The organism is Microcoleus sp. Pol1C5 (assembly GCF_036701115.1).
Taxonomy (GTDB): domain Bacteria; phylum Cyanobacteriota; class Cyanobacteriia; order Cyanobacteriales; family Microcoleaceae; genus Microcoleus.
Genome location: NZ_JAUBQE010000019.1, coordinates 1 through 57,671, shown reverse-complemented (window position 1 = coordinate 57,671; position 57,671 = coordinate 1). Strand labels below are relative to the sequence as shown.

The following is a 57,671-nucleotide window of genomic DNA, read 5'->3' as shown; positions in this document are numbered from 1 at the left end:
AAGGCAGCGAAGAATTGGCCACAAGTAGATGCAATTGATAAAGCTGATGATGAAACTTTGCCGCGAGTGCAAGTATCCGTAAAATTAACAGCTTTTTATTCTCAGTTTGACCCGTTGGATGCTAAAGGTAGCGAGGAGAAAGTAAGCGAGAGAATTCGCCTGTTACTGCGCCGCGCGAAGGAATTGGGCGCGGCCGTTCATTTCGATATGGAACAGTATGCTTATAAGAGTTTGACTCTGAGCATTTTGAAAGACTTATTGTTAGAGGAAGAGTTTCGCAGTCGCACGGATGTTGGAATTACATTGCAAGCGTATTTGCGCGACAGTGCCCAAGATTTGCGAAACCTGATTTCCTGGGCAAAAAAACGCGGAAATCCGGTAACAGTGCGGCTGGTAAAAGGCGCTTACTGGGATCAGGAAACTATCAAAGCGATGCAGAAAGATTGGCCGCAGCCGGTCTACAATGACAAAGTTACTACCGATGCAAATTTCGAGCAAATGACGCAGTTGCTGCTAGAAAATCACGAATATTTGTATGCAGCTATTGGCAGTCATAATGTACGATCGCAAGCGAGGGCGATCGCCATTGCCGAAACTCTCAATATACCGCGCCGCCGCTTTGAAATGCAAGTGCTGTACGGCATGGGCGACAAATTGGCTAAGCTTTTGGTCGATCGGGGTTATCGCGTTCGAGTCTACTGCCCCTACGGCGACTTATTGCCGGGAATGGCTTATTTGATCCGCCGTTTGCTGGAAAATACCGCCAACAGTTCTTTCATCCGGCAAAGTTCCGAAGAAATGCCGATCGAACAATTGTTAGCCGCGCCCGTTGCTAACGGAAATGACCAGCTAGTTTACAGCAAAGTATTTCCCAACGTTGCCGATACCGACTACGCCAATACCAAATTGCGGCAACAAGCAGAAACAGCCATCAAATCAGTGCGCGCCAACTTAGGCAAAACCTATTTACCACTAATCAATGGCGAGTACCAAAATACGGAAACAACAGTTAATTCCCTCAACCCTTCCAATCCCACAGAAGTAGTTGGCACAATCGGATTGCTTTCCGAAGCACAAGCCAAACAAGCCCTTGAAGCAGCAAAATCAGCCTCCACCAGTTGGCGGAAAACCCCTGTCCGCCAGCGTGCAGGCGTCCTCCGCAAAGCCGCTGAGTTGATGGAACAGCGGCGGCACGAACTGTCAGCTTGGATGGTGTTTGAAGTCGGCAAACCCGTCAGAGAATGCGATGCCGAAGTTTCTGAAGCTATAGATTTTTGCCGCTACTACGCCGACGAAATGGAACGGTTAGAACAAGGGAAAAATTACGACATTCCCGGAGAAACTAACCGCTACACCTATCAGCCGCGCGGCATTTCTTTAATCATTTCGCCTTGGAATTTCCCCCTGGCAATTCCCGTTGGCATGACAGTTGCCTCGCTGGTGGCAGGTAATTGTACTTTACTCAAACCTGCGGAAGTTTCCTCAGTAATTGCAGCAAAAATCACAGAAATTTTGCTAGAAGCTGGCATTCCCAAAGGCGTATTTCAATACGTGCCTTGCAAAGGTTCAACCGTCGGCGCTTACATGGTGAAACATCCCGACGTTCACATGATTACTTTCACCGGTTCTCAGGAAGTTGGCTGTCAGATTTATGCCGATGCTGCGATTTTGCAGCCTGGACAAAAACACCTGAAACGAGTAATTGCGGAAATGGGCGGCAAGAATGCAATTATTGTCGATGAAAGTGCAGATTTAGACCAAGCAGTTGCAGGCGTAGTTTATTCGGCATTTGGCTACAGCGGCCAAAAATGTTCTGCTTGTTCGCGAGTAATTGTAGTCGAATCAGTGTACGATAATTTTGTGGCAAGATTGGTAGAAGCGACGCGATCGCTCAATGTCGGCCCTGCAGAAAATCCCGGCACTCAAGTCGGCCCTGTGATCGATGCAAATGCCCAGTCGCGCATCCGCGAATACATCGAAAAAGGTCGCGCCGAAGCTAAAATAGCTTTAGAAATGCCGGCACCGGAAACCGGTTATTTTGTCGGCCCAGTCATTGTTACGGAAGTATCCCCGACAGCAACTATCGCCCAAGAAGAAATTTTCGGCCCAGTTTTGTCGGTGATGCGGGCAAAAAATTTCAGCGAAGCGATTGTTATTGCTAACGGTACAAATTTTGCTTTAACCGGCGGATTGTATTCTCGCACGCCTTCGCATATCGATCGCGCCGCATCGGATTTTGAAGTCGGAAACCTGTACATAAATCGCGGAATTACTGGCGCTGTGGTATCGCGGCAACCTTTCGGAGGATTCAAACTTTCGGGAGTTGGTTCTAAAGCGGGTGGCCCGGATTATTTGCTGCAATTCCTCGAACCCCGCACCATAACCGAAAATATTCAGCGGCAGGGTTTTGCGCCGATTGAAGGAGTGGATGATTAATCATTCCTTTGTTGGCAGTGAGGACTTCAGTCCTCTCTCTGGCTGTTAAGTTGGTAAGGTGCGCAATGCGCACCTTACGGTGGGGTAACAGGAAAAATTTGTGCGAGATTAGCTAGTTATAAAATGGAATCTACGAAAGATCGCGATCGACTAAATTCTCACAACCTTTCACTTGACAAGTGGCTGCGATTTTTAATTATCGCCGTATTAGCCATAGGTATTTTATTTCGGTTCGCCAATCTCGATCGCAAATTTTACTGGATAGACGAAACATATACTTCTTTGAGAGTTTCGGGCTACCCCGAAGCGGAAATAATCAAACAAATTTCGTACCAGAAAATAACCTCGCCTGCGGATTTACAAAAGTATCAGCAGATAAATTCCGAAAAAACTGTAAGGGATACCCTGAATTCTTTAGCAACAGAAGACCCCCAACACCCGCCGCTGTATTACGTACTAGCGCGATATTGGGCGCAATGGTTCGGCAGTTCCGTTGCAGCAATGAGAAGTTTGGCCGCCGTGATTAGCCTGCTAGTATTTCCCGCAACTTATTGGCTGGCTTGGGAGTTATTTGAATCTTCAGCAGTAGCGTGGATGGCTATCGCCATTTTCGCAATTTCTCCCTACCACATCCTATTTGCCCAAGAAGCGAGACAGTACAGTTTGTGGACAGTAACTACTATTTTATCCAGTGCAGCCTTGCTGCGAGCAATGCGCCCTGAGTCAACTCAAAATGCTGTCCCCCTCGTTCTTTCCTGGGCGCTTTATGCAGGCACAGCAACACTGGGATTTTACACACACTTGTTATTTGTCTGCGTCGCTGCAGCCCACGCAATCTACGTCGCAGTTATTGCCAACTGGCGCGATGTGAAAACATTCATTTCCTATTATGTAGCATCTTTAATCGCTTTGATCGGCTTCATGCCTTCCCTGGTACATACTGTAGAAAACTTCAATCAAGTTAGAAGCACAACAGCATGGGCAGAACAAACAAATTACTTAAGATTAGTCAGCAGGTGGGTTGGTTCTATCAGCATAGCATTTTTTGATATTGGCATTGATGGAACTGCCAACCCCACACAACTAGCTTTGCTAATTCCAGTTGGTATCATGATTTTAGCTTTGGTCGGCTATGCCCTTTATTATCTATGCCGACAAACACCAAAGCGAGTGTGGTTAATTGTATTGTTATTAATTGCAACAACTGCTTTGTTTTTAGCAGTACCTGATATAATCAAGGGTGGAAGGCGATCGGGAAATCCGCGATATTTAGTTCCTTGTTATGTGGGAATTCAGCTAGCAGTGGCTTACCTGCTGTCTGCAAAAATTAGTAACAATTTGGAGAAGTTAAAACAGCAAAAACTGTGGAAAATCGTTATAGTTGCAGTTTTTTCCGCAGGTATTATATCCGGTGGAGTTAGTTCTCAAGCAGATATTTGGTGGAATAAAGGCAGCGGTTGGTTGGGTGCCTTGGAAGTAGCCGCGAATGTCAATCAAGCCAGCAATCCGCTAATTATCAGCGATGCCAATATCGCATATATCATGCCTTTAAGTTATTACCTAGAACCAAAAGTCAAACTGCTAATAGAACCCCACTGTTACACTTCTTGCTACAAAAATCGAGAATTGGCAAAGAAAAAACCCCAGCCCCCGCAAATTCCCGGCGGTTTCAGTGAGTTGTTTTTATACAGACCGTCCTCTACTTTGCGCTCGGCAATTCAGCAACAAAGCTATCAAATAGATCCGTCTGACACTAATGTCGAGCTTAATCTGTGGAAAATTACCAAAAAATAATCTAAAACATTAAGGCAAAAAACACGAGTTTGCTGCCCAAAAATAAATGTCTTATTCACTGCGACATACTGACCATAAACGGCATTTTTGGAAGTATGTCGTAAGTAGAGTTCGATAGGTTGGCTTTTCGTGATAAGCTAAAAGTTAAGAATCAAAAAATAACATCAAAAATCTCAAATGACAGTCACTGAAACCTCCAACATTCGTAAACTGCTGTGCGATCCAGACTTAGGGCTGATTCCTCACCTAGAAAAGTGTCTGAAAGATTTGCACTCATCTGCGATCGCCAGTGGAGAGAAATTCAAGGTAGAACCTTACGATATAGAACTCAAAAGCTGCCACACCCAGAAGCATCCCAACGACCAAAAACCCCTCGTCACCCAGTCAGTGTTAATAAAAGTTCCCCTGACTGGGAAAGTTCAAGACAAGATGCACCTATATCTGATCGCAACTGAGTTGCAGAACCAAATCGACTTCAAAATTATCGACTGGAGTGCCTTAGAACGCCGCCAATACGACATTCATGGCATCCCCTTAAAGCAGCCGATCACCAAAATAGACGGTCAGATGAATTACGAATTAGTATTCGATCGACCAGGCTACTGCTGCATCACCCTGTGCCGCCAATTTGACTTAACTTACGCCGCCAATTTTTAATACCAATTCCCAAAAGTAGGGACAGGGCAATGCCGTGTCCGGCGCGGGGAGTAGGACACGGCATTGCGGTGTCCCTACGGTTCGCTTTTAATAATTGGTAGAAGATTGAGGATTGTAGATCGATCGCACTTGCATCAAATTCAAACCGATCGATTGGCAGTTTCCGCAAGAATCCTCTTAATATCAGCAGGAGTCAGACTCGGATTAGCTTGCAACATTAAAGCTATCACGCCGGATACTTGTGGTACTGCCATTGAAGTACCCGCAAAATATCGATAAGGAATCCCCGGTTGAGAAAGTGGCACAGTTGAATAAATGTCACCAGAATCCGTCGTGCCAGCGTCGCCGCCCGCAGCAACAAAATAATTAATAGTCCCCGCACCTGCCCGGTTAGAATAATCCGCAAACAAGCCATTTCGGGTAACACCACCGACAGCAATTCCTACCTCATTGGCAAACCGAGCCGGATAATCTACTTGTGGGCGAGCATCATTTCCCGCCGCCGAAATCACGATCGCCCCTTGAGCTTCAGCCGCTCGAATCGCATTCAATTCTTGATCGTTCAACTGTAGGCCACCCAAACTCACATTAATAATCTTCGCTCCATTTGCCACCGCATAATTAATCGCATTAATTTCATCCCGAATTTTACCGACTCCTGCCCCATCAAGTATTTTCAAAGGCATAATCTTCGCAGTTGGAGCCGTTCCAGTAATCCCAACCCCATCTTTTTTCGCAGCAACCAAACCCGAGATATGAGTGCCGTGATTGTTATCATCCATCGGGTCATTATCGTTGTTGACAAAATCCCATCCCCGGAAATCGTCAACAAAGCCATTGTTGTCATCATCAACCCCGTTGCTAGCTTTATTGCGACCGATCGCATCAACACCGGTTTCCCCCGCATTACTCCAAATATTCCCCGTCAAATCCGGGTGATTGTAGTCAACTCCGCTGTCGATAACTGCCACCACAATTCCGTCTCCTGTCAAGCCCTGGGCCCAAACCTCCGGAGCTTTAATTAAATCTCTGCCCCACTCGTCGCCGCCCAAGTCGGGAACGTCAGGAAAAGGTGCAGTACCTCGAGCTTTAGCAACTGCCGCCGCTGCATTCACCAAACCGAACCCAAAACGAGAGTCAAAACCCTGCAAGTTGCTCGGATTGTTAGGAGAAACAGTTGCAGGAGTTGCAGATAGATTTAGGGTGAAATCTGTACTGCCTTGGTATTGATAAACTCGGACAAAGTAAGTTCCTGCGTCTAAACCGTTGATCTCGATCGACTCCGGCGATAAATTCGGTTGTTGAGAAGAAGCAATAATATCTGTGAAGTCAATAGAATTGTCGCCATTAAGATCTTTAATGAGAGCAACGTCAACATCCGCCGTCAAACCGCTGACAGTTAAATTAAAGTCGCTAGTTGCAGGCAAAGTAAAGCGGTAAAGACCGTCTGGCCGGGCGTTGCTAACTGAATCTGCGATCGTTTGAGTGCCGCCCAAAATGCCTAAATCGCGAGCTTCGCTGAGTTGGTTGCCCAATACTGTAGTTGCAGAGATGAATGTATCGGCGAGGTCTTGTGGAGATGCGTTGGCTACCAAGCCCAAAATAGCATTGGATTGGCGAATTTTAATTAATGTATTGGAAATACCGGGCGCGATCGATATTTCTTCGAGAATCAAGTCAGCTTCGGTAAGGTTGTCAGTCAGTCCGATCGAATCCACAAAACTGTTAAAGTCAGTAATAACGTCAGCAGCAGCCGGATCGGAGACTGCGGAGTCGCTGCGGAGGACAAAGGTATCGGGGCTCAAACCCCCTGTCAGCGTATCTTTGCCGCCATCGCCCACTAAAACGTCGCTGCCAGAGTCACCGTTGAGGGCGTCTCCTCCCTTGCCTCCCTGCAAGGTATCGCTGCCGCCATCCCCAAACAGGATGTCACTGCTGACACCGCCGTTAAGCACATCGTTGTCTGCACCCCCGAACAGGGTATCGGAATTGCTGCCGCCGAGAATGCGATCGTTACCATTATCGCCGCTAATTATTTCGGCATCCGACGAACCGATAATAAAATCGTTGCCGCCAAGGGCAAAAAATCCGTTAGGATAAGGAGTCAAAAAGCCCGGAGTCAAGGCGAAACTATTGGGGCTATCATCTAAAAGATAGGAAAGACCGTCAGGGCTCGGGCCGGGCATAGAAATGTACTCCTAGCGAGGTATATCGATCTAAATTTTAGATTTTAAATTTAAGTTTGTGGTTAAAAACGCCCTAAATAGTCTGTAAGGCGGGCATTACACAAAGTCTGTAGAGGTCTGCACAGGTTAGGTAAAACAGATTTATTCCGTCATATAGTGCCGTGTAAATCAACCACAATTCCGCCTTTGTCCATCTCAAATATAAAATCTAAAATAGTATAACTTAATCCCAAATTCAAAATCGGGATCGGAAAATGGGAAAACCACACTTGCATCGAATTCAGAATTTTTTGAAGATCGCGAAGTCGCATTTAAAGCCTTATTTGCGCTATTTGATTTTGGGCGGGACGTTTTTATTTATTGCCAAAGCTTTTTTAACTCACTGGCGAGAAGTCGCGAATATCCAAATTCGAGCCGAAAGTTTTCCGTTGCTGGCGATCGCCCTCGGCGTCACTTTATTGTCTCTAATTTTTGTCGGCTGGGTGTGGATGTTGATTTTGCGAGAATTCCGCCAACCTGTAACTGCCGCCTGGGCGATTCAAGTTTTTCTCAAAACTAATATTGCCAAGTATTTACCGGGGAATATTTGGCATTTTTGGGGTCGAATATTGGACGCCAAAAAGGCAGGGATTTTCCCGAAAGCTGCTACTCTCAGCGTGTTGCTGGAACCGCTGCTGATGGCTTCTGCGGGCGTTTTGATTGGGTTGATTTGTTTTGACAAATTCAATTGGTGGTTGCGGATTGTCGGTTGTGCTGCTATTTTAACGGCGATTCATCCCCGCATTTTAAATCCGATCGTTCTTTTTGTAGAGCGGTTGAAGTTATCCAAGAACAATGGGGAAAATTCCCAGGCTGGGGAGGATGCGAGCGAGGAACTGAATTTTCGTGCAGAGTCTACCTCCAATCTAGCTAAAAAAACATCGAATGTCAAGTCGCGCCACAAAATTAATTTGCCAATTAAACGCTATCCTTTAGTGCCGTTAATTGGACAAATGTGTTTTATCGGATTGCGAGGCTGCGGTTTTTTGCTAACTGTAACTGCTTTAACTCCGGTGAATTTTAGCAATATTCCTAACTTGTTCGGTGCTTTTTGTTTGGCGTTTGTTGTCGGTTTAGTCGTACCGGGTGCACCGGGGGGAATGGGAGTATTTGAAGCAACGGCGATCGCCCTGCTGTCCGATCGCTTTTCTACGGGTATAATTTTGAGTGCCGTGGCTTTGTATCGGATAATTAGCATTCTGGCGGATGTTTCGGGTGCTGCTTTGGCAAAGCTCGATCGCCAGCGAAATCAGCGCAGTCAAAAAAGGCGAATTTGAAATCAAATATTTGAGGAAGATAATTTGCTGCGATCGAGGAAACCCTGAATCGGGCCATGTAGTAAAAGCTATAATCAAAGTCCTGAGTTCCAACTCACAGACTGAGGTAAATTACTTGAACTGTGGCTGACCGTGTAAATCCAATCATCTCATTGGCCGCAAATTCATCACATTACAGGTTCTTTGAAATAATGACTCTAACCTCTGGTTAGCCATGACTCATAACAACAATCGAACGACAACAATTCGTTACCTTCTAATTACATCAGGTGTACTGGCGATCGGTGGATTAGGCTATCTTGCTTATACCATGTTGCACGAACGCAACGAAGTACGCTACTACGAATCCGAACAGCAATGTATTGTAGATGCGACGAACCAAAGCAACGGGTTCACCAAAGAGCAGTGTCAGGCCCAGTTTCGGTACGCAATGCAGGAATACGAACGCATTACGCCCGTGTATCGCACGCAGCCAGAATGTCAAGAAGACACAGCAAGCATTTGCTCGCAGGTATCGAATTCCAGCGCTGCTACCCCCGGATGGCGACCAGAGTTCGGCGGCTTCTATTTCACCGATGATGTCGATGATGATGCCCCTCCAACAGTGGTCAACGGCGTCAACGGCGGCTCCTACACGGTTTATCCAGTGCAACCCGTTTACCGCTCCAACATCGGAATTGTAACTCCAGATAGAACCCAGATTACTCGTCCCCTACAGGGCATACCGCTAGATTCTCCCTACTTTTCCTCCAGTAGCGACACCCCAAATCGTCCCCCAGGCCACGCAGCTCAGGGAACCATCAAAGGACGAGGGAGGTTTGGTAGCGCAGTCCGTTCCACGGCTCCTTTGGGAACCGGAGGAAAGTAACCAAGACCGATTTTTCTCTATTTTTCCATATTCTCCAGTGTCACTAGCAAGGTGCTTCATCCATGTATCCCTTTTTGTTTCAGCGACGACGCAACTGGCAGCAGCACGTATTAGAGAACGCCTACCAATGTCAGCCTCTTGCAGACATCAACCAACGCTACTGGGCAGAAGCCTTAGACCGTCCCTTTGGGGTGATGTTTTCGCGCCAGGAAGAGGCGAGGATCTGGGATGCTACTGAGGCTCTTTGGGATATGTGCCGGGAGTTTTTGGACTGGTTTTTTACCGCTGATGGCCTAGAAAATCGGATGAAAAAACTCGCTATTCCCCCTGCTTTCTGGGAAGCAATTCAGGTTTCGTGGGATCGGGTTGACGAAGCAGAAGATATGTCTCTTTATACCCGTTTCGATCTTGCCGTCAATGAAGATGGAAAAATTAGCCTTCTAGAAATCAACGGGGAAACTCCTCTCTTGGGTGCAGAAACAGTCTATCAATGGCTGTGGTTAGATGACATGAAAAAAAACAGCCGAGATTTGCGATCGCTTCCCAACGATGCCGATCAGTTCAACAACTTTTGGGACGAAGTGGCGGGTCGATTCCGCACTCTAAGTCGTCATTATGATTTAAAGCAATTCGGTCTGAGCTTGTTAATTGACGAGCATCTGTCAGAAGATACCGAGATGGCAGGACAACTGGTGGAAATTATTAATCAAGAATTGGGTAACGATCGCTTTTTTACCCAACTTGTAGGATTGCGTAACCATCTGGGCGTGGATGAAGAAGGATTTTTTGTCGATCAATTTAATAATCGGATTTTGCGGCTGTGGAAAATCGTCGATTGGCTGGATTTGCAACTCGCCAGCCAATCTTTTAACGCAGATGAAGCCCTAGCATCGCGCCTGATAGCAGGGGACGTGAAAATCATTGAACCGCTGTGGAAACAGATTTTAAGCAATAAAGGATCGATGGTGTGGATGTGGGAATTATTTGGCAACCACCCAGTGTACGCTCAATTCTTGCTACCCACTTTCTTCACAGATACTATCTCGCTCGAATCCACAGCATTACTGACCCAAATGCACGTCAAAAAGCCTCTAGTTGGTCTAGAAGGTGTTGGGGTTTCTATTGAAACAGGCGATTTTGTTGCCGGAGCCGTTCACGCCCGCGAGGCGATGGGCTACGATCGCGAAGGATTCATTATTCAGTCCTATCAACCCTTGCCCGAATATTTTGGCTACCACTTCGTCGTAGGTTCCTGGATTGTCGGCGATACTCCCTCCGGCCTCGTATTGCGCGGAGATACAAATCCGATCACCGGACGACATTGCTTAATCGTTCCGCATATCGTGAGCGATCGTCTGGTGAATACTTAACTTCTAATCAGAAAAACTATGAAATTACAAACTCATGATGTCCGGGGAATTCCGATTCTTAGCAGTGAGTGGAGTGTAGATGAATTTATTGCCGATGAGTTGAAAATTCCCGAAGTCGCGCCTACAATTCAGGCTGGATTTATGGATCTCCTCAGCCGAGATGTGTTCTCTGAGGGAGACAGTCAGCCACTCTACGAGCATCTGATATCTCGCAGTTCGGAGTTCTCGTTAGAATTCATGAGTGCGATCGAACTTTGGCTGCAAGACGAATTACGGCACTACGTTGCTCTACGTAAGGTGTATCACATGGTATCAGGTATGTCCCCAGAGGCGATCGACCAAAAAAACCAGAGTCGGGTGCATGAACTCGAACCGATCTCGTTTCTGATTGAGAACGAATTCACCATTCTAGTTGGTTTAATGTTTGACGAAATGGGTTCCGTGTGGTCTTATCACCGCGATATTAAGGAATTCTACCAACACTATGGGAAAGGCTTTGCTCGCGTAGGACATTTGGTGACGCAGGATGAGGGGCGGCATTTTAGGAATGCTGCGACTCTCATCCAACATCGCCATCCCGAAAAAATCGATCTGATCGAACCCTTATTAGAAAAGATTAGCGACATGGAAGCCAGTCTTGCTTATTATCCCAAGACTTTCTTTCTCGATCACGCTCAGGAAAGACACCGCTTTCCGAAAAATTTTAATACCCAGGTGATTCAAAGAATTCTCTCTTTTTTCTAACAAAATTACCAATTTAATCACTGGATCAACATTATTATACTTTCCGTGGCGATCGAGCATCTCAAACTGACGCACCCTACCCCAACTTTCTCTTTCTCCTCTAACTCTCTGTGTCCTCTGTGTCCTCTGCGGTTAAAAACTCTAATTCTTATATAAATTAAAGCATTTTTTCCAGAAATTGCTTGGCGCGATCGCACTTCGGGTTACTAAAAAACTCCTGTGGCGGCACATCTTCCGCCACCTTTCCGCCATCGAGAAACAAGATCCGGTGGGCGACTTCCCGCGCAAAACCCATCTCGTGAGTTACAATTGCCATTGTAATTCCCGTTTTCGTCAAAGCTTTCATCACATCTAACACTTCTTTAACCATTTCGGGATCGAGTGCAGAAGTCGGTTCGTCCATCAACAAAATTTCCGGTTCCATAGCCAAACAGCGGGCGATCGCCACCCGCTGTTTTTGTCCCCCCGAAAGCTTAGAAGGATAAACCTCTGCCTTATCTGACAAACCCACTTTTTCCAGCAATTCTAGCCCCTTCAGACGCGCCTCCTCCTTAGCAATTTGCTTCACCTTTACAGGCGCATACATCACATTTTGCAGCACAGTCATGTGCGGGAACAAGTGGAAATGCTGAAAAACCATCCCTACTTTCTGGCGGATTTTCATAATATCTGCCTTCGGCAAAGTAATATCCACTCCGTCAATGTATATGTGTCCCGAAGTGGGAATTTCCAGTAAATTCAAACACCGCAAAAAAGTAGACTTGCCGCACCCCGAAGGGCCGATAATGGCAATCACTTCTCCTTTATGAATCTCAGTAGTTATCTCGCGCAAAACCTTAAGATTGCCAAAAGATTTATACAGGCGATCGACCTTAACTGCTACTTTGGAGTCTGCGTTCGAGTACATTTGCCCCCCAAGTTAAACTAAGCACCATCAAATAATAAATTGCGCCGACAAATATCAAAGGTTCAAAGTAAATATACTTTTCTGCTCCCACAATTGTAGCGCGGCGCAGCAAGTCTTCTACGCCAATTACTGAAACTAAAGCTGAATCCTTCAGCAAAGCAATACTTTCATTCACCAATGCAGGCAAAATATTTTTCAACGCTTGCGGCAAGATAATATCGCCCATCATCAGTTTGTAGGGAACGCCAAGGGATTCTGCGGCTTCTTTTTGACCTTTATCTACGGCTTGAATTCCCGCGCGGATTGTTTCGGAAATATAAGCCCCAGAATTCAGGAAAAAAGTAATGACGCCAGCTTGCAGCGCCGATATATTATAGCCCGTAAGCTGCGGCGTTGCAAAATAAACTAAAGTCAACTGCAAAATTAGCGGCGTCCCTCGAAAAATTGAGGTGTAAGCAGTGCCAAACCAGAACAGCGGTTTAATGCTAGAAATCTTAAACAGAGACAGCACGATTCCCCAGATAAATCCGAGAAATGCCGACAGCAAGGTAAAAGTTAGCGTTACCCCAATCCCGGACAAAATATAAGGCAAACTCGGCTCGATTTTCCCAAAATCTAACCCGAACTTGGGCGCTACCGCAGGCTGATTTGCTTGAGCAGGTTCTTGCGGAATTGGTCGAGAAAACCACTTAGTAGCTAGTTCCTTAATTTGACCGCTGGCTTTCATTTGCTGGAGCACTCGGTTGAATTCTGGAACTAATCTCGAACCTTTCGCAAAGGCGATCGCCGAACCGCTTTCTTCAGTATTCGGGATTGTGTTAAATTCCAAGTCCGGGTTCGCTGCAGCATAACCCGTAGCGACAGTATCCTCGATCACTCCCGCCGCAAGGCGGTTCGATTTAATTTCTTGAATAATGTCAGGAATCCTATTGAGAGGAGCCAGTTGCACCCCGGCCATTTTTTTCACCGCTTCCTGCTGAATGCTGCCGAGTTGAACGCCTACTTTTTTCCGGGCTAAATCTTCAGCTTTGGTCAAATTGCTGCCTTTATTGGCGACAATTGTATTTTGAGCTTCGTAGTAAAGGTCAGAAAAATCAACATTTTTTTTCCTTTCTGCGGTGGGAGTCATTCCAGCCATCACAAAATCGGCTCTTCCCGCCTGCAAAGCCGGAATTAAGCCGTTAAAATCCATGCCAATTACTTTCAGCTCGTAGCCCAATTTTTTAGTAATATATTTGGCAATATCGATGTCAAAACCGATAATTTCGTTGCCGCTAACAGCCGTATCTTTAAATTCATAGGGCGGGTAGTCTGGGGAAGTCGCCAGTGTTAAAGTCTTGTTGGCTTGGGCGTAGCTGGCGATCGCAATTAAACAAAAGGCGATCGCGATCGCCGCCGCCAGCATTGATTTTAATTTTAAACGTTTCATATCGAACATTGTCCTAAAAAATCCCCTCGCCCAGAAAATATACCACACATCGGAATCAAGTCACCTTTGTAAAGGAAGATATACTCCTGGACGCACGGGTTTCCAGAAACCGGGTTTGATGGACAAACAAACTGCATAATTAGCCTTTAATAATAGTAAAAAACCGATTATAAAGGTATTAAGGCGTCCAGGGCTAAAGATAGATAATTTGATCACTAACTTATATTTAAAAAATGTCCGCAAGGCACATTTTTTAACAATTTAGAAAGGGAAGCTTGTTTGCTCAATTCCCACCCATGTTGTACCGTTGTTCTAGTTGCGATCGGTATTTCTAATCATCCAGCATATTCCATCTATGTGTGGTACAAGGTATTCAGTAGATCAAAGCAAAAAATGCTATATTACTTCTAAGCCGCCGGGAACGATCGAGTGGGAGTAATACCATTGTCAATTATTGATTTTCGATTTGGATAGATGCCGTCTGTAAGTCCTGTGTTAATTACAGGACTTACACAGAAAATTTATAGTCTAAGAGTCAACTGTCAACTGTCAACTGTGTTAAATAGTGTTGCAAAAATGCTTCCAGTTCTGTCCGTCCTTGTTGGGTAATTGAGTTGTAGAAGACTTCTTTTTGTCCATTGGGTGTGTAGAAACGATAGAAGCGTCGATCTCGATCGATTGGTCGCAGGTATACTAAGGGAACGCCAACAGATGCAAGGAGTCCGGCTTTTGTGCGATCGCGCTCCTGCACCTCTGGGCGATCGTGCCAATGAGATTGACATTCTATCACCAGTTTGGCTTTGCGACTAGCACCACAGCCGCGTTCCATCAAGGCGATATCGACTCTGGAACTCACCCAAAATTTCCAAAGTTCAATGGGAAGACGGGTGAAAGTTTCTCGACGAGAACAGATGATTTCTAGGGGAACTTGGGGACAGTAACGGAAGCGATCGCCTAAAATCATCTCTAGAATATCGATAGCGATCGTTTCTAACTCGTTGATAATTTCTCCGCTTTGGAATTGGGGAAATGAAGACAAAGAATTGTCATAGTCAAAGGCGTATAGCATGAGTTTTATTTCCGATTAGGGTTAGTGGGAATTAAAGGGGTTGTAGATGACTGTCCAAGCGTTTGCACCAAGAGCGGTAGCAGTCCAAGCGCCCTTCTCGTAAGGTTTGCCTTCTTTCCGAGCGCGGTAGAGAGTTGTGGTGGATACCTCCAACAGTTGTGCGGCTCTATGGGTTGTGCAGGATTGCTCTATTACAGTTAGTTGGGATTGAAGTTTTACCCTTCTCTTTTTGTTAAGGGAGTCGAGGGGAGTGGGTGGCTCGTCTGGGAAAAGGCTGAGTTGAAAGGCTGTCATAAGCTGAACCTTTGAGTGTTAATGATTCAAGCCTATTGGGGTCAACTGGATTTCTCCAGAGCAGATTGGTGAAGATCGTAAAGTTCCCCAAACTTCCCCGATATTGGCTGTCAGCAGCGTTTAGAAGCGGTTAATCTAGTAGCAATACAAATGAACGGACTACATCAATGACTCCAAGACGCAAATCCCGCAGTGTGCAGGCTACTGAAGAAGGAATCAGAATACTTAAAGAATCCAAAGCTGCTAATCGTGAGAGTGAAGGGCGGCGTCTGACGTTTGAGCGTATTGCAGAGAAAGCAGATGTAGATCCAAAGACAGTCAAGACCTTCTTATACGGTGGTGGAGTCGATCCGGAGTCTGCGTGGGCGATCGCTGAAAAGGGTTTTGGCTTAAAAGTGACAGATATTGTCGGTATCGAGGCGTGGACCCAGGTTTGTTCAAAGTCAAAATTACCAAAGCTTGGGCATACAGAAGGATTAGAAAATACAGTCTTAGCAACTCAGAGCAGTCTCGAACATCACAATAATATTCCTCGCAGTGGTGCTGTTGAGTTTGTCGGTCGCACGGAGCAACTTTCAGAATTGCACCAACTTCTGGAAAAAAACAATCAGGTAGTAATTGCGGCGATCGCTGGTATGGGCGGTGTTGGCAAAACTGAACTCGCGATCCAGTATGCTCAAGGCCATGCAGAAACCTACAAAGGTGGTATTTGCTGGCTGTATCCCAAACGTGGAGACATCGGAGTTCAAATTGTCGAATTTGCGATCGCGCATTTTCCAAACTTCACCTTACCCAATGGATTGACATTAGCCGGTCAAGTACAATTCTGCTGGCAACGTTGGGCTGAAGGTCAGGTGTTAATTGTTATTGATGATGTTGCAGATTACAGGCACATTAAGTCTTATTTACCATCTGAATCTCGCTTCAAAGTGTTGATTACAACGCGGGAAAGGCTTGGTAAACCGCTTGCTCGTCTAGATTTAGATGTGCTCAAACCAAAAGCAGCTCTAGCTCTGCTGAAGTCTTTAGTGGAGCGAGAAAGGCTAAAGCGAGAGCCTTGGGTTGCTAGAAATTTATGCAAGTGGCTTGGTTATTTGCCTCTAGGATTGGAATTAGTAGGGCAATATTTGGCACAAGATGAAGATTTATCTTTAGCAGAAATGTTGCGGCGATTAAAGCAGAAACGTCTAAGACATCCAGCCTTGAGAAATCCAGAACCAACAATGACAGCTCAACTAGGAGTTGCCGATGCTTTTGAGTTGAGTTGGGAACGCCTAAATGATGCTGAGCAGAGGTTAGGCTGTGTTCTCAGTTTGTTTGCTCCAGCACCCATTCCTTGGAAACCCAATGAATTACAGCTTGCAGTGAGTGAAGAAGATGCAAAAGCCATAAAAGAAGCATTAGAATCTCAAGGAATTACTCAGGAAATGCTGGAAGAATTGGAAAACTCCCTAGAAGCGACAGAAGAAGCTAAAAATAAGCTTGTTCGATTGAATTTACTTCAGCCTTGCGGTGAGGGAATTTATCGGTTTCATCAACTTATCAGAGAGTTCTTTCGGCAAAAGCTAGAGGCACTACCAGAGGCAGAATATTTGAAAATGGGGTTTGTAAAATTTATAGCCGCACTGGTACAACAGATGCCAAGTTCGCCGAATTACGACGAAATTAAGCAAATTTCTCCTCTGATTCCTCATATAGAAGAAGTTGCCCAACAGATGATCGGCTATCTAAGTAATGAAGAGCTTGGCTATCCTTTCAATATCTTAGTCTCTTTTTATAGCAATCAGGGATTGTACGCATTAGCTGAGGATTGGTGTCAGACTTTTATAGAAAACGTAAAAATTCCTTTTCCTGGCAATCATCTTTTTGTGGCTGGTGTCCAGAAACGATTAGCAACTATTCTCAGATTACAAGGGCGCTATGGTGAAGCAGAAACACTCTATAAAAAAGTATTAGAGGTTTTTATAACTCGTTATGATAGGCGGCATTCAGTAATAATATCTGTTCGACACCAACTTGCGGTAATTTACCGTCTTCAATATCGGCTTAACGAAGCAGAGAGCCTATTAAAGAACTGCTTACAGGATCTGTCACAAATCGACGATAATTCTTCTTTAAATAGTTGGGATGAAAACAGTATATATAAAAAAGAAGATATTTTTAGCAAGACTGAAAATTTGGTTTACAAGGCTCTATCATTTATAGAGAATTCCGGCGCTCAAGAACCTGATCTATTAATTACTGTTTTAAATACTCTGGGAAATTTGTATAAAGATCAGGGTCGCTATAGAGAAGCTGAGGTTTTACTTGAGAAGACTGTAGAGCGTGCTGAAACTTTATTAGATAATTACCCTGCAATAATTGCTGTGTATAAAGGCGACTTGGGATTGCTGTACCAGCTTCAGGGTAAATATAAAGAAGCTGAATCTCTATTACTAGAATCTTTAGATAGCCTTAAAAGCTATTGGGGAGAAAATTGCCGCCATATAGCCCCTGTCCTACAAAGTCTAGGAAATCTCTACAGCTTAAAAGGAGAGGAAATCAAAGCTAAAACATACTTAAAACAAGCTTTAGAAATTACGAAAAAGATTTTCGGTGAAAATAATCTTTATTATGCCGATAATCTCAACGAATTAGGACTACTTTACACGGAGCTAGGTTGTGATAAAGATGCGGAGCCTCTATTGATACAGTCCTTATATATAAGGGAAAAGTTAATAGGTAAAAATAATTTAGATTATGCTAATACTTTAAATAACTTAGGTCTAATATACTGGTATCGTAACCAATATAAACAAGCAGAAGCTAGGTTTATAGAGTCTTTACAGATAAGAAGAGAAATTTTAGGAGAACATCATCCAGATGTTGCCTCATCTTTCCATAATTTAGCAGACTTGTACTGCCAACAAGGGAAATTTCACGAAGCAGAGGAGTTGTGGAACAAAGCTTTCAATATTGCCTTGAAGGCTTTAGGACAGGAACACGAAGATACTAATTTGTATAAAGAAAAACTGCAATCTATGCCTTGGATTCGCACAATTTCTGCTGAATATCGGCAAAGCATAATGAAGCCTTTTCCCGGAAGATTTGCAGTAGCAGATCTAAAATCACAACTTAAAAAACAATCAAAAGAGAACCGTAAACCTCAAGGATTTAGAAACCCGAGGCAACCTCGTGCTTCAATCATTGAGGGTATTAGTAGTAAGGAGATTTTTCAAACTCCAGAGTTGTTGGACAATTTAGTTCCAGTAGCTCAAAAAATATTCTCGCAATTAAGTAAGCTTAAAAAGCAAGCTGTTAAGGGGTATCAGCAATTGGGGAAAGGAATTGTCTTAATTAAAATACAACGATCGTATGATGAACAGACTGTGGAATATGTAACACAAAATAATTGTATAAAGGCGTCCCAAAAGGCTCCAAGTGAAATGTGGGCTTCAATTCTAATGTTTTTGGAAATGTATAATCCAAAAGATTACTTTATTGTGCTGATTGTAGATCCATTAGAAAATCCTGGCTCGAACACTTGTCATCACTATATGATGCCCCTATAAACTAAAGTTTCAGTTTTTAAACTGAAAATGATTAAGATTGAAGTTTGAGATGTACATCTGCGTTATCTGGTTCGGTGGTAAGAGAGCGATCGCACTCACTCCCCCAAATCCAACTCGATCGAAACATTGCCGATCGCCCCATATTTCAAGAAGCTCTAGGTACGCAGGAATTGAAAGCCGATGCCTGATAGTAAATGCACTCTCAGCAAAGCTGTAGAAGCTTTCGAGCTCACGATCGTTGAAGGAACTCGATTTTTACCGGAAATTTCCCCAGTTACTCCCAGTTCTTTACAGCAGGATACTCTCAGAGAAACGATTCCCTGGGCAATAGCAGTGAGTAGCGAAAAAGCTCGATCGGAAGGCATTATCAATCCGGTGTTATTGGAAGTAAAACGCCAACTTCAAGGACAGATTAGCGTTTTTTTTCGGCGAGGAATTCAATGGAGAACCGGAGGCAGAGCTCGCAGGTTATATTGACTTTTTATTGAGTCGTTCCCCGGAGCAATTATTTATCAAAACTCCTGCGGTTATATTGGTGTCAGCCAATAAAGAAGACCTGAAACCCGCTCTAGGACAATGCCTTGCAGAAATGGTGGTGGCTCAACGGTTTAACCGACAAAAGCAACAGCCGATATCGACGATTTACGGAACAGTTACTAGCGGTACGGTTTGGCGGTTTCTCAAGCTAGGATAGCAATGCGCGTCCATCGATCTTACCGATTATCCGCTACCTCCGGTCGAGCAAATCTTGGGTTTTCTAGTTTGGATGATGGCCCGAGGGTAAGCTGATATTATACAGAAATATCGACCTGCTGGGGCGTTGATGCGTCAAGGGCTGGAGGCGATCGCCAAACAACTATTTTAGCCGTCATGAAATCAAGTTTATTTCTAAGTGCATTAATCTTTGCCGAACTAGCAAATCTTTGCTGTTCGACTCCAGCCACAGCGCAGCTCGTTCCCGACACGACTTTAGGGGCAGAAAATTCTCGGGTTGCGCCGAATGTCCAGATTAAAGGAATTCCGGGCGATCGCGCAGAGGGGGGCGCGGTGCGCGGTGCTAATTTATTCCACAGTTTTCGAGAATTTAACGTCCGCGAAGGCAGGGCAGTTTATTTTGCCAATCCGGCGGGTGTGGAAAATATTTTGACTAGGGTAACTGGCGGCAATCCTTCTAATATTTTGGGAACGATCGGCGTTTTGGGAAATGCCAATTTATTTTTGCTCAATCCCAACGGTATTGTCTTCGGACCGAAGGCGCGGTTGGATGTCGGGGGTGCTTTTTATGCCTCAACTGCGAGCAATTTGGTATTTAGAGGCGGATTGAATTTCAGTGCAGCTAATCCGCAAACTGCGCCGCTGTTAACTGTGAATATTCCTGTAGGTTTGCAGTTTCGGGGAACGGAAAAAGGAATTCTGAATGCAGGCGGCAAACTTGAGGTACAAAATGGCAGAATTTTGGCTTTAGTGGGGGGGCAAAATACCGCACCGGGAACGGCAGGAGTGACGGTTTCAGCGGCAGGAAGTTTGACTGCTGCTGATGGCAGAATTGAATTGGGAGGGTTGGCGGCGGCGGGAATTGTGGAATTGAGCGCTGACGGCTTGATTTTTCCCGATCGCGTGGCGCGCGCTGACGTATCCCTGAACAACCGCGCCAGCCTGAACGTGTCAGCTAGCGGCAGAGGCAGCATTGCGATCGCCGCTCGAAATTTAGACATTGCTTCGCAGAGCTCTCTGAATGCGGGCGTGCTCGCGGGTTTCAATTTGGGGGGCGCTGTGCCCGGAAGCATCAGCATCAACGCTTCGGATGCGGTGACGATCGCGAACAGCCGCGTCGAAACCGATGTTAAAAGCGGAGGTGTCGGCGATGCCGGGCCGATCGAAGTGAGGGCGGGTTCTCTGTTTGTCAGAGACGGTGCGGTGCTGCTGAGCGGCGTTCGGAAAGCCGACGCTCAAAACCCCGCCGGTCAAGGAAATGGGGGCAATATAGCTGTGGAAGCGCGCGATCGCGTTTCCCTGACTGGGAGCGATACTGCAATCGTCGCCAACATCGGCAACGGCGTTGTCGGCAGGAGCGGTAAAATTAGAATTACTGCTAGCAGCGGCTCAATTTCCCTCGCTGACGGCGCTAAGCTCCGCACGGGTACGTCGGGACAGGGAAATGCCGGTCAAATTACCCTGCGCGCGGGAGATGCAGTTTCCCTGACTGGCGGCAGCCGGCTCGAAGCGGAAGTTGACAGCGGTGCTGTGGGGAACGGCGGCGATGTCAGCATTGTGGCGCGATCGCTCTCCCTGACAAACGGCGCGGCGCTGGTAACGCGCGCTAGCAAAGCAGAAGCCGAAAAGCCGGCAGCCCGGGGAAATGCGGGAAATGCGATTGTTAACGTGCGCGAAGGGGTGACGCTCGATCGCGGTTTTATTGTCACCGCAGTGGGAGATGAAGTGCTCGGAAAAAGCGGCGAAATTGTCATAAACGCGCGATCGCTGGCGCTCCGCAACGGTTCTCGCCTGGAAACGGCGACTTCTGGGGGGAATCCGGCTAATCGGTCGATCGCGGGCAATACTGACATCAGCGTGCGCGATCGCGTGGTGATTGCCGGCAGCAACAGCGCCAATCCCAGCGAGCGATCGGGCATTTTTGCCACTGTTACCGATCGGGCGCAAGGCGGTTTTGGCGGCAATATCAAGATCGCAGCCCGATCTGTTACTGTCAGAAACGGCGCCCAAATAACGGCAAGCAGCCAGACTTTTCAACCGCTGCAAACAGCGGAAAATTTGCGGAACAATGCAGGCAGCATCAACATTAAAGCCGGCAACATCCGTTTAGAAACAGGGAGCATTGAAGCCAACACGCAAGCCGGGAAACGAGCGGAAATACAATTAGATTCATCGGGATTGCAACTGCTGAGAAATAGCGCGATCGCTACTAATGCCGACAATACGAACGGCGGGAATATTGCTCTGAGACTCAGTACATTAGTTGGATTAGGGAATAGCGACATTACAGCCAACGCCCGAAATGGAGGAGGGGGAGTAATATCGATTTCTTCTCAAGCAATTTTTGGGTCAAAATCCCAGACTAGACAGCAAGTAGAATCTCGATTGACAGGCGAGCAAATTCTCGATACAGAGTTCAGCCAGCGATTTTTGCCGACCAGCGATATCGTAGCAATTTCTCAAACAGACCCCACCCTCAGCGGCACGGTAACAATCGTAACTCCTGATATTGACCCCGCATCTGGGTTAGTCGAATTGCCGGAAAACGTTGTCGATCCGGCGGCATTGATCGGGCAGAATCCCTGCGAAAGAGGGCGGGAAAGCGAATTCACAATTACCGGGCGCGGCGGCTTGCCTGCGAATCCCGGCGAAGCGTTAAATAGCGACAGCGTGCGAGTTAATTTAGTCGAGCCCGCAGCACCGGCAAATTCGGGAAATACACTGCAAACGCAGCCGCTATCAAATATTGAGGGAGGGAATGGGGAAACTGCGCCGATAATTGTGCCTGCTAATGGGTGGATTCAAAACGAACGGGGGGAAGTAATTTTAGTTGGCTATAACCCTGCAGGTACGGGAACAAATCATCGAGTTCAAACTCGGGCTGCTTGTGGCCCGCATCTGCCTTGATTTACCGGAGTAGAATGTGATTTTTCTACCGCAGATATCAGCGGATTAACACAAATTAACGCTGATAGAGTTCGATCTGTTATGATGGAGCAACTAATAATCTCCGGGCTTTTGTGTTGGCCGAAGGTGGCATCGCCTGCGCTGGTATGATGCTAATGATAATTGGATTGCCGCGACTGCCGAAGGAGCCGGCGCAGCAAGCCGAACAGCAGCGCTGTTCGGGCAGAAGGTTTAGCCGAAAGGTTGAGGGCGATGGGGCTCTATCGAGATGAACTTTAGCTGAGAACCGTAAATGGCACGCAAACAGATAGGAAAAATTCAAAAAATACTCGATATTTTGGCGGGTATCTCTCTATTTGCAGCCATCAAAAAACTGTACGGAAGGCACTGGTCGATCGCGCTTGCTGTATTATTTATCATCTCCACAGCAGTGCCGCCAATCCTCTCGGCAACAGCTCAAATCCCAATTATTCAATCTCAACAAAATACCCCGCAGTTAGTACAGCAAGCTAAAAATTTTTACCGACAGAGACAGTTCGAGGCCGCTGCGAATATCTGGCAGCAAGCCGCCGCTGCATTTGCTGCCAAAAGCGACAGTTTAAATCAAGCAATGGCACTCAGCAATCTGTCGCTCACCTACCAGCAACTCGGAGAGTGGCAGCAGGCAAAAACTGCGATCGACCAAAGCATCAATCTCCTGCAAAAATTAGCAAATAGCTCGGAAAAACAGCGAATTTTTGCCCAAAGCCTCGACATTCAAGGGCGGCTGCAAAGAGCCAGCGGCGACTCAGAAACTGCGATCGAAACTTGGCAAAAAGCCGCCGAAATTTATACTCAAATCGGGAACAAAGATGCTGCAATTCAAAATCGGATAAATCAATCCCAAGCCCTGCAAGATTTGGGTCTTTACCCCAGAGCTTGCAAAACTTTACTAAATGCTTTCGCTCTGGATATCCAAGACTGTAAAATTTTAACCGAATTACCGCCAGAAACCGCAAGCAAAAAGTTAGAAATTATCGCAAACCGACCCGATTCGCTGCTGAAATTTGATGCAATGTACGGCCTCGGCGAAATTCTGCGAGTTATCGGCAATTTGCAGCTATCTCAAAATATTTTAGAATCGAGTTTAACGGTGGCGCGGAATTTGCGATCGCCCTTAGAGGAAAGTACAGCAATGCTCGGTTTGGGGAATACAGCCAGAGCATTTGTCGAAAGGCAAATCTTGCTGCCTCCCCAAGACCAAGATACCACAATACTTATCTTAAAAACTCAAGAGGCTTTAAACTTTTACCGCGAAGCCGCACAGCTATCTCCATCTCCAACAGCCCAACTTCAAGCCCAACTAAATCAGCTCAGTTTGCTGTTAGAAAGCCAGCCGTGGATAGGAGACGGCGAATTAACAAAAGCTGGGGATTTATGGCCGTCCATTCAAGCAAAAATCAATAACTTGCCCGCCAGCAGAGGCGGAATTTACGCTCAAATTAACTTAGCTCAAAATTATCTCAAACTGAGCAAAAGAGGGGCAACCGCAGCAAGATTGCCTTTACAATTGCCCACAGCTAGCGAGATTAATAAAATCTTGACAAAAGCAGCAGAACAAGCTAGAACATTGGGGGATAAAAAAGCAGAAGCTTATGCAGTTGGCAGTTTGGGTACTCTGTACGAAAGCTCGAAATTGTGGAAACTGGCAGAAAATTTGACATATCGAGCTTTAAGCTTAGTTTCATCCTCCAAAGCAGCCGACGTTACCTATCAATATTTCTGGCAGTTGGGACGCATCAGCAAAGCGCAAGCAGATATTGAGAAAAGCTTGGGAAATACCGACAAAGCCGAAAAGTATATTGAAGCAGCAGTTGCAGCTTATACCCATGCGTTTGAAAATTTGCGATCGCTGCGGAGCGACTTGGTAGCGCTCAATCCCGAAGTGCAATTTTCCTTCCGCGACAGCGTAGAACCAGTTTACCGCCAATTAGTAGCGCTGAACTTGCAAGTCGCCAAATCTCTGATTGGTAAAGGCAAAATTGATGACAGCCAAAAATCTCTCAAACAAGCTCGAGATGTCATAGAATCCCTGCAAATAGCGGAACTCAACAACTTCTTTCAAGATGCCTGCATTGATGTCAAAACCCAACAAATTGATGAAGTCGATCGCACCGCAGCAATTATCTATCCAATTATCCTCGAACAGCAGCTAGAAGTAATAGTTCGCTTGCCCGGTGGCAAATTGCTTTTGTACACTCCCACTAACCCGGATAATAACAGTCAGGCTGTCACTCAACAAGAACTAGAAAATACTTTAATAGAATTGCGATCTGGCGAAAAAAACGCTTCTCTTCAATCCACAGCCAGCCGCAATAACTTTTTGCCTTTAACTCAAAAAGTCTATAATTGGTTGATCCGCCCGCTCGAAACAGGACTGCAAGAAAGCCAAGCCAAAATATTAGTTTTTGTCCTCGACGGCGAATTGCGAAATATCCCGATGGCAGTGCTCCACGACGGCAGTCAATATTTAGTAGAAAAATATGCGATCGCTCTCACGCCCGGTTTGCAACTGCTAAACCCGCAACCTCTCTCGCAAGCGCAGTTAAGAGCCTTAATTGCCGGCGCCGCTAATGCCCCCAGCTTTCAAGCAAACAATCTCAATCCGCTGCCCGGTGTCGAAAGAGAATTGAACGATATTGCCCAAACACTGCCGAATAATGACAAGCGCGAAAATGAGAATTTTACCAAAGCTAACCTGCAAGCTACTATCAATCGAGTGCCTTTTCCTGTAGTTCACATCGCCACCCACGGACAGTTTAGTTCCAACGCTGAAAGAACATTTATTCTCGACTGGAACGGACAGATAAATGTTAAAGATTTAGATGGATTGCTGCGGGTAACAGATCGAAAAAGACCGATCGAACTGCTTGTTTTAAGCGCTTGCGAAACCGTAGCGGGAGACAGCAGGGCCGCTTTGGGATTGGCCGGAGTTGCGGTGCGCGCGGGCGCTCGCAGCACCCTAGCGACGCTGTGGCAAGTTAGCGATGAAAGCACGGCTGTGTTTATGAGCGAATTCTACAGCGAATTAGCTAAATCTCAAGGGCAGGTTAACAAAGCTGAAGCGCTGCGCCGAGCTCAAGTCAAGCTTTTAAAAGATAGCAAATACCAGCATCCATATTTCTGGGCGCCTTATGTTTTAGTGGGAAATTGGAAGTAGCAGCAAACAGTTGATAGTTGATTATGGGCAATTGTTAACCCAGTTTTTTCTATCGTTCTGAGGGTTGGTCGATCGTTCCGATAGTCCGAAAGGGGTTTTCAACCCCGGTCTCACAGCTAAAGTCCTCTAAAAGAAAACTAAAATTTATCGGAAGTGCGATCGTAATTAACAGTCGGTTTCAACCGACTTAAGCTATGAGGCAGGGGTTTAAACCTTTGCCGGACTGTCGGACTACCGAAATGCCGGATCGCGCCAAAGTCCGTTTCATAAATCTGGGGGTAAAAGTAAATTATCTACCCGCACAATTACCCCGTTTTTAGCCTCAATAGACGGTTGAACTCCTTTAACATTATCATTCATAATCACTCCATCAGGTGCGACGCGAATTTTCACTGTGCCGCCTTCAACTGTTTTAATTTCCCCTTTATCCACATCTTCAGGAGTGACACTGCCAGCAATTAAATGATATTTCAAAACTCTCGCTAATTTCTCCTTGTTTTGCGGCTGGAGTAGCTGATTGTACACAGCGGCATTTTTACGAAAAGCTTGATTGGTAGGAGCGAAAATTGTTAAAGGACGACCTTCTTGTCTGAGCAGATCCGTCAAACCAGCAGCAGCCAACACAGAAGCAAGAGTTTGGAATTCGCTTTCTCTCTTGAGAGTATCTGCAATGTTGCCGCCCGATCGCTGGGGGGAGTCAAGTACGGAAGAGGGCTGAAAAGTGCTCTGGGATTCGCGGTTAGATTGCGCTAAGACGGGTAAAATCAAGAGACTGCTGAGGCCAAAAATTCCCGCTAGCACCGCCACCCGATCGCGCCATCCTTGAGAATTGTAAAATTTGCTCATAATTTATAAGTGAATTTACCGAAATAACCTACACTCATTATTATAATCCTAAGAATAGAAGCTGCTTGTGGCGATCGACTGCCAAACATTTTATACCCGATGCCTGTTTTTAGCGACTGCAACGCTGCTGCTGTGGGCGTCTCCATCTGGGCAGATATTTTTCTGTCCTCAAATCTCTCTGGCACAAACCCCAACAGTTCGCGAAACCAACAAATCGAAAGCAGAACAGCTTTATCAAACAGCTACCGAGCAATTAAATAAAGGTCAACTCCGCGCAGCTTTGAAAACATTCGAGCAGGTTTTGGCAAGTCTCAGGGAAATGAGCGCTCCGCAAGCAGAAGCAGCAACGCTCAACCAAATTGGTTTGGTTTACAACAATCTAGGCGAGTCGCAAAAAGCCCTCAATTACTATCAGCAAGCCCTGACAATTTTTCAACAGCACAAAGCTCGGAAAGAGCAAGGCACAACCCTGACAAACATAGCAGCAGTTTACCGCAATCTCGGTCAGTATCAAAAAGCTTTGGAATTTTACCAGCAAGCTTTGGCACTCCGCCGCGCAGTCCAAGATGCGCTCGGTGAAGCGATAACTCTCAATAACATGGCGGCCGTTTACGACAATCTCGGTCAGTATAAAAAATCTCTGGAGTTTTATCAGCAAGCTTTGGCAATTTTTGATAAAGTAAAGGACGGTAGAGGTAAAGGAACTACTCTCAATAATATTGGCTTGAATTACAGCAATCAAGGTGCATATACCGAAGCTTTATCTTACTACAAACAAGCGCTGGAGATTTTGGAAGCAGCGGGCGATCGCATGGGAGTAGGTCGAATTTTAACTAATATCGGTTTTGCTTACAGCAATCTCGCTGAATATCAAAAAGCTTTGGCATCTTTAGAACAAGCTTTGGCAATTCGGCGGGAAATCGGCGATCGCCCCGGAGAAGCTGTCACCCTCGATCGCATGGGAACTGTTCACCGCCAGCAAAAGTCCGATCGAACAGCGCTGCAATTCTACCAGCAAGCTTTAACCATTTTTCGGGAAGTAAATAACAGCCCAGGTGCCGGCTATACTCTCAGCAATATCGGCGCAACTTTGTTAAAAAGCGACCGCTTTGAGGAGGCAACCAAGAAATTAATGACCGCAGTGGAAGTTTGGGAATCCCTGCGGCCGGGATTGACTGACGAAAATAAAGTATCGCTGTTTGAAAAACAAGCTGAAACTTATGGTTTTTTGCAGCAGGCTTTGATTGCTCAAAACCAAATAGAAGTCGCTTTAGAAATTGCGGAAAGAGCCAGGGCGCGAGCATTTGCAGAGCTGTTGGCTTCTCGCCTGGAAACTGAGAATTCCGAACAATTAGCGGTGCAAAAACCGCCAAATTTAGCGCAAATCAGACGAATAGCTGCGGAGCAAAAAGCGACATTAATTGAATATTCAATTGTTGATGAAAAACTTTATGTCTGGGCGATAGCCCCAAGCGGCGATATTGCTTTCCGCCAAATTGATACCAGTAATTTAGATATTTCCCTGGCTGATGTGGCGAGGAATACGCTAGTAGCTGCTGCTACGGGCAGAAATCGCGGTTCTGCACCGGATGCCCGCGCCGCAGAAAGTGCAAATAATTCGGCAGCGGTTTCAACTCGAAGACTCAACCGCCGCCTGCATCAAACTTACAAATTATTGATAGAACCGCTCGCCAATATTTTGCCAAAAAATGAGGGCGACCGGGTAATTTTCATCCCTCAAGGCGTGCTGTTTTTAATTCCATTTGCAGCTTTACAAGATGCAGCGGGAAATTATATAATAGAAAAACATACTGTCTCAATTGCACCTTCAATTCAAGTATTGGATTTAACTCGCCAGCACCGGCAGCGGCTGCGCTCGCACCCGAGTTCGCAGTTATTGGTAGTCGGAAATCCGACAATGCCCAGCATTCGATCGAGCCCGGATGAGGCGCCGACACCTTTGAGTCCTTTGCCCGGGGCCGAACAGGAAGCGATCGCAATTGCGAGAATACTCCAAACGCAAGCTATTGTCGGCAAGGATGCTACAGAAAGGGCGATCGTGCAGAAGATGCCGCAAGCGAGAATCATTCATCTAGCGACTCACGGATTGCTCAACGAATTGCAAGATATGGATTTGGGAGTACCGGGGGCGATCGCGCTTGCACCCGATCGCACCCCCCCAACCAGGGCAACCACAGGGGGATTGCCCCTACATCAAGGGGGGGCTATGACTTCAACTACCGCCGATTCAGGGGGGGGTGCAGGTGACGGTTTGCTGACTTCTGGGGAGATTCTCAACCTGAAGCTGAACGCGGAATTGGTGGTACTGAGCGCTTGCAATACCGGTAGGGGAACGATTTCGGGAGATGGAGTGCGGGGGTTGTCGCGATCGTTTATTGCTGCGGGAGTTTCCAGTATTGTAGTATCGCTGTGGTTTGTGCCCGACGCACCGACAGCGGATTTGATGACAGAATTTTACCGTCAATTGCAGCAGAATTCCGATAAAGCGGCAGCCCTGCGGCAGGCAATGTTAGTGACGATGCGACGGCACCCTCAACCGAGCGATTGGGCGGCTTTTACCTTGATTGGGGAAGCGGATTAATTGCGATCGCGCATTTCAGCATTCAGGAGCAATTCGCACTCTTGAAACACGTAATTAATAGTGGCAAATAGTCGATTTAGGTCATCAATCAAGTAAGACTGTTTGTTTTTAGTAAAACTATGTGACTTCAGCTTGCCAAACTGCCATACTCGCCCATTCGAGACAATTCCAAATACTTCTTGATCTGGGTTTTCATTCAGTCGGTGTGCGGCAATCATTTCAGCCAAACACTGCGCCCATCCATTTTCAAAGTTATCTTGTTTCGCTTCAACTAACAGAAAGTAAGGTTGTTCAAAAACAACTTTTCCTAATAAAGAACGTTTAGCTAAAATATATTCTGGAAATCCCGAAAGATATTGATCATAGGTGAGAGATTGATGGCTCCACAAAACAAACCCGCTGTAATAGCGCTTCCAAACTTCTTTGATCACTGGATAAATCAAATTTTCACAAATGGCCAATTCAGAATTATCAACGACTCCTTCTCGCATTGTAAATTCTAAATCTTCTCGAAAATAGTCAGAGACATGAAACTCTGTTTCTACTATGAAATTCGATTCGGTGTAGGTGATTTGAAATTCTTTGAGGACTGAACTGACGGTTTTGTAAGCGCTGAATGGCATAGTTATTTCCTGTGAAAAACGACGCGAGTTTTACAGATTCGTACAACGTCATGAGCATCAATTTCTTTCCGGGGCGGGTTCGATCGCAATTGCTAATGTCATAGGCTCTACCAAGTTGCTACTTCTATATTAGCAAGCATCTGTTATAGTTCTAGATTACCGCAGTTTTTTCGTGAAAGTCGATCGCCCGTATGGCCCCATAAAGCTTGAAACTCAAGCGAAATTTGCAAATCCGCCCTCAAAATTCCGCGACAACGATTTGTTAGCCCGCTAGGCACACTAGAGTTGTACTGCAATTTGAGAGAGTTCAACCTCCTCTGATTTGATGGCTCTAAAATACTGAAATTTCCCTACTTCAGTATTTTCAATTATTCTAAAACCTGCTAGTTCAAGTCCCCTAATAAACCCTTGAATATCTTTCATGTGGGAAGTGACCTCATAAATCCAGAGCTGTCCATCAAGTTTGAGTGTACGGGCGGCTTCTCGAATATAATCAGCGATGTTTAAACCCATAAGTGACAGATTAAACATAGCAACGTCCAGACAGCTATCCTCCAAAGGCACACGAGCCATATCGCACTCAATAACCGAATCATTTATAGCAATAAAATCAAAGCTATGAACTATATGCTTACCAGCAAGAGCTTTAGCTATCAGCGCTTCGCCACAACCAAAATCAGCCACAACTAAATCAGATCGCCTCTGAAGCCATTTGATCGCTTCCTCATAAGGAATGATTGACCAGGTTTTTCGGGCTTCTTGATAAAGGGTATGATATTGCATCCACTCTTCTGGATTGCCTTGCAAACGTTTATAGGTAGTTTGACTGTAGCTGTTACTCCAACGGGCATTCATCCGGCTAAAATCACCGTACTGAAGATTCCGTCGCTGGACATCTACAGGATCAATATCTGGAAGTGGAACAAAGATTCTAGGGCGAATAATTGATTTTTGTTCACCTGTCTTCAATCGTTCTAACCACTGCCGTAGATCTCTAAATGCCTGAGATTCTGTTCTTAATTGTCCTTCAGGCATTACACCATCAACTGCAGCATCAGCAACCGTCTGTTTATTTTGCAGCCTAGCTAATCGCCCCTCATCCCAACTCCAGTGTTCTCCATCATCTAAACCATAAGTCACAGGCATAAGGATTGTGAGAGTATCGTGAACTTGTCCCTGACGATTTAAACGCCCTTCTAACTGCTCTAGTTCAGCACTTGTCCAGGGTGGAATATTCAAAATTAGGCGATCGCAAACTCGTTGAAATCCATCGACACCAGTAGCCATTGCACTACTAGCAATCAAAATGTCTGTAGAGCCATCAATAAAATTGTTACGGCCACTCTTATCTCCCCCCATGTGAAAACCGACAGTCCATCCTTCTCCCTCGATCGCCTCTTTTAACTGATCGACAATGCCCTCAACGTAATGAGTATAAACAATTGTTTTTGGTTGAAGTTCCTTCAAAATGGCTGGAATTCTGGCGCGGGTAAGAATTTGCTCCATTTTTAAAATAGATGTAGCTTTTTCCCGCATTTCATCAACCAAGTGAGTACAATCAACTGGAATCGAAACCCTGTTAATTTTGATTTGGGGCTTGACTCTGGAGCGAATTCCCAGAGTAACAAGCGCTTGATGCAAACGCATACAGTTGTTGAGTGTAGCTGTTTCACCTAAATCAGCTCGTTCTACACCTGTTACTAACTCAACTAAACTTTTCCCCTCTTTTAGGTTGTTAATTACAGGAGTTGCACTCATTCCAAGCACATTAAGATCCGGATTCTTCTCCGCTGCATTAGTAATTAGTGCAAGAACCATCTGTCGTCGTTTGGATGGATTATCACTACGATGTTTACAACGATGAATCTCATCTACAATGATAAGGTCAATTTTGTATCGTTCTAGCAGTTGTCGAATGTGAGTAGGTGTTGAGGGTTGCTGGAACATTTCATGATTCAGCAGAATGTAGTGATGTCCCTCCTCAATCTCTAACCAATGAGGATTGAAATTTTTTATTGTTACTCGACTATCTGGAAAAACGTGCTTGATTTCTCCATGCCAGTTAGGAATTGTGTCTAATGGACAGATAATGATCGAGAGATGAGCATCAATAATGCGGCTGCTAAGAATGCCACCTATCGTTTTACCTGTTCCTGTCAACGAAAGATTTAACATCCGCTTTCGATTGCGTAGCTGTACCGCCGCTAACTTCTGCATTAAGTTTGGAGGGGTAATTTTGCCATTAATGCGGAATGCCCAACCTGACGGAATTTGCATATCCCGCGCTTGGTTGTATTCGTCAAGAAATTGATCTCTCACCTGATGACCATAACCCTCATCGGTAAATGCTTCTACACCTTCAACAGCAGATTCATCCTCAAAAACTTCTGCCCAAATCCGATTAAGCCTAGAAGCAATAAAGAAATCAATCGCCTCTTGATCTGCTGAAGCAACAACTTGACTACTTAGAAATTCTAGGCTTTTCTGTACTTTTACTCTTGGCAGTTCATTAGATTTATCAAGTTGTTGTGGAGAATTACCATTTGTATCAAAAGTTTGAGATGTTTCATCAACAACTTTTAGTTCAGAATCTCCTTTTATATCCTCATCTAAGCTAATCTCAACGTCAGAGATTTTGATTTGCTTACCTTGAATTACATCTCGAAGTTTTTGCCCTGTCAGTTTACCCTTGATAATATCTTTGACGATCTTGAGTCCCTCAGTATTCGTTGTATCTAAAACACCTGATTGCTCAAATATTTTATATAGTTCAGCCTGAGTTAGGTTGGGAATATGAACTTCTAAACTAGCAACAAACTGACGGATAGCTTCTAAAGACCAGCCAAAACAACGAGCGCATCCACTATTCCCTTGACTCCAAGAAGATCTTGTAATACTATTTATCCGGGTTTTCCATTCATATCCATCTATAGGACATTTAAACCAAGCCTCTTGGTTAGATCCCTTAGTCAATGCTGTTGGATGTAAACCGAGTTGATGATTTTTTTCATAGTCCCAATACTGAGGAACATAATCGGGATAAATAGAAATCAAAGATGTAGTTTTAGTCGCAACCCAGCCCCGACACGCAGGACAGCCACTGTTGCCTCTTTTCCAAGATAATTTAATTTGAGAAAGAGGCGCAACCCACTCATAACAATCAATAGGACACTTAAAAAAAGCTTCTTTACTCGATCCAATTGTTAATTTCATGGGATCAAGTCCTAGTTCATTATTTGCGTCGTAAAACCAATACTTCACCACTTCATCAGGAAATTCAACTGCTATTGGCTCTCTACGGTGCCATTCACCACGCTTGCGCTCATCAGTTCCATTGCAAACTCGGCATCCGGGATTACCCTTTGACCATTGTTGATTGATTGTTAGGGAAATTTTTGTTTGCCATTCATTGCCATCATGGGGGCATTTAAGCCAAGCTTTTTTATTACTACCTAAAGAAAGGGTAACTGGATCTAAATCCAGTTCTTTGTTTTTTTCGTAATCCCAGTATTGACTAATCAGTTCAGGATAAACTTCTATTAAACTAGCCTGTTTTTCAGCCTTCTTTTTTCTACCTGCACACATTGGGCATCCACTTGTTCCATTATCTTTCCAGATGGCGACAATATCACCAACTTTCATTTTCCAAGAGTGTCCATCAAGAGGACATTTAAGCCATATATCCTGGAGTAAAGTTCTAGAAACAACATCTTCAGGCTTTAGATCTCCATTTTTATCATAGTCCCATAATTTTGCCACTCGTTCTGGATAGAGGACAGCCAAGCTTCTTGAATAGAGTTCTTTCTTTAACCGTTCTTCTTTCTCTTGTTCAGCAAGTGCTTTCACTCTCTCTTCAGCAAGTTTTTCTTTCTTGCGTTCTTCCAAATACTCATGGAATGCAGGATTAATATTCAGAACTTGCCTGACTCTTTCTCTGCTTAGTCCATGCTGATCACCTATCTCTTGATAACTGAGTCCTTGTTGGTAGAGAGCCAGAAACTGATTACTTTTCTCAAGTTTTGCCTCTCTAATTTTAGTTAATTTAGATGATTGTTTTTTGCTTTCACTTTCTGCTTTTGGTGAAAAATCTACTCCTCCATCATTATTCTGCCCTTGCCAAATTTGACAAACAGCCTGCCCTAAGTCGGTTAGAGAAACCTGATCATCTTTTAATTGGACAAGACCTCTATCCTGAAGATTGAGTAATGTGCTTTTGACAGAAGTAAATTTTTTGATGGGTTCAGAGGATAAATATAGCGATTGAAGAATGAGTTTCTGCATCCTACCAAACCCCTTTCTAGCCTCTCGGATATTGTACGCATCATCCATAGCTCAACCTGAATAATTAGAGGTGTCTATGTACTATTTTATAGATAAATGCGGAATATATGCCTAATATAGCCCAAAAACAAATCAGGAGATTTTAGACTAACGGGAGGTCATTGATCCGGGGCTGATGCGGTTGGTGATTTAGACTTGATTATGGGATGAAACTTACCAAAGTTAGATAGGTGAACTTACCGCCGACGGCATTCGTGACTTCCGCACGACCTATGGGCAGACCACAAGCCCTAGCAGTTTCCCCCTTTTTCAATTTACCGGAACCTTCCATAGCACATAGATCAACAATTGACCCGGAGGTGGTTGCGCGCTTTAGGTTCAGAAGTCGAAATTCTGCTACCTTGGGACTTGCGACAGAAAATGGCCGTAGAAATCCAAAAAACTCGGAACTTGTACCAATAGTCTCTTGCTCGATAATTATCAAAGTTATTGTGGAAAACTTGCTGATTTCTGTGGAAAACCCCCCTTTTCCTGTGGAAAACTAGCACTAAATTAAGTGCGATCGCTCTAATTCCTTTGATAGCATTTAAAAATTTGGAGGAATTGCGATCGCAAAAATCGCCTTCCTCCTTCATCCCTCAACCTGCTGTTTGCTGGGGATACAGCCTACATTTTTCCTCCTTCCTGCTTCTTCTTTCCTTCTTCCTTTTCTTCAGAATCGTAGCTAATTTGATCCGACTTGTAAGCTGGTGGCTCAACGTGAATTAAAATGCGTACAGGGCTGAAACGTTCTTCCAACCGGGCTTCTACTTCTTCTGTAATCCGGTGAGCAGTTTCTACATCGACAGCATCGACGATCGCGTGCATATCAATAAATACTTGACGCCCTACAACGCCACGGGAGGCGATCGAGTGACAGTTAACAACCCCCGGTACATCGATCGCGATCGCGTGAATAACCTCCGGTGCGATCGCCATTTCATCCACCAACCAAGGCAAATTTTCTGTTAAAACCTTCCAACCGCTGCTAAGCACCAAAACAGCCACAGGAAAAGACAAAAACACATCCAGGAATTGCAGTTGAGGTATATTCCAAACCTGCCCTTGCCAAACACCAATCAACCCGCCGATCACCATAATTGTCACCCAAACATCGCTCATAGTGTGCTGGGCGTCAGCCACCAAAATCGCGCTCCCAAGGCGTTTCCCAACTCTGCGCTCGTAAAAAGTGACAAAAATATTAATCCCCAGTACAATCAGCAAAATCCACAGTTCATTTGGGGATATTTTGACAACTTTACCCCCGTTAATCAGCCTTTCGACAGCACCGCTGAGAATTTCAAAACAGGCAATTCCCAGAAAAGCAGCAATTCCCAGAGCTCCGAGAGCATCAAATTTTTGGTGTCCGTAGGGATGATCGCGATCGGGCTGCGGATTTGCATAATGATTAGTTACCAATCCTAAAATATTATTAGCGCTGTCCGTGACGCTGTGCAAAGCATCTGCCAGCAAACTGAGGGAACCAGTCAGCCATCCCACGGCTGCTTTAATTGCCATCACCAGCAAATTGAGCAATAAAGTAATTATTAAAACCTTGCGGACTTCGGAACGGTTATCGGCAACCATAAAATCTCCTCGATCTGCCGTCAAGTTTTCTGGCTTCTAGTTTAAAGCTTATCAAGTCATAACAGGTTAAAACTCTTGCGGAATCTCGCTGGCGAGTAGATTTATATTCATTAATTTAGCCTAGCTTCTTGAGACAATTTTTAATTAATACCAGTTTTGCCTTCCAATTGAGCTGGAATGTACTTCTTTTGGGTTATTATATTTTTTATCATTAACAATCCTATGTTAAATTTCATTGCCCATGTCTCTTTCTCCGCTGACACTGAATTTAGTCGAAGGTTCTGTCTCGTTTAGCTTTTCCCCGCAAGCCGCGCGGGATTTGCAAAGCGAAATTGCAGCTTTGATGGAAAGCTTGAAAGCTGTAGCAGCCAAAACCGCTGGCGCTAAAGCTTCTCCCCAAAAACCGATGGAATATCGGTATGCAGGAGATGTCTTTTTGGAAGTTTTCTGCAACCCGAATATCTGGCCGACTCCTTTTGCTGCGAAAGTGCTGATTACGGTTAGGGACGATCGCGTGCGCGTGACCACCGAAGCCGAACTCAGCCGCCTGCGCGACGATCTCGCTCAGTATATCGAACAAGTCGGTTGAGAATCTCAACCTCGATCGTTTGTAGTTAATAGGTTGAATCTGAGTTTAGATACCATTCTCAAGAACAGGCTTTCCGGCCTGTTCCACAAACATTAAATTTTCTTGTGGGGAGTAGGGGTTGGGCTTCTAGCCCGCCCCTGAAAGGCTTATTGAAAGAGGATAATTACCTGCAGGCGACGCCGACCATTCCCACATTGAACCTGCATAATTCTTAGCATTAAATCCCACATTTGTCAAGACACAAGTCAACCATGCAGAACGAATTCCCCCAGTACAATAACTCACAATTTGAGTTGACTGCAAAACTCCTTTCTGCTGCAAAATAGCGACAATTTCCTCTCGACTCAGCAGTTGTCCCTGTTTGTCCATTAACTGTTTGTAGTAGAGGTGAACCGCACCGGGAATGTGGCCACCTCGCTTTTCTCCGTAAGGCGTTTTACCTCCATATTCTCGCGGCTCTCTGGCGTCGATAACTACTAAATTATCATTGCCTAAAATAGCTTTCAATTCATCCCGCTGAATTTCCCAATTCCAGCGGCGAGATATTACAAAATCTCCTGTTCTCGGTGGATTGTTTGCAGATTTCACTCGATTAATTCCAGCTTTAATTAAAGCCCGATATCCTCCATCCACAAAAACGGCTTTTTCGTGTCCCAAAGTCCGCAGCATCCAAACAATTCGACCCTCTTCGCCCCACCCTTTCACAGAATCGGCAACCACTATCACAGGTTTGTCTTGACAAATACCAATTGCTTGCAGTTTTTGAGTTAAAACTGTGTTATTTTCGATAATTTTTCCCTTGTGGGGAAAGTCCGATCGCGAAAATTCCTGCCAAGTTACGGGAATAGCTGGTGGGAGACGGCAAAACCACTTTAAAATAGGTACGCGAGCATCTAGTAAAGTAGCTTCTTGTTCCAGCAATTGCTTAGCTAAACCTGCATTTACTATCCAGCTATTTGCTAAATTACCCAGTAAATTATACATAATTTATTGAGTAACTTTGGCTGTATTAGCACCGCAGGCTAAAACCCCTTTGGTATTAGTTGGATTAGCTGGTTTAGTCTTGCCAGGAGCAACATTTAGACACAAGATTGTTTGGGTCTTGTTTCCCACCAAAAAGACTCCCCCCACAAAACTTTTGAGATTAGCTTGCTTCGATACTCCGTAGTTAAATACAGCACCTTTTTTCACCATGGCGATCGAGTAGCTATAATTGGCTGCGTCTGGTTTAATTTGGAAACCCATATAAACCAATAAATTGGAAACAGAACTTGTAAAACCGGCTTTTTCCGCATAGTAAACTTGCTGAGCTTTATTCATAGAATCCACAATTTTTTGGGCTTCTGATTCCTTAGCTTTAAGCGTTTGTGAAACTTGAGCTTCCGAGAATGGACTGAAAACAAATGGCAGAGTTAGAGCTGCGACCATGGCAACTTTGATCTGCCAGTTGCTGCTATAAATCCTGCTTAATTTCACAGATACCCGCTGGAATGAGCAGTTGAGAAACATATAATTAAACTAATTGTTTTGCCTGAAACTGTTTCAACGCCCCAGGAGCAACCGTGCCGTGTTCTGTGATTATTCCAGATATTAATTCCGCCGGAGTTACGTCAAAAGCGGGATTGTAAAATTCGACTCCCACAGGACAAATCCGCGTAGTTCCAACTTGATACATTTCAACTGGATCGCGTTCTTCAATGGGAATTTTGCTGCCATCGGAAAGTTCAAAATCAATTGTTGACAGAGGAGCGGCGACAAAAAACGGGACGTTGTGAGCTTTGGCAACAATTGCTAAACTGTAAGTGCCAATTTTATTGGCGGCGTCGCCGTTAGCAGCGATTCTGTCTGCACCAACAACTACTGCGTGAATCATGCCGAGTTTCATGCAGTGAGCGGCCATATTGTCGGCTATCAATGTCACGGGAATTCCTTCTTGTACGCATTCCCAAGTTGTCAGTTTTGCACCTTGGAGACGCGGCCTAGTTTCGTCTGCAAAAACTCTTCCGAGTCTTCCTTCTCGCCAAGCAGAACGAAATACACCTAAAGCAGTTCCGTAGCCGGCAGTTGCCAAAGCACCTGCATTGCAGTGAGTTAGTAAGTTCAATTTTTCCGGTGTAGCTGGCAGAACTTCTAAACCTTTGTCGCCGATATCTTTACAAGTTTGCAAGTCTTCGGCTTGAATGGTTTTAGCCATTTCTAACAAAGTTTTTTGCACTTGTTCGACAGAACCGCTAGTTCTCTCGGCTGTTTTGAGCATTCGCGATATTGCCCAAAACAAATTAACCGCAGTGGGACGAGTCGATCGCAATAACTCGCCAACTTGTTCTAGTTTAGTAAAAAACTCGGTGCGATCGCCCGTTTCAATTTCTCGCGCCCCCAAATACATCCCGTAGGCTGCTGCTACCCCGATCGCCGGAGCACCTCGGACTATCATAGTTTTAATCGCCTCAGCCATATCTTCGCAGCGGCTAATTTCGACTACACCGTATTCTTTCGGGAGTCGGTTTTGGTCAATTAGCAGAACTCTGTCTTCTATCCAAGTGACGGGGGAAACAGGGGAGTTTTGAGCGGTCATCTATTTCAATTATGTGAGGGACAAGTTTCTATGATGCCATGAAGGCGACTATTCCTCTATGTTATGAGGGACACGCTGAATTTGCCAAAATCCCAGCCCTGCGGTTTGAGATTCGAGACTGGAGATTTGAGATTGAAGAATGGCTGGATACCTACCACTCTCTGGGTTTGGAATTTGCGTAGAGTTGGATTCTTTTTCACAAAAGTGTACTTAGTAAAAAACCGTACATTAAGTTGTGTAAATGATACTTACGTTTTTTGAAAAATTTCCGTAATCGGGAACAAGCTAGCTGTACCTGCTGTCTGGTTTTTTTAAGTTGAGAATAAAAAAGTGCGATCGAGTAACTTTCCAGCTCCAACAGATTTACAAGAATCACAAAAATAGATAATTGTAAAGCTTTGTCTGTACAACTCTTTTACTAAGTTAAAGGCGGGTTTTGTGCTAGCCGTATTTGTGGTGGATTGAAGTAGCGACTATCATCGCACGGAAACAACATTGTGAAAACCTAACTAGGTGCATGGGGGAACAATAATTATGAAAAACCAACAAATAGTATTCGTAGATTCAGCAGTTGAAGATTGGCAGAGTCTGGCGGTCGGTGTTAAAGCGGCTACAGAGGTAATTTTAGTCGATCGCACGCGGGACGGCATCGAACAAATTGCCGAAGCATTGCAGAGCCGCAAAGGTATAGAAAGCGTTCACATTATTTCTCACGGGGAATCGGGAAATTTGCAGCTAGGGCAAACTAGCCTAAATTCCGACAATTTAGAAACATATCGCGGCTGTTTGAAACGGTGGTTTTCGTCATCTGTCAACTCACTTCAAAATCGATTTGAAATTCTGCTTTACGGTTGCAACGTAGCTGCAGGTAAAAAAGGAGAAGCTTTTGTACAAAAGCTGAGCAAGTTAACAAAAGCTAATATTGCTGCTTCTGCAGATATTACGGGCAGTGCCCAAAAAGGCGGAAACTGGGTACTTGAATACGCTACGGGAGCGATTAAAACAGGATTGGCGATCGAGCCGGAGGTAATGGCAAATTACGCGCATACCTTGGCGACGTTTACTGTTATTAATACCGCTGACTCTGGGCCTGGTTCGCTGCGACAAGCGATTACGGATGCGAATGCAGCGGCCGCACCGCCGCACAATATTAACTTCAACATTCCCGGTGCAGGCGTTCAGACGATCGCACCCCTCTCGCTCTTGCCACCTATTACCGCTCCCACAATCATCGACGGTACCTCGCAGACTGGATTTGCAGGCGTCCCACTTATCGAGCTATCTGGCAACAATACTGTTGGAAACGGTCTGATCCTTGCTGCTGGTAGCGGTGGCAGCACGGTGCGGGGACTAATAATCAATGGCTTCACCACCGCAGGCATCTCCGTTGAAAGCAATGGGAACACAGTATCTGGCAATTACATCGGTCTTGATGCCACGGGCACTCTGCCCCGGCCCAACGGCGTATTTGGCCTCGTCATTCAGTCCGGTGCGACCGGTAACATAATTGGCGGGCCTAACCCGGGCGATCGCAATGTCATTTCCGGCAATACTACTTTCGGTGTCATCATTGCTGGCGGGAGCAACTCTGTACTGGGCAACTTTATTGGCACTAATGCAGCGGGCACGGCTGCAGTAGCCAACATCGGTGCCGGAGTAGTTATCCAAGAGGCAGCTAACAATATAGTTGGGGGCAGCACCGAGGCTACCCGCAATATTATTTCTGGTAACGGTACTGGCGCAGTCATTGCTGGCACGGCAGCCATCAACAACCAACTCGTAGGCAACTACATCGGTACAGATGTCAGCGGTACCAATGCAGTTGCAAATAGTGTGGGCGTAGCTCTCCAGGGAAGCGCAAACAATAATACGATTGGCGGTAGTGTAACAGGTGCTGGCAACGTCATTTCCGGTAATGCTAACAGTGGCATCAGCATTGTTGACAATAGCAGCAGCAACGCTGTCCAAGCCAATTTCATCGGCCTCAATGCCGCTGGAACAGCCTTGAGCAACGGTGCAGGTGTCGTCATAGACAATGGGATCAACAATACGATCGGTGGCAGTACAGTAGCGGTTCGGAACATTATTTCTGGCAATGTTGGCAGTGGCATCAGCATATCGGGTGTCGGTGCCACAGGGAACACTGTGCGAGGCAATTTCATCGGCACCAATACCGCAGGTACGGCAGCCATCGCCAACGGCGGTTTTGGCGTTGCCATCACTGCCAATGCCACCAACAATACAATTGGCGGGGACTCGACGGCAGGCGAGCGCAACGTCATTTCTGGCAATAGCAGTAGCGGTGTCATCATTAATGCCGGAGCTACAGGTAACTTTGTGCGGGGAAACTTCATCGGCGTCGGAACCGACGGCACTACCGCAGTGGCGAATAGCGCTCCTGGGGTATTGGTTGACTCTTCCAATAATGCGATCGGCGGCACAGCACCTGGCCTGGGGAATACTATAGCCAATAACGCTATAGCTGGGGTCACAGTTAATTCCGGTACCGGCAATAGCATCCAAAACAACTCGATCTTCGCCAACCTTGGCTTAGGCATCGACCTCGGCAACAACGGCATCACCGCCAACGACCCCGGCGACGCCGACACCGGTGCAAACAACCTCCAAAACACCCCCGTACTCACCACCGCTACCGCTAGTGCTGGCAGCGTCACCGTCGCCGGAACTTACAACAGCACCCCCAATACCAACTTCACCCTGCAATTTTTCGCCAACAATCCCCCGGGAACCCAAGGTCAAACCTTAATTGCTTCTATCCCGGTAACTACAGACGCTGCAGGCAACGCTGCTTTCAATCAAACTTTCCCAGCAGCAGTCACCGCAGGCCAATTAATCACCGCCACAGCAACCGACGCCGCCGGCAACACTTCGGAATTTTCCGCACAGCCTGTTCCCGTTGTCGTACCGCTGAGTACCATCACCGGCATCAAATTTAACGACATTGACGGCAACGGCACTCAAGCTGCCGGAGAACTTGGCGTTCCCGGAGTTACAGTTTTCCTCGACACCAACGGTGACAGCATTCTCAGTGTCGGAGAAACTTCCGCAACTACCGGGGCTGACGGCAGTTTCACTTTCCCCAACTTGCCTGCTGGCACTTACAGCGTCCGGGAAGTTGTGCCAGTTGGCAGTCGGCAAACTACTCAAAACCCGCCCCCAGTGATTCTGACAGCAGGTCAAACTACTCCTGCTACGGTGAATTTTGGCAACCAAACAATACCCACACCTACTCCGACTCCGACTCCAACTCCCACTCCGCCTCCAACTCCGACTCCGACTCCGCCTCTGCCTCCGACTCCCGTCCAACAAAGCAGCATCAGCGGTCTTAAATTCAACGACCGCAACGGCAACGCTACTCAGGATGCGGAGGAAACTGGTCTTTCGGGATGGCAAATTTTCCTCGATGCTAACGGGAACAACTCTTTAGATTCGGGCGAAACTATTGTTACCACTGACAATTCTGGTAATTACAGCTTCAACAACCTCAATCCCGGCACCTACAATGTGCGGGAAGTCCAGCAGACTGGTTGGACGCAAACTACTGCTAATCCGGCGGCGGTTAATCTGGGTAGTGGCGCAAGTCAATCGAACGTTAATTTTGGCAATTTCCAAAATATTAGTATCTCCGGCAGCAAGTTTAATGACCTCAATAACAATGGGGTTTTGGATGCTCAAGAACCGCTCTTGCCGAACTGGCAAATCTTCCTTGACGTTAACAGCAATGACTCTTTAGATGCTGGAGAAGTTAATACTTCAACTGATAGTTTAGGAGGCTATAGTTTCGCTAATTTAGGGCCGGGAACTTATCGAGTTCGGGAAGTCCAGCAGGCTGGTGGAACGCAAACTACTGCCAATCCTGCTGATATTATTGCTGTCAGTGGCACTAATGTTAGCAATATTAACTTTGGCAATTCCTTCGCCCCAGTCCCACCAACACCAACACCAACACCAACACCACTACCACCGCAAGAAGGACAAGATGCTGACTGCATTTGTGAACAAATTGTTTTACCAAGCATTAGCAGTATTCGCGGCCCAAATTCTGCCACTAATACCCGCAACGGTACTAACGGCAACGACACTATTCTCGCCACTAATAACGGTGACGAAATAAATGGTTTTGACGGCGATGATTTGTTGGCCGGGTTGCGAGGCAATGATAATGTTTACGGGGGACTTAACAGTGCTTTCCCGGTTGGCCCCGATATAGACACGGACTTGGTGTTTGGCAATGAGGGTAATGATTACCTCAATGGAGTTGCTGGAGAGGATTTAATCTTTGCGGGCAAGAACGACGATGTTGTTTACGGCGGCAAAGATGACGACATTATTTTCGGCGACCAGGAGAGCGATACTTTAATTGGCGACCAGGGTAACGATATTATCTACGGGGGAACTATTAACCCCTTCGACCCTGATTTGACTGGCAACGATTTGGTGTTCGGTTTGGCGGGCGATGACTTCCTCAGCGGGGAGAAAAATCAAGATACGATCGCAGGTGGTGATGGTAATGATACAGTACGTGCCGGCAAGGGCGATGACGTTGTTCTGGGCGAATTGGGCAGCAACCTGCTGTTTGGCGATGAAGGCAGTGATACTATCTGTGGCGGCGAGGGGGAAGATACAGTGTACGGGGATATTGGTAGCCCTCTTCCTATTGGTTCTACTGGCGGAAAAGACCAAATATGCGGCGGTTTGGGCAACGATTTGCTGTTTGGCAATGAAGGTCAGGATACTGTCAATGGGGAGGTCGGGAACGATACTCTTTACGGCGGTAAGGATGAGGACAGTTTGCTTGGCAGTGCTGGGGACGACTTCTTGTTTGGAGATCAAGGGAATGATACTCTGATTGGAGGCACCGGGAACGATCGATTTATGTTGGGTATTGACCTAGGCAGCGAGACTATTTTAGACTTTCAATACGGCCTCGATTCGATCGGCTTAATTGGTGGTCTGGATTTCTCCCAACTGAGCATTGTTGCTGAGAATAGTTCAACTCTCATCCGAGTTACGGGTTCCGGTCAACTTTTGGCAACTCTCCGCAATGTGCCTGCAAGCGTGATTACTGCCACAGATTTTGCTCTCCTTTAGTGCGATCGAGCTAATTAATTAGGTGAGAATATTGTAGGGACGATGGATTAAGAGACTGTTGGCAAATAAAAAAAGGGTGAAACCAAACATCTTACTGCAAATTCCACGTTGTTTGTGAAGTACACTCCTGATCCATGAATCCCCGTAGGGACAAGGCAATGCCTTGTCCCTACTACTTTATGAACCTGGAATACGCTGTATAATCATGGCAAATAAACTCTGATAAACCAGAAGTAATATCGTTTCCGGTTGCACGGCGCTGTGTCCAACCTGTGGGTAATATTAATTCCCATGCTACCGCAGTTGATATGACTCGGGGTCGAAAAACTGAATGGTTGAGTGTTAACTGTTGACTCGATTTTATGATTCCGATACAATCGGAAACGATATCACATCAAACTTGGCATCGTATAGGTCGTCGGTTCAAATCCCCCCACTTCGATCGACAAAACCCGCCTAATTAAGCGGGTTTTGTAGTTTTCCTAAATATTTTCACTCTTTGGCAATAATTAAACAATCACTCTCAACCTTAGACAGCATATCTGGAAAAGCTGATGTGTAGTTCCCATCTTTGTCTACAATCCTGCGAAGTATATATCCGTTGTCAGGAGGTCTGCCGAAAAACGAGTTTGTGCGATACCAGATATCTCCATTCGGAGTGTTCGGATCTCGATCGATCAAAAAATCTACAAGCCACTGCGGCACAGCGAATCCAAACACTATGGGCGTAATGTGTCCGTGCTGCAAAGTTGCATCCGAGAATCGGAACAAGTAGCTGAAGCGAGAAAATTTAACTAAATAAATTAACATCCGTCCCGCCATTGATGAATGAAATGTCCAGATAACAGGGTCAAAAACGTGCAGCAATAACGTCCGTTCCGCAGCATTCCAGTCTGAACTGTACATCGTCAGACAATCGTCTGGTAAAACATTCCCGTCCATAAAAAAGATACCTTGCAGGGCTTCGGGTAACTCGGCTGGATGTTCTACTTTCATCCAATTCGCGATGTCTTTTAGTTGCTTGTGTTCGATTAACATGGTATTATCTATCCTCAAAATAGTTGTGTTTTGGTTCCCTATTAGATACCCCCTTGATTTCTTAGTCGATCGCTCGCTCGATAGTTTATGTGACGTGCGGTTTCAACTCACATCTTGAATCATAGCCAATCAGTTATTCAAGGGCGGGGGGGACACCCCACAATAAACTCGATGTCTTGTGGGGTGGGCCGTCGGGCCTGTTAAGCGAGAATGGTGCAATATCTCAGTTTCAACCGCTGTCCGATCGAGCTTTTGGATTGATTACCCCTGCAAATTGGGATCAGAGGCTCGTCGCACTTTGCCTACCGTACTCACGACATCCACCAGCATATTGAGTGCGATGTCTTTACCCGGGCAAATCCGTCCCGCGCTACGATCGCCCACGGAATGAAATCCCATATGAAAAGGGCACAGATTCTCGCGCTTAGGGTTGAATTCGTATACCGTAGAGCCCCAGAAACTCCCGTCTAGCAGCCCCAGGCTGAGCGGTATCAGTACCTTGGTGCCGGCAGGGAAAGTGCGCTCTTTGCCCGCTACCGTTGCGGTGAATGGCTCTGTCGCGACTCGGTGCGTGGCGCTGACGGGGGCCCAGAGGCGGGCGCATTCCAGAAGGAAGAGCTCGATCGACTGGCGATCGTCCAAATCGAGCTGATCCCAAAAATCAGTCGGGTTAATTTCGGCCGTCTGCTGTCCTTTATAGGCGGGGAGAGGGCGGTATCCCATTGCCGTGTAGCCTAGGTGCAGGGGGCCTTGCAGTCCCGCTATGCCCATAATTGATGTCATCAGCTTTGCCAATTCCCGCTTAGTCATGCCGTTGTTTTCCGAGCTCTCCTCGAAGTCGGCTAAAGCTGGGGAATTCTCATAGATAGTCGCTGCACGCTCGATTAGAGCGGACAAATCCCCGTGTCCAAAGAGGTTCAGGCTTTGCAGCAGGTTGCCGATGACGGCGAAGTAGTGCAGCGGGCTTTGGCGAGTGTAATGCAATTCGGTGAGGAGTTCGATCGACTCTAAATCATCTGGATTAATCCCAAAGATGACGTAGTGCAGGTATCGGACTAAAAATCCCATCCAACCCCGCTTGACATCGGTAAAAAACGCTCCCCCCGAACCGTGTGGCATTTGGGCATAATCGGCGGCTAGCCGATCGAGCAACCGCCTGCTGATTTCGTCTCCCTGGCGATCCGCTGTCGCACTGTTGAAGAGATATTTCTGCATACAGCTTCGGAATGCTGCGTGGTTGCTGCTACCATCAGTTTCGCGATCGGACAAAGACAGTAGAAAAAGGTTCCTACCGCCGACATCTTGGTTGGGGGCGTTATCGGGATCGAGTACAGAAGTACCAAGCCGCCATCCGCGCGCCTGGGGCGATGTGAGTGCTTTTTCCAGGGTGTCAAACTCTCCCATCACGACTTGCCCCGCGCAGCAAAAGTTGGCTCCGAAAGCCAGCCGTTTTATCTGCAAATAGGTGGGTTCGTTGGCAATCAAACCCTCAATCAGGGCGATCGGCGGTAGCATCGTTTTGCTGAGACTTTCTTCCGGGTTTTGCAAAGCCCAAACCTGAAACTCGTTCAGGGCCGGGTTCATCAGCGATGAGAAAATAGTATCTAAATTTAGGTTCATCATAATTCCTCCGAGAATCCCTCGCCATAACCCTCTTTGCAGTTAGCAGCAAGAGGGTATTGAGAAGTAATAGAGCGGGATTGAATACCCGCTTCATTGCCAAAATCAGTAAGTATAACTATAGCCATTTTTCTGTGTGTACGCCGTGGCAATATAGAGATAGTTTTACTGAATATGTCTGCGCTCAAGTCTAGCCTTTTTCCGGAGATTGAGTGGAATTTCTGCTGGGGTGACAAAGAGGCTTAGGACATAGACCGACTCAGGGTTGCGGCCCGCATACCTTCTTGATAAAAGCGGCGTTTATTTCGAGTTAACTTGATTAACTGTTCCACCTCATCCGAATATTGTTCGAGATAATTAACCCACTTTTATCCATCTAAGCCAACACCAAATGTACTCCGTCTTCGATATTTTTTTTTAGGTTCTTGACGCCGACATACATATTTTTCTAGCTTCTTTCTCCCAATATCAGTGCCTTCCAATATTGCAGAACTGTAGGCGAGTGTCACGAGCAGAATTATGTTAATCAGTCGGTTTCCTTTTAAGCTAGTTCCTGTCATATCGTAGCCTCCTGTTTTATAATCTCGGAACATTTATTCAATGCCCATCCGTTGTTTGTAAGCATCGATAGCTGCCGACAATGACCCTAAAGCCGTGAGAATAAACCATGCTCGATCAACCTTCCATGCCCTATAGTTTCTTTTCCACTTGCAAGCAACCTCAAATCCCGTGGCAAGCCGAGTTTTTCTCACTCTTTTACCTTGAAAATATAAAGAGGTTCCTGGAACTATTCCTAATTCATCTAACCGTTGCCAAACTAAATGTTCTATTTCGATACCATGATTCCTCTTCAGTCTTAAGCAAAAAGACACACCCTTTTCCTTCAGCCAGAATCCTTGCGTCTACCGGACAAAATTCACGGTCTTCTAAAACGATGACTTTATATTCTGAAAATAATGGTAAAACAGGCTGTAGATTTGTAGTTTGTTCCTCGAAGTTGCTGCTGCCCAATTTGGGCAACAATGACCAGTATAACGGAATTGCTCTTCGCTCCCAGATTAAGCTAACCATGAACAGATTAATACACCCCCATTGACTGCGAGCGATGGATCTTGATAAGCGAGTACCTACACGGCAATAAGTGGTCAACCAATAAGTAATTAATGGGAACCAAATTAATTCGATCGTTAAGTTAGGTAAATCTAAAGATCTTTGTAATTTTCGTCGCCGACTTTCCGCTGTAATTAGACAGGGAAATACTCGGGAGAGCCGTTCTAATCTCACTTGTTTTTCAGATTGCATCAAGGATAGCAAGGTTGTCACCACCAAAAACTGAGATGGCGTCAGGTATTTTTGTAATTGGGTCTGGTAGAATGTTAGTATCATTATTTTTTTGGATAGGCAAGCGTGTAATAATTCTGTGGCCTATCTTTTTTTACTACAAGTTGGCTCAATCCTTACTAACTCTGGGTTTGGGGCGGGTTGTCACCCCCAGATTCTACCCAAGTTCTTAAACCCTAAAAATTACCTACTTCTCTGGGTGTAATGTTGGGAAATTTACTCATTACATACCAAGTAGTGTTTTTGGGCAGCTCCTCTTTATCAGTTGTGATTTGCCAATATTTAATTTCCGGATTATCACCACAAATAATCTCTCTTATATATCTGTCTTCCGAGCTTAAATCAGAGAAGACACCTTTGAATCTTTGCTATTTTGAATATTTGACTTTCGCGTCTGTAACTTCCCATGCTTTGTGGTTAGAGCGAATTGCCACAATAAAATTTAGATTCAATTCCTCTAGTATTTGAATAAAATTTTTACTGCTCTCTCCGTGTAAACTATCTGCTAGGACAAGATTAAATTTAAATCCCATCGCACGCAATTGTTCGATCATTTTTGCGGCAATTTCAGGTTTAGTTAGATATTCATCTCCTGGTTGCAGTGTTTCTCTCGGTTTATCAACTTCAAATAATAGAGGAAAAGTCAGACCAGATAAAACACCATACACTGTAACTGCAACGATACCATTATCTGTTTTACCTAAATTTCCAATTTACTGTCGTTTTACATAATAAGTCGCATCCCCCTTTTTTTATCTCCTGTCTAATCAATTATTAGTATTATTGGGCGCCATTGAAGTACATATAATATTAATTCTAATCGTTGCTGACTTAATTCTTGTACATCCCAAGGTGATTGTGTTAAAAAATGGTGTAATGCTTGATGATTATCTAGCCCTATAACTTTCGCTATTGATGGTAGTGTTTTCCGTTTTATGTCCGATATCATACCGATATGTAAGCACTTAAAAGCTTCAAAGCTCCTAACTTCTGGAAATATGTTTTGGTAAATTTGACAGTATTCATCTATAAATTTGACTGTGGGTACTGGTTGACGAGGCTCTACCATAGGACTGGCAATGCTTTTGGGGTGTGTCACTGCTTATACTACCACGAGAGTTACAAAAGAGGGTTAAGTTTAGAGAGTAAAGTCAGGCCATCCATTTCAGGCATATTAAGATCGGTCACTATTATATCTAGATTCGGATGTTGTTTCAATTTTCCAGCGCTTGTACGCAATTGTGGGCATAAAAAAGGGGCCATTTTTCGGCGCTGATTTTTTTCCTAAATCTCTGGGAAAGTAGAGATTCTAAATAGGGTTCATCATCCACAAACAGTATTTTTGCTGACATATTAATTTTTTATTTACTCTTAAAACTCACAAAAAATTAGCGCTCCAGAAGGACAGAAACAAAATGCAATCGAGCAATTTTAACTCGACTAAGGTACTGCTTTCAATTACCCATTACCCATTACGCATGACTCAATATTTTTTCTTGTCAATTTACTCCAGATTGAGTATTTTATTTTTGAGTGTATCAAAATTAACAGGCTTAGTAATATAGTCATCAGCTCCATAAGCCATTGCGGTTTGGTAATTTTTCTCATCTCCATAAGCCGTAATCATAAAAACTTTTAAATCGGGAAACTTTTCTTTGAGAATTCTTAGCAGTTCGAGCCCATTCATTCCTGGCATATTAATATCCGATAAAATCAATACTATAGACGCTTCATCCTGGTTCTCTAAGTAGTTCAAAGCTGCCTCGGCGGACAGGCAAAAATGAAATTGAATTTGCCCTGCTTTGATTTCTTTCCTAAATTTCTGCTTGAACAGTGACTGAATATCTTCCTCGTCGTCTACAACCATTACTTTCATTTTTTGAAATCCTTAATTTCTGCTACTTTTTTTTGCAATGTGATTATAAACTCTGTGTATTTTCCTACTTCTGTTTCGACTTTTAGTTCTCCTCGATGTTGCTGGACGATAACATCCTGACTGATAGAAAGACCTAGACCAGTACCTTCCGCTGGTGGCTTTGTAGTAAAAAAGGGATTAAAAATTTTATCGAGTACCTCTGGTTTTATACCTGAGCCATTATCGCGAATGCGGATTTCAATCGCGTCAACAAGATTTCGAGTTCTCACGTCAAGCAGCGGTGAAAAGTCTTCTCCGATTTCTTGTTTCTTTTTATAGGCTGCATAGCAAGCATTGCTAATAATGTTAAGAAAAACCCTGCCGATGTCTTGTGGCACGACCTCTACTTCGCCAATGTCATTGTCATAGTCTGTTTCTATGGTAATGTTAAAAGCAGCTTCCTTTGCTCGCATACCGTGATAGGCTAGATTGATATATTCGGCCAATAAAGTATTTATATCTGTAGCTTCCCACTGGCCGCTTTGTCCGCGAGAATGCAAAAGCATATTGCCAACGATTTTGTCTGCTCTTTGACCGTGTTGATTGATTTTTTTAAGATTAGCTGTGAGATCGGTTAATAGCTCGGCAATATCCTCACTGGTTTCAGGATCTAAACGTTCTGCTTGATTTTCAATTTTTTCACACAGTTCTTCGGTTAATTCAGCAGAAAGTTCTGAGAAATTGTTGACAAAGTTTAAGGGGTTTCTGATTTCGTGGGCAATCCCTGCGGTTAAACTGCCCAGAGAAGCTAGTTTTTCTTGGACAACAATTTGATTTTGCATAGCTCTGAGATTTGCTTCTATCCGCTGGCGCTCTTCAATCTCATTTTGCAATTGCTGCACAGTATGGGTGAGTTCAGATGTACGCTCCTTGACTTTTATTTCTAATTCCTCATTAGCTTTTTGGAGTGCTTCTTGGGCTTGCTTGCGATCGGTGATATCGCGCACGATCGCCACATATTCTTGGAGATCCTGATTGGAAAGAGAAGCTTGTTGAGAGAATCGGTTTGAGATGGCAACTTCGAGGATGCGCGAGTTTCCATCTGGTAAATTGAGGGTTTGTTCGCTGCGACTGAGCCACTGCTCTGGCTGAGCCCCTAATCCGGGTAGTAATTTGTTCAGGTAAGACCCAATTAGCCTTGTAATATCTATTCCGAAGACGCTTTCAGCAGCGGGATTAGTCTGACGAATTACACCTTTTTCATCCAGCACTACAATAGCATCTAGGGCAATGGTAAAAAGCTGTTCTGCTCCCTCTCGTGCCTCGTCCATTAAGACAACCTGGGATATACTCGTCCAACAGGCAACGGCTATCCCGACAAAGGTGATACTCAAAACTAGCACTACCAAAAGATTAGAGGCAAGACTTGAGTTAGCCTCTAAGGGGATACCAAACAACCACCCGATCGTAACGGCGCTACAAATCAGTAAAATCGCGACTACAACCTGAAACGCCACAAAATCTGGTATCAAGCTCTTGCGCTCTTGCCGATAACGCTGAATCCACCATTCTGGATGAAACGGTGCAAAGGGAATGCGACGGATAGCCGCATCCACTACGAAAATAACCACAGGAAACAGCAACCCAATCAGCACATCTTCCCGACTCCAAGCTAAGCCTCCAACCAGCAACACCACACCATCAAAAATCAAAAAGCCTAATGCCAACCAAGGCCATCGCACTTCTGGAGAGCCTCGCCGCAGCCAGAGTCCGAGATAGAGTGACATCAACATTACGATGAAGGCAACACAACCAATCACCAATAGCCGAGTTATATCTATCCAAAGTAAACCGATCAGATTAATTAAAACGCAAAATATCAAGCCCGGTTGCAGAACACCTCGTCGCGAAACGATCGCAAAAACGGGTGCAACATATCCATCAAGAGCGAGTTGGTACAAAATTCGGGGAGAGTTAGAAACCGCAGTGGCGCAAGCTAGAAAACAGCTTGAAGCCAGCAACAGTGTCACGATTAATGAAGCTGACGGACCCCAAAATGGTACGGCGGCTGCTAATAAATTCTTAAATGAATCTTCCCCCAGTCCTTCAGCGGTGGCTAAGCGCATTAGTACCCAGGAGTTGGCTAGAAATATGGGTACAATTAGCGCCGCAGCTAAGTTTAGAAACCGCAAAGTTTCACTGGGACGACGGCTGTCGGCGACAAAAGAGGAAGCGGTTTCGCAGGCGCAAGTAGCGTAGATTGCGAAGCACGACCACTTAGCCCAGTCCACAAAGGTTAAGGCTGGCCAACTGCTGGGGAAAAGTCCGGGACTCTCTGGAGATAAAGCTAACCATCCCATCCCTTGAATGCCAAACACCAGTAGAAATCCAATTGCTGGGAACACGAAAAATGCGTGCAGTATTCCTAGAGCGCGAGTGCCACTAAATGCCACAATATAAGCGATCAGCGTGAATCCAACTATGAGAATTGTTCTGGGACAGGGAATGCCCAAGGGTTCCAGGTTAGCTTGGATGAGGTCTGTGATGACGATCGCATTCACTGATGGATATACTACCCAACTCAGAAAGTAACCGAACGCCGCATAGCGACCTAGAGAGGGATAGTTCCTCAGTAGCCTGGTGATATAGTTGGGCGTTCCCCCTGACATCTCTGGCCAATGTTCCCCTAAGCGTTTCACTTGCAGGTTCAGCATTACCCCCAACAGCACCGCGGGCAGCCAGACGAAAATTGCATTTGGGCCCAGAGCCGCGTACATTGGTGGTGCAATTGTTACCCATGCGATATGACCGCTCAGACCAAATCCCCAGGTTTCAATAGAACTCAGGCTTCTCTGGAGGCGCATGGGCGATCGCCTATTCAGATTTTCTATTAGGGAAGGCTGAGCTGGTTCTGAGTGGTAGCCGTTTTCCGGCTCGTGTCGGATGTCTGTCGCCATCAATTTTACCTATTATTTTGGGGATTTTGCTGTCGCGACCATGAGGTTCAGCTTTATAGCTTTTAACTTATTTCTGTTAAGCATTTTTGCTATTTTTAAATTTTGGCAAAGCTGCCTTTCCCAATCCACCCTGAAAATTTATCTCAATTGATCTTCAATATTACCAGGACTTACCCAACTGTCACAGCTCGCTGTACCAGCACCAAAAAATTATACAATAAACATCGAACAAGAAGTTTTAGTTACTCAATTAAATAACTTAATAGCAGCCCCTGTTTAATTTTATCTATTGTTTTACCATTTTTATCGGCTAAACTTTTGAGCACCTAAGCCACACAAGTTCATGACAAGCAATATGATTTGTGTTAATTCTAGCTTGATCGGAGTGGCAAGATTCTCTCCCGGTTAATTGCTTGAGTTCCCTAGAAAATTGCTCAATTTTCCAGCCAATAGCACACACATGAGTTTACGTTATTCGTGCGGTTATTATTGAGTTTGGTCGTTAGTCGCGACTGTCAACTTGTCAGCGATCCGGACTGGTCAAGGTGATGGGATCGGGCGTGAGCAGGCCCGATCCATTTGTCAGGTGCTTTAGTCCTGTAGTTATTAGTAGGGTACGCCGAGGCGCATTTTATTACTACAGATACTGTCAAAATAGAAGCAATGCAGCGTAAGTCTTGTTCTTCCCTCTTGCTTCTTCGTTCTGACTTCAGAACTTAGGCAAAAAATGAATGCTTCAATCCGCTATTGGTACAGACTCTGTGGGCTGAGGCGCACTCTACAGATAGAGTTTGTGCGTGCAGGAGTGTTCCCTCTTTTTTCTTCCTTCTCAATAAAAAACCCCGGTTCCTTTAAGAAACCGGGGTTTTTCCTACCAACTAAGAGAGGAGTCAAAACTTAACAGGTAGCGGTTGCCGGAATTCTACATTTCTCGCACAACCCTCTAAACCAAACTACGGGCAAATTCTAGTTGCAGCTTCTTTAAAGCTGTCTCATTTCCTCTTCAAGCACCCGAACCAAATCTTGATTCCCACTGGATCTCGCTACTTCTATGCGGTGCATCAGTTGCTTGTGAATGTTAGCACGGTGGGTTTCTGCTACTTTTTTTACGTTTTGACGATTTGTGTTCATGGTGGACGTTCCTTATATTAAATTTGGTGTACTTGCTACTTCTCTAATATAGCGCTAAATTCCAAAAAGTATCTAAATTTACAAAAAATTTACAGTTGTTGACCGATAGGCCAAACTACTGTATAAGATTGGTCATAAGTCAATAGGGATATCTTGACAATCAAAAAAAAGGCAGAACGCTAGAGCTGCCAAAGGACGAAAGCTAGAGCTGGAAAAGCCTAGAGCAGCAGAAGGCAGAAGGCAGAAGTTGAAATTCTCCCCATCTCACAACATTTACTCCAAGGGTAAGGTATTTATGACGTACCCAACATTTACTTAAAACTCACAACTTGCTTCAGCGCCTCTACCAACTGCTGAAGGTGTGCGAGCTCGTGAGTTGCCATCAGCGAAATCCGAATTCGACTGACGCTTACCGTCGGAGGCCGAATCGCCGGAGCAAAAATACCCATCTCCTTGAGTTTGCTGCCGATTGTTAAAGCGGAGGCTGCATCTTTTAACGGAAGACTGAAAATAGGGGAGAGGGAATTGCTAATTGGTAATTGGTGATTGGTAATCGCGCAATATTTGAAAGTTTCGATATTTTGTCGCAACCGAACTCGGCGTTCTGGTTCTTGCTGTACAATCCTCACAGCTTCCAAAGCAGCCGCCGTGTCAGCAGGCGTCAATGCTGTAGTATAAATCCAACTCGGAGCTCGATTACGCAGAAAATCAATTAAAGCAGCAGAGCCCGCAACGTAACCACCTAAACTTCCCAAAGCTTTGCTGAGTGTCCCCACTTGAATCAGTGGTGTTCCCGTACACCCGAAATGTTCTGCACAACCAGCACCGCTAGCACCGAAAACTCCTGTAGCGTGAGCTTCATCTACTAATACCATGCAGTTAAAGGTTTCGGTCACAGCCAACAACTGTGGTAGCTGACACAAGTCCCCATCCATGCTAAAGACGCTATCGGTAATAATTAAACACTTGCGGTATCTGGCGCGATTTTGCTCTAGCTTGGCCTTTAAATCCTCAAGATTGCAGTGATTGTACTCTAGGGAAGTGGCACCGCTGAGTGCGGCTCCGTTTTTCAGGCTCGAATGGTTGTACTTGTCAGATAATATCAAATCGCGCTTGCCGACAACGGATGCGATCGCCCCTAGATTCGCCAAATATCCCGAACTGAATACTAAAGCATCTTCTGTTTGTTTTAAATTAGCAATAGCTTGTTCTAGCTGTCGGTGCAAATCGCGGTGTCCGCTTAGCAACCTCGAACCCGTCGCACCCGTACCAAATTCCTTAGTTGCAGCCATAGCTGCTTGAATTAACCTGTCATCGCCGGCAAGTCCGAGATAATCGTTGCTGGCAAAGTTAATCAGCCGACGGCTTGCTAATTTTACCACAGGCCCGGGGGAACTTTCGAGCGATTGGGGCGATCGATACCAATCGGCACGGCGAACTGTGTCCAGGGCCTTCTCTATCCAAGCGTAAGGGTCTGCGTTCATATTGGAAAGCGATCGGGTAATACGTTATATTAGCTGGTGATCAGTTCCTCCGCATCACATAAGCATATGCCACTCACTAAAAAATACAGATTAGTCACCCGCAGCGATTTTGACGGTCTTGTCTGTGCCGTTTTGCTCAAAGAACTCGATATGATCGACGAGATTAAATTCGTGCATCCTAAAGATATGCAGGATGGGAAAATCGAAATAACAAATAACGATATTAGCACCAATTTACCCTATGTTGAGGGAGTTCATCTAGCTTTCGATCACCACTTCAGCGAAACTCTCAGACACGAGAAAATCAAAATCAACCATATCATCGATCCATATGCAGCTTCTGCTGCTAGGGTACTGTACAAATATTATGGAGGCAAAGCAAAGTTTCCTGATATTTCTGAGGCGATGATGGCGGCAGTTGACAAATCAGATTCCGCTCAATTTGCCCAAGAAGAGGTTCTGCATCCGCAAGAATGGGTATTGTTAAACTTCCTAATGGACGCCCGAACAGGCTTAGGAAGGTTTAAAGAATTTACCGTCTCCAATTATCAATTAATGATGCAGTTAATCGATTACTGCAAAAATCATACCATCGATGAAATTTTGCAGCTTCCTGATGTAAAAGAAAGAGTAGATCTCTACTTCGAGCAAGAAGAAAAATTTAAAGAGCAAATACAGCGATGCGCCAAAGTTTATAATAATTTAGTTGTTTTGGATTTGCGTAACGAAGAGGTGATTTATGCGGGAAATCGTTTTGTAATTTATGCTTTGTTCCCTCAGTGCAATATATCGATTCACGTACTTTGGGGACTGAAACAACAAAATACTGTTCTCGCAGTTGGCAAGTCAATATTTAACAAAACTTCTCAAACTAATATTGGGGAGTTAATGTTAAGATATGGCGGCGGTGGGCACCAAAATGCCGGAACTTGTCAGATTGAGAACGACAAAGCTAGTCAAGTTTTGAAAGGGTTAATTGCCCAGATAGAAGAAAATGGTTAAATTGGCTTTATCTTTTTTGCAGTCAGGACTTGAGTCTTTGATTATTTATTTTAATTTTCAGCACTAAAGTCCTTACTACAAAGGAGATTTTTCGGCACTGAAGTCCTTACTACAAACGGGAGTCTATTCCTCAAGGTTTTGAGCTGGTGGGTTCTGAACATTGAAATTTTCTGAACTGTTGCCTTTGACTGGTGGCAAATGGTCTACCAAACCCATATCAAAAGCGATATCTGGCAACTCATCAGCTTTATATTTTCCTGGCTCAAACAATCGCCCGGGAGTAAAACAAGGCTGTTTTAATCGTACAACCTCTCCGGGCGAAAACATTCCCCTAAACATTTTGCGTTCGAGTCCCATAATTTCTGCTCCTAAAACAACTTTCGCATTAATCTTAACAATTTTTGAGCGGCAGCTTCCCAATTAAATAAATCCGCCGTCTCTTTAGCTTTGTGAGCTACCTGAAAACGCATCGGATCTTCCACAATGTTTCGCAACTGTTCGCGAACAGACTGAACATTGGGTTCGGCCCAATGAGGATCATTTCTGATTTTTAGATACTGAGTATCGTAACACTTTCCGACGGGAATTAGATCGTAAGCAATGGGATAGCAGTTATCAGCATTCGCGTACTCGGTCGGGCCACCGTACATAGTCATAGCGACGGGCAAACCTGCTGCAAACGCATCCAAAATTTTAATTGCAAAACCCTCGCCGCGAAAGGGAGCTAAAAAAGCATCGGCTGACAAGTATAAATCAGCTAGTTCTGCTTTATTACAAAATTTAGGGATGATCCGAATTCTTGACTTGAACTTGCCGAATTGTTTTTCGATATTTACGAGATGCTCCACTATAACATCTGGATGTTTGCCACCATTTTTGATTATTAACTCTACGTTAGAATCATCTCTAAACTCTTCCCAAAAAGCTTGAATAGCCAGATCCGTGCCAAATCTATATAAATCAAAAGAATTGGTCATGTGCAGAATATACTTTATATCTTCCTGGTTTTTTTGCGGTCTGGCAAAATAGATTTGCGAGATTAAAGGATTGAAACCTAGAGGCATGACTGATACGTTGGCCGCCGGACATCCAGCTTGGATTAAGACGTTTTTAGAATATTGGCTTACGGCTAGTTTGTGGGATAAGTTATTGACAGCATCGTAAATCCAGTAATCATAATCATCAGTGTTGTTGGCGAATTCGTAATTAATAGCAAAAAGTTCTAAATTGAGATGTCCCTTGAGCTCTTTTAAAAAATAAGGTTTCCAATAATGAGACCATTTTATCTGAAATAAGTCTGATGGTGCCGTGTTCATCCACTTTTCTAGCAGGTGGTTTTCTTCTGTTGTGGAATTGTCGCTGATCTGAGAAGCAATTGTTGAAGGTTCGACAGAAATAGGAATTCCCATTTGGTCTAAAGTTTTCGCCAGGGATAGCGTAATATCAGCGAAAGAGTTAAAGTGTTGGAAACCTGGCGGGGTGACAACCCCGCTCAAAGCCTGATCGAATAAGGATTTGACTGGATTATGGTAAAAAAAGATAGGTCCG

39 protein-coding genes and 1 pseudogene (1 of these 40 running past the window's edge) are annotated in these 57,671 nt (G+C 45.1%); 18 read left to right on the top strand and 22 right to left on the bottom strand.

Annotation, left to right across the window (positions count from 1 at the left end):
- From pruA to QUA23_RS12675, 3 genes are all read left to right on the top strand, one after another.
- Positions 1-2,436: the 3' portion of an L-glutamate gamma-semialdehyde dehydrogenase gene (gene pruA / locus QUA23_RS12685; protein WP_333076323.1), read on the top strand. 540 nt of this gene lie to the left of the window's left edge; the window shows 2,436 of its 2,976 coding nt (coding positions 541-2,976); the start codon falls outside the window, past its left edge; the stop codon is at positions 2,434-2,436.
- A 123-nt stretch (positions 2,437-2,559) separates the two neighbouring features.
- The gene (locus QUA23_RS12680; RefSeq protein WP_333076324.1) at positions 2,560-4,230 is read left to right on the top strand and encodes a glycosyltransferase family 39 protein; all 1,671 of its coding nucleotides are present in this window, start codon (positions 2,560-2,562) and stop codon (positions 4,228-4,230) included.
- A gap of 177 nt (positions 4,231-4,407) precedes the next feature.
- A complete protein-coding gene (locus QUA23_RS12675; RefSeq protein WP_333076325.1) occupies positions 4,408-4,887 on the top strand; it encodes a hypothetical protein in 480 nt (159 codons plus the stop codon).
- A 140-nt stretch (positions 4,888-5,027) separates the two neighbouring features.
- Here QUA23_RS12675 and QUA23_RS12670 read toward each other — a convergent pair whose 3' ends face one another.
- Positions 5,028-7,073, bottom strand: coding sequence for a S8 family serine peptidase (locus QUA23_RS12670; RefSeq protein ID WP_333076326.1), 2,046 nt, complete (start codon positions 7,071-7,073; stop codon positions 5,028-5,030).
- A 254-nt stretch (positions 7,074-7,327) separates the two neighbouring features.
- On the opposite strand from QUA23_RS12670, the gene QUA23_RS12665 reads away from it, so the two are divergent.
- From QUA23_RS12665 to QUA23_RS12650, 4 genes are all read left to right on the top strand, one after another.
- Positions 7,328-8,389 (top strand): UPF0104 family protein, encoded by a 1,062-nt coding sequence (locus tag QUA23_RS12665; RefSeq protein ID WP_333076327.1) that lies wholly within the window; start codon positions 7,328-7,330, stop codon positions 8,387-8,389.
- Positions 8,390-8,603: 214 nt separating this feature from the next.
- Positions 8,604-9,257: a DUF1190 domain-containing protein gene (locus QUA23_RS12660; protein ID WP_333076328.1), complete on the top strand. Its 654-nt coding sequence runs from the start codon at positions 8,604-8,606 to the stop codon at positions 9,255-9,257.
- Between the two features lie 62 nt (positions 9,258-9,319).
- Positions 9,320-10,627, top strand: coding sequence for a glutathionylspermidine synthase family protein (locus tag QUA23_RS12655; RefSeq protein ID WP_333076329.1), 1,308 nt, complete (start codon positions 9,320-9,322; stop codon positions 10,625-10,627).
- 18 nt (positions 10,628-10,645) lie between these two features.
- The gene (locus QUA23_RS12650) at positions 10,646-11,371 is read left to right on the top strand and encodes a hypothetical protein (protein WP_333076330.1); all 726 of its coding nucleotides are present in this window, start codon (positions 10,646-10,648) and stop codon (positions 11,369-11,371) included.
- Positions 11,372-11,528: 157 nt separating this feature from the next.
- Here QUA23_RS12650 and QUA23_RS12645 read toward each other — a convergent pair whose 3' ends face one another.
- The 4 genes from QUA23_RS12645 to QUA23_RS12630 all read right to left on the bottom strand — a co-directional run bounded on the left by QUA23_RS12645 (position 11,529) and on the right by QUA23_RS12630 (position 15,070).
- Positions 11,529-12,278: an amino acid ABC transporter ATP-binding protein gene (locus QUA23_RS12645; protein ID WP_333076331.1), complete on the bottom strand. Its 750-nt coding sequence runs from the start codon at positions 12,276-12,278 to the stop codon at positions 11,529-11,531.
- Complete coding sequence (locus tag QUA23_RS12640) at positions 12,244-13,707, bottom strand: ABC transporter substrate-binding protein/permease (RefSeq protein WP_333076332.1); 1,464 nt, start codon at positions 13,705-13,707, stop codon at positions 12,244-12,246. Before QUA23_RS12640 ends, QUA23_RS12645 begins: the two co-directional genes overlap by 35 nt.
- Positions 13,708-14,242: 535 nt before the next feature.
- A complete protein-coding gene (locus tag QUA23_RS12635) occupies positions 14,243-14,776 on the bottom strand; it encodes a DUF2726 domain-containing protein (protein ID WP_333076333.1) in 534 nt (177 codons plus the stop codon).
- A gap of 21 nt (positions 14,777-14,797) precedes the next feature.
- Positions 14,798-15,070, bottom strand: a complete 273-nt coding sequence (locus tag QUA23_RS12630; protein ID WP_333076334.1) for a hypothetical protein — start codon at positions 15,068-15,070, stop codon at positions 14,798-14,800.
- Positions 15,071-15,264: 194 nt separating this feature from the next.
- Between QUA23_RS12630 and QUA23_RS12625 the strand changes: the two genes are divergently transcribed.
- The 6 genes from QUA23_RS12625 to QUA23_RS12600 all read left to right on the top strand — a co-directional run bounded on the left by QUA23_RS12625 (position 15,265) and on the right by QUA23_RS12600 (position 25,441).
- Positions 15,265-18,621 (top strand): tetratricopeptide repeat protein, encoded by a 3,357-nt coding sequence (locus QUA23_RS12625; protein WP_333076335.1) that lies wholly within the window; start codon positions 15,265-15,267, stop codon positions 18,619-18,621.
- Positions 18,622-18,665: 44 nt separating this feature from the next.
- Positions 18,666-18,809 carry a hypothetical protein gene (locus QUA23_RS12620; RefSeq protein WP_333076336.1) on the top strand — a complete coding sequence of 48 codons (144 nt, stop codon included), beginning with the start codon at positions 18,666-18,668 and terminating at the stop codon, positions 18,807-18,809.
- A complete protein-coding gene (locus QUA23_RS12615) occupies positions 18,802-19,098 on the top strand; it encodes a hypothetical protein (protein WP_333076337.1) in 297 nt (98 codons plus the stop codon). Before QUA23_RS12620 ends, QUA23_RS12615 begins: the two co-directional genes overlap by 8 nt.
- 58 nt (positions 19,099-19,156) lie before the next feature.
- A complete protein-coding gene (locus QUA23_RS12610) occupies positions 19,157-19,315 on the top strand; it encodes a hypothetical protein (RefSeq protein ID WP_333076338.1) in 159 nt (52 codons plus the stop codon).
- A gap of 176 nt (positions 19,316-19,491) precedes the next feature.
- Positions 19,492-22,242, top strand: coding sequence for a two-partner secretion domain-containing protein (locus tag QUA23_RS12605; protein ID WP_333076339.1), 2,751 nt, complete (start codon positions 19,492-19,494; stop codon positions 22,240-22,242).
- Between the two features lie 292 nt (positions 22,243-22,534).
- Positions 22,535-25,441 (top strand): CHAT domain-containing protein, encoded by a 2,907-nt coding sequence (locus QUA23_RS12600; RefSeq protein WP_333076340.1) that lies wholly within the window; start codon positions 22,535-22,537, stop codon positions 25,439-25,441.
- A 264-nt stretch (positions 25,442-25,705) separates the two neighbouring features.
- On the opposite strand, the gene QUA23_RS12595 is transcribed toward QUA23_RS12600, so the two are convergent.
- The gene (locus QUA23_RS12595) at positions 25,706-26,287 is read right to left on the bottom strand and encodes a fasciclin domain-containing protein (protein ID WP_333076341.1); all 582 of its coding nucleotides are present in this window, start codon (positions 26,285-26,287) and stop codon (positions 25,706-25,708) included.
- Between the two features lie 67 nt (positions 26,288-26,354).
- Here QUA23_RS12595 and QUA23_RS12590 point away from each other — a divergent pair, with 67 nt between their 5' ends.
- Positions 26,355-28,889: a CHAT domain-containing tetratricopeptide repeat protein gene (locus tag QUA23_RS12590; RefSeq protein WP_333076342.1), complete on the top strand. Its 2,535-nt coding sequence runs from the start codon at positions 26,355-26,357 to the stop codon at positions 28,887-28,889.
- Here the strand turns inward: QUA23_RS12590 and QUA23_RS12585 are convergent.
- The 3 genes from QUA23_RS12585 to QUA23_RS12575 form a co-directional block, all read right to left on the bottom strand.
- Complete coding sequence (locus tag QUA23_RS12585) at positions 28,886-29,512, bottom strand: hypothetical protein (RefSeq protein WP_333076343.1); 627 nt, start codon at positions 29,510-29,512, stop codon at positions 28,886-28,888. The genes QUA23_RS12590 and QUA23_RS12585 overlap by 4 nt on opposite strands.
- A 279-nt stretch (positions 29,513-29,791) precedes the next feature.
- Positions 29,792-33,841, bottom strand: coding sequence for a zinc-ribbon domain-containing protein (locus QUA23_RS12580; RefSeq protein WP_333093875.1), 4,050 nt, complete (start codon positions 33,839-33,841; stop codon positions 29,792-29,794).
- 618 nt (positions 33,842-34,459) lie between these two features.
- The gene (locus QUA23_RS12575; RefSeq protein WP_333076345.1) at positions 34,460-35,419 is read right to left on the bottom strand and encodes a cation diffusion facilitator family transporter; all 960 of its coding nucleotides are present in this window, start codon (positions 35,417-35,419) and stop codon (positions 34,460-34,462) included.
- 241 nt (positions 35,420-35,660) lie between these two features.
- On the opposite strand from QUA23_RS12575, the gene QUA23_RS12570 reads away from it, so the two are divergent.
- Positions 35,661-36,008, top strand: coding sequence for a hypothetical protein (locus QUA23_RS12570; RefSeq protein ID WP_015174783.1), 348 nt, complete (start codon positions 35,661-35,663; stop codon positions 36,006-36,008).
- A gap of 126 nt (positions 36,009-36,134) precedes the next feature.
- Here QUA23_RS12570 and QUA23_RS12565 read toward each other — a convergent pair whose 3' ends face one another.
- The 3 genes from QUA23_RS12565 to mtnA form a co-directional block, all read right to left on the bottom strand.
- Positions 36,135-36,992 carry a rhodanese-like domain-containing protein gene (locus tag QUA23_RS12565; RefSeq protein ID WP_333076346.1) on the bottom strand — a complete coding sequence of 286 codons (858 nt, stop codon included), beginning with the start codon at positions 36,990-36,992 and terminating at the stop codon, positions 36,135-36,137.
- A 3-nt stretch (positions 36,993-36,995) separates the two neighbouring features.
- Positions 36,996-37,436, bottom strand: coding sequence for a type IV pilin-like G/H family protein (locus tag QUA23_RS12560; protein WP_333076347.1), 441 nt, complete (start codon positions 37,434-37,436; stop codon positions 36,996-36,998).
- A gap of 85 nt (positions 37,437-37,521) precedes the next feature.
- Complete coding sequence (mtnA, locus tag QUA23_RS12555; protein ID WP_333076348.1) at positions 37,522-38,583, bottom strand: S-methyl-5-thioribose-1-phosphate isomerase; 1,062 nt, start codon at positions 38,581-38,583, stop codon at positions 37,522-37,524.
- Between the two features lie 38 nt (positions 38,584-38,621).
- Here mtnA and QUA23_RS12550 point away from each other — a divergent pair, with 38 nt between their 5' ends.
- Both QUA23_RS12550 and QUA23_RS12545 read left to right on the top strand, forming a co-directional pair.
- Complete coding sequence (locus QUA23_RS12550) at positions 38,622-38,765, top strand: hypothetical protein (protein ID WP_333064245.1); 144 nt, start codon at positions 38,622-38,624, stop codon at positions 38,763-38,765.
- 352 nt (positions 38,766-39,117) lie between these two features.
- Positions 39,118-43,695 (top strand): DUF4347 domain-containing protein, encoded by a 4,578-nt coding sequence (locus QUA23_RS12545; protein WP_333110387.1) that lies wholly within the window; start codon positions 39,118-39,120, stop codon positions 43,693-43,695.
- Between the two features lie 492 nt (positions 43,696-44,187).
- Here QUA23_RS12545 and QUA23_RS12540 read toward each other — a convergent pair whose 3' ends face one another.
- The 8 genes and pseudogenes from QUA23_RS12540 to bioF all read right to left on the bottom strand — a co-directional run bounded on the left by QUA23_RS12540 (position 44,188) and on the right by bioF (position 55,121).
- Entirely contained in the window at positions 44,188-44,733 is a 546-nt protein-coding gene (locus QUA23_RS12540; protein ID WP_333076350.1) for a hypothetical protein, read from the bottom strand.
- 261 nt (positions 44,734-44,994) lie between these two features.
- Positions 44,995-46,356: a cytochrome 450 gene (locus QUA23_RS12535; protein WP_333076351.1), complete on the bottom strand. Its 1,362-nt coding sequence runs from the start codon at positions 46,354-46,356 to the stop codon at positions 44,995-44,997.
- Between the two features lie 795 nt (positions 46,357-47,151).
- Positions 47,152-47,739, bottom strand: a complete 588-nt coding sequence (locus QUA23_RS12530; RefSeq protein ID WP_333076352.1) for a hypothetical protein — start codon at positions 47,737-47,739, stop codon at positions 47,152-47,154.
- A gap of 134 nt (positions 47,740-47,873) precedes the next feature.
- Positions 47,874-48,763 (bottom strand): annotated as a pseudogene (locus QUA23_RS12525) (IS701 family transposase); the annotation flags it as partial.
- A gap of 435 nt (positions 48,764-49,198) precedes the next feature.
- Positions 49,199-49,570, bottom strand: a complete 372-nt coding sequence (locus tag QUA23_RS12520) for a response regulator (RefSeq protein ID WP_333076353.1) — start codon at positions 49,568-49,570, stop codon at positions 49,199-49,201.
- Positions 49,567-52,506, bottom strand: a complete 2,940-nt coding sequence (locus tag QUA23_RS12515) for an ATP-binding protein (protein WP_333076354.1) — start codon at positions 52,504-52,506, stop codon at positions 49,567-49,569. Before QUA23_RS12515 ends, QUA23_RS12520 begins: the two co-directional genes overlap by 4 nt.
- A gap of 981 nt (positions 52,507-53,487) precedes the next feature.
- A complete protein-coding gene (pirA, locus tag QUA23_RS12510) occupies positions 53,488-53,637 on the bottom strand; it encodes an arginine synthesis PII-interacting regulator PirA (RefSeq protein ID WP_172185012.1) in 150 nt (49 codons plus the stop codon).
- 311 nt (positions 53,638-53,948) lie between these two features.
- Positions 53,949-55,121, bottom strand: coding sequence for an 8-amino-7-oxononanoate synthase (gene bioF / locus QUA23_RS12505; RefSeq protein WP_333076355.1), 1,173 nt, complete (start codon positions 55,119-55,121; stop codon positions 53,949-53,951).
- 66 nt (positions 55,122-55,187) lie between these two features.
- Between bioF and QUA23_RS12500 the strand changes: the two genes are divergently transcribed.
- Complete coding sequence (locus QUA23_RS12500) at positions 55,188-56,123, top strand: exopolyphosphatase (protein ID WP_333076356.1); 936 nt, start codon at positions 55,188-55,190, stop codon at positions 56,121-56,123.
- 123 nt (positions 56,124-56,246) lie between these two features.
- Here the strand turns inward: QUA23_RS12500 and QUA23_RS12495 are convergent, their stop codons facing one another.
- On the bottom strand, positions 56,247-56,480 hold the full coding sequence (locus tag QUA23_RS12495; protein WP_333076357.1) for a hypothetical protein: 234 nt from the start codon (positions 56,478-56,480) through the stop codon (positions 56,247-56,249).
- A gap of 11 nt (positions 56,481-56,491) precedes the next feature.
- The gene (locus tag QUA23_RS12490; protein ID WP_333076359.1) at positions 56,492-57,664 is read right to left on the bottom strand and encodes a glycosyltransferase family 4 protein; all 1,173 of its coding nucleotides are present in this window, start codon (positions 57,662-57,664) and stop codon (positions 56,492-56,494) included.
- Positions 57,665-57,671 lie beyond the last annotated feature (7 nt).

What these genes read in the sequence shown, in the direction of transcription:
- QUA23_RS12550 (WP_333064245.1), top strand. Translation starts at nt 38,622, where the DNA reads ATGAAGGCGACTATTCCTCTATGTTATGAGGGACACGCTGAATTTGCC.
- QUA23_RS12660 (WP_333076328.1), top strand. Translation starts at nt 8,604, where the DNA reads ATGACTCATAACAACAATCGAACGACAACAATTCGTTACCTTCTAATT.
- QUA23_RS12640 (WP_333076332.1), bottom strand. Translation starts at nt 13,707, where the DNA reads ATGAAACGTTTAAAATTAAAATCAATGCTGGCGGCGGCGATCGCGATC.
- QUA23_RS12655 (WP_333076329.1), top strand. Translation starts at nt 9,320, where the DNA reads ATGTATCCCTTTTTGTTTCAGCGACGACGCAACTGGCAGCAGCACGTA.
- QUA23_RS12615 (WP_333076337.1), top strand. Translation starts at nt 18,802, where the DNA reads ATGCCTGATAGTAAATGCACTCTCAGCAAAGCTGTAGAAGCTTTCGAG.
- pirA (WP_172185012.1), bottom strand. Translation starts at nt 53,637, where the DNA reads ATGAACACAAATCGTCAAAACGTAAAAAAAGTAGCAGAAACCCACCGT.
- QUA23_RS12680 (WP_333076324.1), top strand. Translation starts at nt 2,560, where the DNA reads ATGGAATCTACGAAAGATCGCGATCGACTAAATTCTCACAACCTTTCA.
- QUA23_RS12545 (WP_333110387.1), top strand. Translation starts at nt 39,118, where the DNA reads ATGAAAAACCAACAAATAGTATTCGTAGATTCAGCAGTTGAAGATTGG.
- QUA23_RS12670 (WP_333076326.1), bottom strand. Translation starts at nt 7,073, where the DNA reads ATGCCCGGCCCGAGCCCTGACGGTCTTTCCTATCTTTTAGATGATAGC.
- QUA23_RS12570 (WP_015174783.1), top strand. Translation starts at nt 35,661, where the DNA reads ATGTCTCTTTCTCCGCTGACACTGAATTTAGTCGAAGGTTCTGTCTCG.
- QUA23_RS12535 (WP_333076351.1), bottom strand. Translation starts at nt 46,356, where the DNA reads ATGATGAACCTAAATTTAGATACTATTTTCTCATCGCTGATGAACCCG.
- mtnA (WP_333076348.1), bottom strand. Translation starts at nt 38,583, where the DNA reads ATGACCGCTCAAAACTCCCCTGTTTCCCCCGTCACTTGGATAGAAGAC.
- QUA23_RS12500 (WP_333076356.1), top strand. Translation starts at nt 55,188, where the DNA reads ATGCCACTCACTAAAAAATACAGATTAGTCACCCGCAGCGATTTTGAC.
- QUA23_RS12565 (WP_333076346.1), bottom strand. Translation starts at nt 36,992, where the DNA reads ATGTATAATTTACTGGGTAATTTAGCAAATAGCTGGATAGTAAATGCA.
- bioF (WP_333076355.1), bottom strand. Translation starts at nt 55,121, where the DNA reads ATGAACGCAGACCCTTACGCTTGGATAGAGAAGGCCCTGGACACAGTT.
- QUA23_RS12540 (WP_333076350.1), bottom strand. Translation starts at nt 44,733, where the DNA reads ATGTTAATCGAACACAAGCAACTAAAAGACATCGCGAATTGGATGAAA.
- QUA23_RS12580 (WP_333093875.1), bottom strand. Translation starts at nt 33,841, where the DNA reads ATGGATGATGCGTACAATATCCGAGAGGCTAGAAAGGGGTTTGGTAGG.
- QUA23_RS12675 (WP_333076325.1), top strand. Translation starts at nt 4,408, where the DNA reads ATGACAGTCACTGAAACCTCCAACATTCGTAAACTGCTGTGCGATCCA.
- QUA23_RS12605 (WP_333076339.1), top strand. Translation starts at nt 19,492, where the DNA reads ATGAAATCAAGTTTATTTCTAAGTGCATTAATCTTTGCCGAACTAGCA.
- QUA23_RS12650 (WP_333076330.1), top strand. Translation starts at nt 10,646, where the DNA reads ATGAAATTACAAACTCATGATGTCCGGGGAATTCCGATTCTTAGCAGT.
- QUA23_RS12645 (WP_333076331.1), bottom strand. Translation starts at nt 12,278, where the DNA reads ATGTACTCGAACGCAGACTCCAAAGTAGCAGTTAAGGTCGATCGCCTG.
- QUA23_RS12530 (WP_333076352.1), bottom strand. Translation starts at nt 47,739, where the DNA reads ATGATACTAACATTCTACCAGACCCAATTACAAAAATACCTGACGCCA.
- QUA23_RS12560 (WP_333076347.1), bottom strand. Translation starts at nt 37,436, where the DNA reads ATGGTCGCAGCTCTAACTCTGCCATTTGTTTTCAGTCCATTCTCGGAA.
- QUA23_RS12595 (WP_333076341.1), bottom strand. Translation starts at nt 26,287, where the DNA reads ATGAGCAAATTTTACAATTCTCAAGGATGGCGCGATCGGGTGGCGGTG.
- QUA23_RS12635 (WP_333076333.1), bottom strand. Translation starts at nt 14,776, where the DNA reads ATGCTATACGCCTTTGACTATGACAATTCTTTGTCTTCATTTCCCCAA.
- QUA23_RS12600 (WP_333076340.1), top strand. Translation starts at nt 22,535, where the DNA reads ATGGCACGCAAACAGATAGGAAAAATTCAAAAAATACTCGATATTTTG.
- QUA23_RS12630 (WP_333076334.1), bottom strand. Translation starts at nt 15,070, where the DNA reads ATGACAGCCTTTCAACTCAGCCTTTTCCCAGACGAGCCACCCACTCCC.
- QUA23_RS12575 (WP_333076345.1), bottom strand. Translation starts at nt 35,419, where the DNA reads ATGGTTGCCGATAACCGTTCCGAAGTCCGCAAGGTTTTAATAATTACT.
- QUA23_RS12495 (WP_333076357.1), bottom strand. Translation starts at nt 56,480, where the DNA reads ATGGGACTCGAACGCAAAATGTTTAGGGGAATGTTTTCGCCCGGAGAG.
- QUA23_RS12515 (WP_333076354.1), bottom strand. Translation starts at nt 52,506, where the DNA reads ATGGCGACAGACATCCGACACGAGCCGGAAAACGGCTACCACTCAGAA.
- QUA23_RS12665 (WP_333076327.1), top strand. Translation starts at nt 7,328, where the DNA reads ATGGGAAAACCACACTTGCATCGAATTCAGAATTTTTTGAAGATCGCG.
- QUA23_RS12520 (WP_333076353.1), bottom strand. Translation starts at nt 49,570, where the DNA reads ATGAAAGTAATGGTTGTAGACGACGAGGAAGATATTCAGTCACTGTTC.
- QUA23_RS12585 (WP_333076343.1), bottom strand. Translation starts at nt 29,512, where the DNA reads ATGCCATTCAGCGCTTACAAAACCGTCAGTTCAGTCCTCAAAGAATTT.